This is a genomic window from Pseudomonas sp. FR229a (assembly GCF_030209115.1).
GTDB classification, from domain to species: domain Bacteria; phylum Pseudomonadota; class Gammaproteobacteria; order Pseudomonadales; family Pseudomonadaceae; genus Aquipseudomonas; species Aquipseudomonas moraviensis_A.
Genome location: NZ_JARVSP010000029.1, coordinates 57,672 through 101,764 on the forward strand (window position 1 = coordinate 57,672; position 44,093 = coordinate 101,764).

A 44,093-nucleotide genomic window follows, 5' to 3' on the forward strand; every position below is an offset into this window, starting at 1 on the left:
GATCTGAATACGCCCGCATTTCATGGCCTCAAGGCATTGATCGATCTGGCGACGGGCACTGAGTTCGATGCACTGATCAACAGCGGCACGCTGATGCCGTCGCGTTTCCGCGAGATGTTGATCGATGCGGTGCTGGAGGCGTGGCCGCACAATTTCACCGAGGCGCTGCGCCGCCCGGCGCCGTGTGTGGCGCCGCGGCATGTGAAGGTGGCGATGGAGTTTATCCAAGCGCATCCGCAGCAGTTGGTCAGTGGTGTGGACCTGGCGCGGTTGAGCCATGTCAGCCAGCGCGCGTTGCAGGAAGGCTTTCGGCGTTTTGTCGGGATGTCGATCGTGGCCTATCAGCGGCAGGTGCGTTTGCAGCGCGCTCATGAAGCGTTAGCGCGCGGGCATGCGGGCTCCGTGACGGAGGTGGCATTGCGCTTTGGCTTCAGCAATGTCGGGCGCTTTTGTCAGTATTTTCAGAGTGCTTACGGCCTAAGCCCGGCGCAGTTGAAGGCCAGGCGTTGACCATTCGCTCCGGTGAAAACTGCATTTGATTGAACAGCAGGCATCTCAGGGCGACTAACCCCAGACAGGTCGCTTGGCGGCACAGCCATTCAAGCGGCGTTTACCTGGCTGCGGCCGGCGGTGGGCTTCGGTGCCGCGTCGTCGCAGGCTTCGCAAGGGGGTTTCAATGACCGAGGATTTCATCGGCTTTTTCACGACGCACACCATTTTAGGAATTTCATTGGCGAACTGGGTCTTGGCGTTTCTCGCCGCGACACTCAGTTATCTGCTGACCACCACCGCGATCCGTTTCGTTTTCCGCAAGGTGCAGGCGCGGGCCAGCGCCGGCAATGGGCATCTGACGTACATGGCCAGCGAAGTGCTGGCGGCGACCAGCACCACGTTGCTGCTGTTGGCGTCGATCCTGGTCGGCATCGGGTTGCTGGATTTGCCGGAGCGCTGGCTCGGGCGCGTGAGCAGTTTGTGGTTTGTCGTCGCAGCGTTGCAGGTCGGCCTGTGGACCAACCGCGCGCTGGCGCTGGGGCTGCATCGCTATTTCTCGCGGCACAACGCGACCGGCACCTTTCAGGCGAGCGCCCTGGCGACCCTGAGTCTTTGGGGCGTCAAGGTGTTGCTGTGGGCGGTGATTCTGCTGGCGATGCTGTCGAACCTGGGCGTCAACATCACTGCGTTTGTCGCCAGCCTCGGTGTCGGCGGTATTGCCGTGGCGCTGGCGGTGCAGAACATTCTTGGCGACGTGTTCGCCTCGCTGTCGATTGCCGTGGACAAGCCGTTTGAGGTGGGCGATTTCATCGTCGTCGGCACGCTGGCCGGTACGGTCGAGCACGTCGGCCTGAAGACCACACGCATCCGCAGTCTCGGCGGTGAGCAGATTGTCATGGCCAACGCCGACATGATCGGCAGCACCATTCAGAACTACAAACGCTTGCAGGAACGTCGGGTGGTATTCGAGTTTCGTCTGACTTACGAGTGCACCACCGAACAGATCCGCCAGATCACCCAGCGCGTTGAAAGCATCATCAAGAACGAAAAACAGGCGCGCTTCGACCGCTGCCATTTCCGCAGTTTTGGTGAGAGCGCGCTGGAATTCGAGACGGTGTACATCGTTCTGGACGCCAGCTACAACGTCTACATGGACGTGCAGCAACGGATCAACCTGGCAATCATGGAAGCGGTGGCCGAGCTGGACGCGACGTTCGCCTTCCCGGCGCGCACGGTGCATGTCGCCTCGCTGCCCGAGCCCGCCGCGCAGCCGGCACGCACCCAGCAATCGTCGCGGGCGCAGCATGCCTGAGGCGGAAAGTAACCTGTGGCGAGGGAGCTTGCTCCCGCTGGACTGCGCAGCAGCCCCGTCTTTTTCAGGGCCGCTTCGCGACCCAACGGGAGCAAGCTCCCTCGCCACAGTGATATGTTCGCCGGGGTTAGAACGCGTAACTGGCCTTGAGCCCGCCATTAAATCCGTGGCTGTCACCGCCACCGTTGGCGCCGACTTCAGCGCCCACACTCAGGGCGCCGAGGTTGGCCATCAGGTTGACGCCGCCGCTGAACTGATCGCGGTTATCGAACGCCGCGCGCTGCTCGATATCCAGCCCCAGCAGGTGGCCTTCGCTGTCGACTTGCTGATCGCCGAGCGCACGTTCATAGCCAACGCGAACACCCGGGACCAACTGCCACGCACCCATCGCCATTGGGGCGAATGACACGTCGAGATTGGCTACGGCGCTGCGCCGGGATTGCTGGATGCCGTCGACGTCGAGCGCCAGTTCGCTGCCCTTCTCTTTGAAACCTTTCAAGTCGAGATGACTGACGCGAAAGCCCAGGCTCGGTTCGACAATCACCCCGCTGAGCGGTGCGCGGTAACCCAACGCCAAGGTCGCGCCGGTGAGATTGCCGTGGCTGTCGCCCTTGGCTGTGCCGAGGCCACCGCCAAGTTCGCGTTTGCTGTCGTAGTCGACGTAACCGGCGCTGGCGCTGGCGTCGACAAACACGCCGCGCTCGAGGCTGGTGAGGCCGTAACGCGCCCCGAGGTTGAGGAAGGTGAAATCAGTATCGGCCTCGCCGCCCGCCCCGCCGACGCTGCCCTTGCTGTAGCCGAAACCGGCCCGCGCGCTGAGTTGTTCGCTGAAGCGCTGGGTAATGCCAAGCATCAGACCCTGGCTGTGTTCGTTGCTGCTGTCGGCATGGGCCGATCCGTCGGTTCCGAGGTAACTCGCGAGTGCGCTGTTCCAGAGGCGGTACTGGCCGACCTTCAGATCGCTGCCGCTGGCAAAAGCTGCGGCGGCTTGTTCGATCATCGCGTTCTGCCGCAAGAGATAGCTGGCCGCATCCGCATGCACCTGACCGCCGACTTGCGTTTCGACACCGCCCAAGGTGCCGGCGTCGATCGCCGATTGCAGGTAATAGTTGTAGGCGCTGTAGGTGCCGGACAGCTCAGAGTTCTGCAACTGCCGCAGCAACTCGGCACCAGCGGCGGCATTGCCGATCATCCCGGCCTGCCCCGGCAAGCTGTTGTACTCGACCAGTTTGCCGCGCAGCACATAGATGGTTTCCTGGGACAGACCGAGGCCCTGCTTGAGGTAGTTGTCCATGCTGCCGTACTCGGCGGCGACCTGGTCGAGGCCGGCCTGCAAATAACTGGCCTGCACGCCGAGCAGCGGCTCGTAGACAGCGGCCATGCTCGGCGGCAAGGCTTTCAGAGTCGCAGCGACACGGGCGGCGGTGTAGTCGTTGGTCGCCAGATAGTTGGCCATGATGGTCGCCTCATCGACACCAGCGATGCTCTGCAACACAGCGGCGGTCCAGCCGGTGCGATCCTTGCCGGCGGTGCAGTGAAACAACTGCGCGGCGTCGACGCTCGCCAGCTCATTGAACAACTGGCCGAACTGCCCGCGCATGCCGGCATCGCTGACGAACGCACGGTTGGTCTGTTCCATCATCGCCACGGCTTCGGCGGCGCTGCGAAACGAGATGCTGGTGATGTCCGCACCCGAGGTGGTGCTGCCAATGATGTCGATATTGCGATAGGCCGCCCCCGTGATCATCGTATCTGGCGTAGCAGCGATTTCGCTAGGCGTGCGCAAGTCGTAGATGGCTTTGATGCCCAGACCATTGAGCGTCGCCAGATCCGCCGCCGACGGCGTCAATGCGTTGGAGCGATAGAACACACCGCTGCGCATGGTCCCGTCGTGGGTCGTGGAATAGGCGGTAGTGATGCCGGCAATGTCGCGAAAGTTGTCGATGCCGGACAAGTGCGGCGTGTCGAGTGCGACAGGCGTGGCCGCATGGGCAGCGGCGATGGACAGGCTCAGAACGGACAACGAACACAGAAGACGTTGGAACACAGTGCAGCCTCATGAAATCAGCGTTGGGCTGGTCACTATGGGCAGGCCAGTGGGAGGCAATATGACAGTTTCGGGCGGCCACGAAATGCCTGCGCGAATGGGCCGTGGGGTGCGTGATTTGTCCATGAATCTCGAATCCGGCACAAATCCCCTGTAGGAGTGAGCCTGCTCGCGATAGCGGTGGTTCAGGTTGATTGATGGTGACTGAAACACCGCTATCGCGAGCAGGCTCACTCCTACAGGGGATCTGGTGTGTCAGGAAAGTATCCGGTTTTTCTACTTGTCGCGCGCAGCGACAACGCCTTATAAGACTGCCATCACTTTCAAGAACAAGAGGCTGTACCCATGAGCAACGCCTGGAACGAAGGTTATTTCACCGACGAAGGCTACACCTACAGCTATAGCCGGGAGATCAATCCGGTATTCCTGCGTTACTGCCTGTTGTTGCGCGGTTTCGCCACGCTGGACGGCAACGACGGCGTGCACTGCGAACTGGGCTTTGGTCAGGGCGTATCGATCAACATCCACGCCACGGCCAACCCGGGCTCGTTTGTCGGCACGGATTTTCACCCGGGCATGGCGGCCCATGCCATCGACCTCGCGACTGCCGCAAACAACGGCGCCCGTCTGTATGACGACAGTTTCGAACAACTGCTGGCGCGCCATGACCTGCCGCAGTTCGACAGCATCAGCCTGCACGGCATCTGGACCTGGGTCAGCCGCGACAACCAGAAACTCATCGTCGAATTCGCCCGCCGCCACTTGAAACCGGGCGGCATGCTTTACGTCAGCTACAACTGCTTCCCCGGCTGGTCGCCATCGGCGCCGCTGCGCAATCTGTTCAGTCTGCACGACCGCTTTGCCAATGCCTCGTCGCGCTCCGATCAGCGCATCGACGCCGCGCTGCAATTTTCCGAAGCACTGCTCGCGGCCAACCCGAAATACGCCGCTGCAGCGCCGAGTCTCGGTGCGCGGTTGCAGAGCATCAAGGGCCAGGATCGTCATTACGTCGCCCACGAATACTTCAACCGCGATTGGAATTGCATGTACTTCGCCGACATGGTCGATGCGCTGGCCCCAGCCAAACTCGACTACGCCACCACCGCCGTGCCGCTGGATTCGGTCGACCCGCTCAACCTGAGCGCTGAAGGCATGGATTTTCTGGAAACCATCGAACACCCGGTCATGCGCGAGCAAGCGCGTGACTACTTCGTCAACCAGCACTTCCGCCGTGATCTCTACGTGCGTGGCGCGACCCGCCTGTCCGCTGCCGAACGCCGCGCGCGAATGCTCCACACGCGTTTTGTGCTGCTGCAACCCTGGGACACCGTGGCAGGCTCGGTCACCGGTCCTGCCGGCGAAGCGACCCTGCAACCGGAGATTTACGGCCCGGTACTCGATGCGCTGGCGGCGCAGGACTATGCCGCCAAATCGATGCGTCAGCTGCTGTCCGAGGCTGCGCTGGCTTACGACGACCTCGAACAAGCCCTCGCCGTGCTGATCGGCATGGGCGCCGTAGCCCCGTGCCAGAGCGAGACCGCCGAGTCGCAGGTCAGCGGACGCTGCGCCGCACTCAACTTGCAGCTGTGCAAACGCTCGCTGTACGGCGCCAACATCCAGACCCTGGCCAGCCCGGTCACGGGTGGTGGCGTCACGGTCAGCCGCTTCCAGCAGTTGTTCCTGATTTCGATCAAACAAGGCAAACAGCAACCAGCCGAGTGGGCACAACTGGCGTGGGGGGTAATCAGCGAACAAGGTGAAGTGCTGGTCGACAACGGCCAGCCGCTGCTCACGCCCGAAGCCAATATCGCCGCACTGACCGCACAGGCGCAGGTGTTCGCCGAGCAAACGCTGGTGGTGCTGAGGGCGTTGAAGATCGCCTGACGCGTCAATCGGGTCTGTTTTTCTCCACAGAACGACTCGGTCTGCTCCCTCTCCCTCGGGGAGAGGGCTGGGGTGAGGGGCTTTTGATTCTAGATGTCACGGGTGAAACCTGACCCTGAGCCAACCGTCCTGTTTCCGGAACTTTCCGCCCTCTGCCGTCCGTCCTGCAGCCTCGCAATAAACGAAATTTCCGCCCCACCCGCTCCTCACAACTATGCATGCGCTCACACCCACAAGGGTGACTGCGCGATAGCCTGGTCTGAGGAAAATTTGAATGTTCATACATAACAAGCGACTTCAGTACACCGTTCGAGTGGCCGAGCCAAATCCGGGTCTGGCCAATCTGCTTTTGGAACAATTCGGGGGCGCCAATGGCGAACTGGCCGCGGCAGCGCGCTACTTCACTCAAGCCTTGGCCGAGGAAGATCCGGGGCGCAAAGATCTCCTGCTGGACATTGCCACCGAGGAGTTGAGCCACCTGGAGGTGGTCGGTTCGATCATCGTAATGCTCAACAAAGGTGCCAAAGGCCAACTCGCAGAGGGTGTTCAGGAAGAAGGCGAGCTGTACCGCGCTCTGAATGGCGCCGGCAATGACTCGCACATCACCAGCCTGCTCTATGGCGCAGGCGCGCCTCTGGTCAATTCGGCCGGTGTGCCGTGGACAGCGGCGTATGTGGATTCGATCACCGAGCCGACCGCCGACTTCCGTTCCAACATCGCTGCCGAAGCGCGGGCGAAAATTCTCTACGAACGCTTGATCAACATCACCGACGATCCTGGCGTGAAAGAGGCGCTTGGCTTCTTGATGACGCGGGAAATTGCCCATCAACAGTCGTTCGAAAAAGCCCTGCATTCGATCCAGCCAAACTTCCCCCAGGGCAAACTGCCGGGCATGCCGGAGTTCACCAACAAGTACTTCAACATGTCTGGCGAACCCAACGTTCGTGGCCCGTGGAACGAGGGCGGTGCGTGGGAGTACGTGGAAAACCCAGAGCCGGCGGTCGACGGCGGCGATGGTCTGGCGACCGTCAACCTTCCTGCTGAAGACGAACAAGTGCTGGAAGCGATGAAGACCCGCACAGCCTCTGACCCACTCAGCGAACCGGTGACCGGTGCTGATCTGGGTTCCGGTTATGTCCAAGGCAGAGATGTCTGAACCCAGTCCGGCGGCCCCGTCCCGGGGTCGCCACTTGCTCAAGGAGAACAACATGAAAAGCAGCAAAGTTCTGGCACTGACCTCTGAACATTTTCAACGCTTGATGGAGCAGGCCTCCGCGGGTTTCGAACTGGACTGCCGACAGGCCTGTCGCGGGCTGAAAGTCAGCATGGCGGTGAATGTTTTCGGTCTGGGCACCCTGCTCCCGAATAATTTCGCCGACGAGACTACCGTCCAGCCATCGGACGAGCAGCCACCAGTCGATGACACCCCATCCATGATGCCCATGGTTGCCAAACGCGCATCCGCACAGCGAAGCCGCTCAGTGGACATGGCCGAACGTTTTCATCGGTGACAGGAGCGCGACATGAGAACGCATAAAAATCCGAGCGTCACCTCAGGCCTGACCGTCGCTCCTGGAGTCCAGTTTCTGCTGGGTTGTGCAATATTTGCCGGCGGAACGCTGATCATAGTGAGCGAACTGGCGGGAAGGTTTGTTGCGATGTGAGCGGTGTGTAGCGGCCTTGTGCATCGGCAAACCGTAAGCTCAATACAGCACCGCAGCCGCTTCCCTCATGAAGATTTCGACAGTCTTCGGCCCTATCCCCTCGAACTCGGACAGGCGCTTCTCCAGCGCCTTACGATCCGCGCTCGCTGCCACCATGTTACTGACCTTGCCGGCATATTCGGTGTTGAGCTTGTTGGCCAACGCGAGTAAGCGCGCCGCCGTGCTCTCGTCGTAGCGCACGTAACGCGCCTGCCCCAACATCGACACCAGTTGCCGATGCGTACACTGCGCGAGCTTTTGCGGGGTGTCTTTCTGATGCTGCTCTACTATGACTTGGTACGCCTTGGCGGCGATGGCGCCCTGTATCCTTTTGCCCATCAGAAAACTGGCAAGCAGCCATTTGAACAGGCCAGGTTCGCTGGCGGTGTGCAGATCGATGTTCAAGTCACCGGCGGTGATGATTTCACTCACAAGTCTCACCTTAAATCGCGCTTCAGTTACAGATGTTGACCCGGCACCGCTTTGAACGATCCAATGGCCGCCGCTTGCCCAAGGCAATAAATTGAATCCCCAGTGGAAACGGATGGTCATCTTTCGGAGATGAGAGATGACAAGCATAAGGACCTTCAAATGCTCGGTCGTAAACTTCCCGACAGCAAAGGGCATGACGCCGCAGAAACCGCTCCCATCAAAGCTGCCAGCGAGATAGCCGCTTTCCGCCTGACCGTGATCTTCATGCTGACGGTGATTCTGGCGTTTCTGGGAGTGGAAGGATGGCGGACGTGGCGTGACTACCACTCCGCGTTTTCGTCCGCCCGGGATTCGGTCACCAACCTCGCTCGGGCGACAGCACAGCATGCCGAGGACGCCATTCGCCAGGTCGACGTATTGACCGCCGCGCTGGGCGAGCGCGTCGAAGGCGATGGCTTGCAGAACATTGACGTGCCGCGCATCCACAAGTTGCTGGTCCAGCAGGCCAAGCTGATGCCGCAGCTGCACGGCCTGTTCATTTACGGCCCGGACGGGCACTGGATCGTCACCGACAAGGAAATCATCCCGGACCCGGCGAACAACGCCGACCGCGATTACTTCCAGTATCACCGCACCCACACCGATCGAAACGTGCGCATCGGCGATGTCGTCAAAAGCAAATCCACCGATGACCTGATCATCCCGATTTCGCGTCGCTTGAATAACCCGGACGGCTCCTTCGCCGGCGTGCTGCTGGGGACGATCAAGGTCAGTTACTTCGTCGACTATTACGGGGATTTCAAGATCGACGACAAAGGTGCGCTGGTCTTGGCGTTGCGCAACGGCACCATCCTCGTACGCCGCCCCTTCATCGCCTCGGTGATCGGTCAGAGCCTGGCCGACAGTGAGGTTTTCAAGAACTACCTGCCCTATTCCAACCAAGGTATCGCCGAGGTCCGAGCCATCGTCGACGGCACCCAGCGTTTGTACGGTTACCGCGCCTTGACCACGTACCCGTTGGTGGTTGAAACCGGACTTTCCCGCGAATCGATCATTGCGCCGTGGCGCTGGGACCTGATCAAAACCGGATTCGTGTTGATGTCGGTAATCACGGCGTTCACGGTCTTCGGGCTGATTGTCTTGAGGCAATTGCGCCAACGCATGGTGATGGAAAAGGACCTGCGCAAGGCCCACCAGGCCATGAAGGACATGGCGTTGACCGACAGCCTGACCGGGCTGGCCAACCGCCGCCGCCTGGACACCGCGCTAGCCGACGAGATTCGCCTGGCCAGACGTCAGGGGTCGTCGATTTCATTGATCATGCTCGACGTTGATCACTTCAAACTCTACAACGACACCTACGGCCATGCTGCGGGTGACGATTGCCTCAGCGCTGTCGGCCAAGCGATTGCGCAAGCGGTAAAACGACCCGGTGATCTGGCCGTGCGTTATGGCGGCGAGGAATTCTCCGTGTTGCTGCCCAACACGGATATTCGCGGGGCGGCGCTTGTGGCTCAGGACATACTTGAGGCTATTCGCTCCTTGCGGCTGGAGCACAGAGCCCATCCGCAGGGTCACGTCACTGCCAGTGCAGGTATTGCGGTTGGCAAACCGGCCGAACATGAAGTGACCCCCGCCACTCTTATCGAGTCGGCTGACAAGCTGCTTTATGCAGCGAAGCAAAAAGGCAGGGATCGCTACTGTATCGGCGATGAAGGGCTCGGCGCCTAGCCACCGCGCCTCAACGGAAGCGCAGCATCACCGCTGCGCGAACCCGCTGTACGCCAAACACCGTCATGCGCAGAAATTCCTGGTGACTGACCGGCAAGTGCTGGCAGTCCAGGCCGCGCTTGAGTTTGCTGTGATCGACATCCGGATCATGCAAATAGACGAAGTCCTGGTCACACGCGGTGATGATCACCCAATGCGGCGCTTTCAAGCGGGTGAATCGGTAGCTGCTGATCAGCACCAGCGGTTTGTAGCCGGCCGCCAACGCCGCACCGACATCCAGACTGGATGCCAGCACCTGCTGCACTTGCGTGGCAGCCAGATCTTGGGCAAAACCATCCTCGACCAGTTTCATGATCGACTTTTTCTCTGTGCTGCGTACGCCGTGAAGAAAAAGCGAGCCCTGGTGGCTGACCTCCAGGCGCACATCGAAACCGCGCCGCCAGGCGGCCAATGCGAGGCCCTGAGGGCTGCAGCCACCGTGGCCCGCGGTCATGAAAATGGTGGTTGCCTCGCGCCATAGCTGGATTTCCTCCGCTCGGGTCATGGCACGGGTCGGATCGATGGCGGACATCGCCATCAGCAGGCACGCCGCGCCGCAGGTGAATTCGGTGGTCTGCTGGTAGTACGGTACTTGGCGGGCGGGTGCGGGCGCTTCGCACAGGATGCGCTTCTCGTAGCGCAACGCCTCGCAGTGGTCTTCGTAATAGTCCTCGACGCTGGCAAAGCGCTGATAGCCGTTGGCTTCGTAGAGGCGGATGGCAGCGCTGTTGTCCGCGCGCACCTCCAGCCGCAGCCATGCGCAATTGCGCGCCAATGCGCAGGCCTGGGCTTCCTCCAGCAGACGCTGGCCAAGCGCATGTCCGCGCCACACAGGGCTGACGGCAATGGAATACAAGCGCCCCAGCGAAGTGCCGCGGTGAAAAAGCACCAAGGCATAACCGGCAAGTCTTGCGTCCGATGTAGCGACAATCAGCGCCGCGTTGGCACGACTGAGCATCCAGCTGAAGTTGCGCTGATTCAATCTGTCGAGGGCAAAACACGCCCGCTCCAGTTCGAGCAGATCGTCGATATCGTCCATCGACGCAAAGCGAAAATCAAAAGACATGACCGCACCGTAAAGTTTGAGTAACGAACCGGGACAGGCCCAGTGGCCCGTGATTTATTGAAGCGGCGTCTTCTTCAACAGGGATTCATTACTCATGTCAGCGGTGCAAGCCAACGTGAACGAAGTATTAGACAAAACCGAGCATTCGACAATCTCCCTCAGCGAGGAACCTCCCAGTATCAAGCCCTCGGGGAGTCGATTGCTCATCCTTGTCGAACGCAAGGATGACTGGGCTGATTACTTGCCCAGCGAGAGCCTGATGCTCGCTCAGGACTACCTTGAACACAGCGACGATTTTCCTCATCGCACCCAAGTCATCAACCTCTGCCGCAACTACAAATATCTCGGCCAGGGCTATTACTGCTCATTGCTGGCCGAGGCGCGCGGGCACAAGGTGTTCCCCTCGGTTCGCACCGTCAGCGAGCTGGCGCGCAAAGCGCTTTACGGGGTCGGGCTGAACGATCTGGAACGCACCCTGGAGCGGGCGCTGGCCAACCATCCATACGGCGAAACCGAGGCTTTCACGCTGTCGCTGTACTTCGGCAAGGCCTCGATCGAGCCGCTGCAAGAGATCGGCCGTCAGCTGTTCGAGGCGTTCCCCTGCCCTATCCTGCTGGTGGAGTTTCGCCGTGGTGAGACCTGGCAGATTGCGGGCATCAAAGCCGGGGCGCTGCACAGGCTTCGCGACGAACAGCAGCACGTTTTCGCTGATGCACTGGATGCTTTCAATCGCAGGACGTGGCGTCAGCCAGCCTCCAAACGTGTGGCCCGATACGACCTGGCCATCCTGCATGATCCTGACGAAGCCCTACCGCCCTCGAACCCCGAGGCATTGCAGCGTTTCATCGCAGCGGGCGAACAGCTGGGCATCGATGTCGAGCTGATCGAGAAAAAGGACTATGCGCGGCTCGCCGAATTCGATGCGCTGTTCATCCGCGAAACCACGCGAGTGGATGATCACACCTATCGGTTTGCCAAGAAGGCGGAAAGCGAAGGCCTCGTGGTGATTGACGATCCGTCGTCCATCCTGCGCTGCACCAACAAGGTTTATCTGGCCGACCTGTTGAAGCGCCGAGGTCTGGGCATGCCCGTAACAGAAATACTCTACAAGGATCGTCCGCAGGAACTTGAAAACGTCGGGCGTCGCCTGGGTTTTCCCTTGGTACTGAAAATCCCCGATGGCTGTTTTTCACGGGGGGTTATCAAGGTCACCGATGCGCAAGCGCTGGCCACGGCTGCGCAGGAATTATTCGAGCACTCGGTGCTGCTGCTCGCCCAAGAGTACTGCTACACCGAATACGATTGGCGCGTCGGCGTGCTCAATGGCGAGGCGCTGTATGCCTGCAGGTACTTCATGTCCAAGGGGCACTGGCAGATTTACAACCACAAGGCCCTGCCCGGCGAGATCAACGGCATGTGCGAGGCGGTGCCCGTCGAGCAAGCACCGCCCGACGTCGTGCAACTCGCGGTACAGACGGCAGGGCTGATCGGCGATGGCCTCTACGGCGTCGACCTCAAGCAGGCGGGCGATCGGGTTCTGGTCATCGAGGTGAACGACAACCCCAACCTCGACGCCGGCATCGAAGACGCGGTGCTGGGCGACGAGCTGTATCGGCGCGTGCTGCAAGCGTTCACGCAGAGGCTCGAGCTCAAACACCGTGGCCAGGCGTGGTGAGCGATGATTGAACGCTATTGCATTGATTGCGGTGCACTGCGCCAGGGCACCGAAGACGAGGCGACTGTCTGGCTGGCCGTCGCCCCGAACGCCGTCGAGCAATCGACGTTGCAAACACGTCTGGGCATTGGCGCTCAAGTGCTGGAGTCGTCACTGGATCCGGACGAGGTGGCCCGAATCGAAATCAAACCGGATCACCTGTTCCTGATCTGGAAGCGCCCGGAAAGCTTCGACGGGCGAGCATTCAACGTCTCGTCATTCGGAGTGGTGCTGAGCGAAAAGCGCCTGGTGGTTATTTGTGCGAGCAACTCGCTGCTCTCCAGCCTTGAGCAAGATGCGCAAATGACCGGGCCACTAGATGTGCTGATGGCGTTGCTCGCTGAAAGCGTTCATCACTACCTCGGGCATCTGCGCGTGGTCAAACAGATCGCCCGGGAGATTCAACAGCAGTTCACCCGTGCGATGGACAATCAGCAACTGGCGCAGATGTACAACCTGAGCGAAAGCCTCGTGTACTACGTGAATGCGATTCAAAGTAACGGCGCGGTGCTGACGCTGCTGCGCAACCACGGCCAACGCCAAGGCTTCAGTGACGGTCAACTGGAATCGCTGAACGACCTGATCGTGGAAAACGAACAAAGCTTCCAGCAGGCCAGAATTCACGCCAAGGTCTTCGCCAACCTGATCGAGTCGCATGGCAATCTCGCCAACAACAGCATGAACCGGGCGCTGCGCAAGCTGACGCTGATCAACGTCGTGTTCCTTCCGTTGAACCTGATTGCCGGCATCGGCGGCATGTCGGAGTTCAGCATGATGACGTCCGGCGTTCCATGGTGGATGTCTTTCCCGGTGCTGATCGCTTGCATGGGTCTCGTGGGCGCGGGGATGGTGCTTGCACTGCGGCGCATGGCGTGAATCCGGGTCAGGTCCTGCCGCCGCCTGCGCCGCAGTTGAAGGTCAATTAGTCCGGCTGACCACCCGGATATCCGTAATCCCTACCCGCTCGGCCTGCTCGAGAACCTGCCCTGGCGTCGAATCCGCCGTGGGCATGACCAGGCTGTTTTCGGCATCGCCCAGATGTAGTTGCAGCAGATGCATCGCCGCGTCGTGCTCGATCAGTTGCGCGTCCTTCAGTTCGAGCAGATAAGTACGAGGCTCGCCGTTGAAACGGTATTCGATGTGATAGGTGTACATGTTGTCGTCCGCGTCGGTGGGAAAAGGCACTGTTTATCCTGACGCGACGGTCAGCTTTTAGTTCAACCTGACTGCCATTTTGCGTTTGCAAACAAACTTTTTGCGCAGCGGAGCGTCCTCTTCTTAACTCTCCATAACAGCTGATCACAGCTAAGGACTGGCAATGACCTTTTTCATCTTCCTCTTGGCCTGCGCGGCGGCGGCAACCACTGGCGTGATGTTCAAACCGGGCCCGTGGTATGAATCGCTGACCAAACCCTCTTTCACCCCGCCCAACTGGGCCTTTCCCGTGGCCTGGACAATCATTTACCTGCTGCTGGCCTGGGCCGGTTATCGCCTGAGCCTGATCCCCGGCAGCCAAACGGTGCTGGCCTTGTGGGCCGCGCAAATCGCTCTGAATACGCTGTGGACGCCGGTGTTCTTCGGCGCGCATCAAGTGCTGGCGGCGCTGGTGATTCTGGCGGTGCTGTGGGTTGTCGTCGCGGTGATGGTCGTGCTCGCCCTGCAACTGGACGTGGTCACCGGGCTGATTCTGTTCCCGTACCTGGCGTGGCTGTGCGTTGCACTGGCGCTGAACTGCTCGATCCTGATGAAAAATCGCCTGTGAGCGATTTTCCCTGGCCGCAAGGCGAGCGCGAGCTGGCGCAGGTGCGCGCGTTCAACAAAAAGCTCGCCTGGCTGCCGCGCTTCAAGGTGCGCAATCGAGTCACCCCACGGCTGATTCAGGCGTTGTTGCGGGCGGGTCAGATCGGCGGCGCTGGCAAGCTGCGCCAGCATGGGCTGACCGCCGACCGGAAGATCATCGACACGGTGCCGGTACGCATCATTCGCCCCAAGGGCAAAGCCAAAGGTGTTGTCGTGGATTTCCACGGTGGCGGCTGGGTGATCGGCAATGCGCAGATGAACGACCCGTTCAACCTCGCTATCGTCAACACCTGCGACGTGGCGGTGGTGTCGGTGGATTATCGGCTGGCGGTGTCGACGCCAATCGAGGGATTGCTGGAAGACTGTCTGCGCGCCACGCGCGGTATCTTGAACGATGCTGAATTCGCCGGATTGCCCGTAGTAGTCGTCGGCGAATCGGCCGGTGGGCATCTGGCGGCGGCCACCCTGCTCGCCCTTGAATCTTCGCCGCAACTGCTGCAACGGATCTGCGGCGCGCTGCTGTATTACGGCGTCTACGACCTGACCGGCACGCCCAGCGTGCGCACCGCACCCGCCGATACTCTGGTGCTCGACGGCCCCGGGATGGTCGAAGCGTTACGCCTGCTTACGCCGGATATCAGCGACGAACAACGACGCCAGCCACCGCTGTCGCCGCTGTATGGCGATTTCAGCGGACTGCCGCCAGCATTGCTGTTTGCCGGTGAGCTCGATCCGCTACTGGATGACACGCGGCTCATCGCCGAGCGCTGGCGACACGCGGCGCCGGTGGAAATGCATGTGCTGCCGGAGTGTCCGCATGGGTTTATTCACTTTCCGACGGCCACTGCTGAACATGTGCTGGCTTACAGTCGGGAGTGGATTTCGGCGCGAGTGGCAAGCTACTCAGTGAAATCCGCCGAGATCAGCCCGGCGCTTTCGTAGCTGCCAATTGCCTGGCGAGCCGTAAAAAACCGAGACAAACAAAAGGCGCCCTCAACGGCGCCTTTTTTTGTTTGCGCTGAGCCCTGCGCGATCGTTCACCCCATCCCCGATTGTGCTTCAAACCGTAAACAGTCTTTACCAGATCCGCGCCTGTTTCCCCCGCCAGCCGCCGCATAGAGTTTGTTCCAGCAGCACACTCAACTCCAGCAAAGGAATATCCCCATGAAAATCTCAATGCTCGTTCTCGCACTTTTTGGCTTCAGCTCGGTGGTCATGGCTCAGGAATCGACTACCACGCCTCCCGTCGAGCAATACACCTACGCCACTCACCTCGACGTCGCCAAAATCATCTCGGAAGATCCCGTGCCGGATGTCTGCGCCGTAGTGCCGGTGCACATGACCTATCAGGATTCCCAAGGCAAGCAGCACATCCTGCAATACGAGGTCATGGGCAGCGGCTGCAGCAACGGCTGATCAAGCCAATACCTCGCACCCCATTGCGTCTCAGAGTGGCTTCGCTGAGACGCAAATGCTTTTACCGCTTCAATCGACAAGTTCCTCAGCAGTGCTCGCCAGCTGCGCGCCAACCCGGGTTTTCAACGTATCGATGAATCGCGTGATCTTCGCATCGACAAACTGGCGAGACGTGTAGACGGCATAAACATTGCGCTCATAGGTGTGGTAATCAGGCAGTACCCGGACCAGCCTGCCGGCACGCAAATCGTCGATCGCCGTGAAGCCTGCCAACAGACCAATCCCCGCCCCTTCGCGAATGGCCACGGCCATTGCATCCATATCATTCACGCTGAAACTCGGCCCGGTCGGGATGAACGTCGCGTCGCCCGCCTTGCTTTTGAGCTGCCATTCATCGCGTACGTAATCCACGGTACCGAGCAGCAGGCATTGATGATCGCAAAGCTGTTCCGGCGTCTCGGGTGCGCCGTGCCGCGCCAGGTATTCCGGGGAGGCCACCAGTACGCAGTGACTGACGCCGATCTTTTGGCTGACATACGCCGAATCCGGTAGCGTGCGCGCGATCAGGATCGACACATCCAACTGATCCTCGAGCAGATTGGGCATGCGCTGGGAGAGCATCAGGTCGACGGTCACTTCTGGGAAGGCCTGGCGATATTCCAGCACCGCGCCGGTCACCAGTTGCCGGGCCAGTCCGGGCACGCAGTGCACGCGTAACGTCCCTCGTGGCTGCAAGGCGGCATTGCTCGCCTCGGCTTCGGCGCTTTCCAGGTCAGCGAGAATCTTCACGCAGCGCTCATAAAACCGCCGGCCCGCGTCGGTCACCGAGAGACGCCGTGTGGAGCGCTGCAACAGGCGGGTGTCGAGCACGTTTTCCAACGCCGAAACCGCACGCGATACGTTACCAACGGTGGAGTCGAGATGGTTGGCCACGGCAGTGAAACTGCCCATCTCGACTACCTTGATGTACACCGACATGTTTGAAAGTTTGTCCATCCTGATCGTCCTGTAGACCTGCAAGCACTGCGGATAACGTCGGATGCTACACGCTCGCTCCTGCGCTCGATATTACCTTCTGGGACAACAATGATTCCCTCGTGGCCGGCTAAATCAAACGGCACGCCTTCCATAGACTGGATTCCACGGGCCGCCTGAACCATTGCGTATAAGGCGCCGCCGAATTCAATCCTCAAACCATGAAGGCGACATCCATGAACACTCCTTACGATCCGCTCTATCTTTTCATCGGCGGTCAATGGCTCACCGCCCATGACCGCGCGACCGCTGCTGTAGTCAATCCGGCAACCGGTGAGGAAATCGGCCAGGTGCCACTCGCTACTGCAGACGACCTGGATCACGCCCTCGAAGTGGCCCGACTGAGCTTCGACCAATGGCGCCAGACCGTGCCGGACCAGCGCGCAAAAATCCTCAAGCGCGCCGCCGACCTGATCCTCGAACGCGCACCGCACATCGCTGCGCAAATGACGCTGGAAGAAGGCAAGCCACTGCGTGAAAGCCTCGATGAAGTAACCCGCGCGGCGGAATATTTCGAGTGGTTCGCCGAAAGCGCACGACGCATCGACGGCCGTGTCGTGCCGGCCAATCGACCGGGGGTACTGCAACTGGTCAAACGCCAGGCGATTGGCCCGGTCGCAGCGTTCACACCGTGGAATTTCCCGGCCATCACCCCGGCGCGCAAGCTCTCGGCAGCGCTGGCCGCCGGTTGCAGTGTGGTGCTCAAGCCCGGCGAGGAAAGCCCTTCCACCGCACTGGCCCTGGCCCGGGCGCTGGACGATGCCGGCCTGCCCAAAGGCGTGCTGCAAGTGGTGTTCGGCGTGCCGGATCAAGTTTCAAGCCATCTGATTGCCTCACCGATCATTCGCAAAGTGACGTTCACCGGTTCGGTGCCAATCGGTCGGCTGTTGTCGGCCCGCGCTGCCGAAGGCGTCAAGCCGATCACCCTGGAACTGGGTGGCCACGGCCCGGTTCTGGTGTTTGCCGACGCCGACATCGAAAAAGCTGCTGTGGAAGGCGTCGCCAATCGCTTTCGCGGCACCGGTCAGGTGTGCATTTCCTCGACTCGCTTCCTGATCCAGCGCGAGGCCTATGCCGAGTTTGTCGAGCACTTCGTCGCGGCCACCCAGGCGTTGAAAATCGGCGATGGCACGGATCCGCAAACCCAGGTCGGGCCGCTGGCCAACCCACGGCAACTGGCGAAGATGGAGCAACTGATCGCCGACGCCGTCGAGAAAGGCGCGCGGGTGCTCGCCGGTGGCGAAGCGTTGCCGGGCGCAGGCTTCTTCTTCCAGCCCACCGTATTGGCCGATGTGCCGATGAATGCGCGAGTCATGCACGAAGAACCCTTTGGCCCCATCGCGATACTGATGCCTTTCGACGAACTGAGCGACGGTTTGCAAGAAGCCAACCGCCTGCCCTACGGCCTCTCGGCCTACGCGTTCACGTCCAATGCGCGCACCGCGATCGACGTGGCCGATGGCCTGGAAGCCGGAATGATCGGCATCAACCAGTACCGCATCGTCGCCACTGAGTTGCCGTTCGGCGGCATGAAGGAAAGCGGCCACGGTTCTGAAGGCGGCATCGAAGGCATCGAGCACTATCTCACCAACAAATTCATCAGCCAGGTTTAAGGGGATTTCCATGTCGACTATCGATTTCAGCAGCCCACGCGAAGCCGCCCGCGCCTTCACCCCGAAACTGGCGCAATTCGTGGACTCAACGCTGTACCCGCAGATCTGGAGCGACCCCGCCTTGTCACCCCGCGAGCGCAGCCTGATCACTGTCGCCGCGCTGATTGCCGGCGGCCACTGCGAAGAATTACCCGCGCACCTGCGCCGTGCCGTCGGCAATGGCGTGAGCCATGAAGAGTTGTCGGCGGCGATCACGCACCTGGCCTTTTACGTCGGTTTCCCGGGCGCCATCACCGCCTCGGCCATCGCCAATGCCACGCTTGCCGACACGGAGCAACGCTGAGATGAAAGCCATCAAGCTGAAAGAATTCGGTTCGGCAGAAGTGCTGCAACTCGGCGAAGCGCCCAACCCTGAAGTACGCCCGACCGACCTGCTGGTGCGTGTCTATGCGGCCGGCGTGAACCGTGCCGACCTGACTCACCGAACCGGCGGCTACGGCCATGCGAACTTCGGCGACTCGTTGATCATCGGCCTGGAGATTGCCGGGGAAGTGCTGGAGACCGGCAGCGAGGTCAGCGGATTCGCCGTCGGCGACAGGGTGATGGGCGTGGTCGGCGGCGGCGCCTACGCCGAACTGGCGCGCATCGACTACCGGATGGCCATGCCGATTCCAGCGCAGCTCGACTATGTGCACGCAGCGGCGATTCCCGAAGTGTTCGTCACTGCCCACGAAGCGATGCTGCACCTGGCCCGACTCAAGTCAGGTGACTCGGTGCTGATCCATGCCGCCGCCGGTGGCGTCGGTTCCGCTGCCGTGCAACTGGCCTACGCTACAGGCGCCACGGTGTACGCGACCACCGAAGGCAGCAAGCTGGCGCGTGTCGAACATCTGGGCGCCGACGTGGCCATCGACTACAAGAGCGAGGATTTCGCCGCAGTCATCGCCGACAAAACCAACGGACGCGGCGTCGACGTGATCATCGACTTCATCGGCGCCCCCTACTTCGCGCGCAATATCGCCTCGCTGGCCCACGGCGGTCGCCTGGTGCAGGTAGGCATTCTTGGCGGCGGCGGCAGGGTCGACATGGAGTTGGAGCACATCCTCTACCGGCACCTGCAAATCATCGGCACGGTGATGAAGTCACGCACTCAGCCGGAGAAGCACGCGATGATCCAGCGCTTTCGCGACCACTGGCTGAAGCGCTTCGCCGGTGCTGCGAGCCTGGAACCGGTGGTGGACAGCACCTTCCCGCTGTCCCGCGCAGCCGATGCCCATCGGCGGATGGAATCTTCGCAGAATGTCGGGAAGATTATTCTGACGATGCAGCCGGAGGATTTGCGCTAAGACAGACGTAAGAAAAGGCCAGTCAGTTGAGCTGACTGGCCTTGGTTTGTCTGACGTTTGCGCTGATCAGCTCACCTTGATCACAACTTTGCCAAACGCCCCTTTCGCCAGATGCTCATAGGCCTCACGCGCCTGTTCAAACGGATACACATGGTCGATCACCGGGCGAATGTCGTGCTCGGCGAGGAACACGTTCATCCGGTCGAACGATGAACGCGGTGCCACCGCAATGCCGCGAATAGTGGTCTGGCGAAAGATCAGCGGCATCAGGTTCAACTCGACGGTCTGCCCTGTCAGAAAGCCAATCTGCGCAATCCGCCCCGAGGCCTTGGTCGCCGCGACTGATTGATTAATGCCGTTGCCTCCCGCCACATCGAGCAGCAGATCCACACCCTTGCCCTCGGTAAGTTTCAGCACCTCGTCCGCCCAGTTCGGCGTGCTGCGGTAGTTGATGCCGGCGACCGCGCCCAGCCGTTTTACCGCGTGCAGATTGTCATCGCTGCTTGAGGTTGCGATGACTTTGGCGCCCAGCGCGGTGGCGATCTGCACGGCGAAGATCGATACGCCGCCGGTGCCCTGCACCAACACGGTCTGGCCCGGTTGAATCGCGCCGAAATCCACCAGCGAGTACCACGCGGTGAGCGCAGCGATTGGCAGCGTCGCCGCCTCTTCATCGCTCATATTGGCCGGCGCGCCAACGGCGCTGTCCTGGTGGATGATCATGTACTCGGCCAAACCGCCCGGCAGCGGCGAACCGAAGCAGTAATCCGGCTCGTTCGGCCCCGGCTCGCCGTCCAGCCAGCGCGAGTACAGATGCGAATTGACCCGGTCGCCGACCTTGAAACGAGTCACACCGTCACCGATGGCGACCACGGTACCGGCGGCATCGCTGACCGGAATCAGCGGTTTCGGCACCAGGTGCGGCTCGTAGATGCCGTCAACGATGGCCTTGTCGCGGAAATTCAGCGATACCGCGCCGACCTTGACCAGCAGCTCGCCAGCCTTGGGCTGCGGCGTTTGCGTCTCGCCCAGTTGCAGATTGTCGAGCCCGAAATCTTTCAGTAACCACGCTTTCATGGTGAGCCTCCAAATACACGTTATTGGCCGCAAACCCTCAGCAGGTTTGCCTTGGGCTTATGATTGGCTTTCACAGCAGCGCAATAAATGCTTGGAAACAGACAGGATTGTTCCATTCTCAGGCAACAAAGCCAGACACTGAAGCTCACCGGGAAAGTCATGGAATTACTGCAATCGATGCGCCTGTTCGCCCGACTCGCGGAGCTGGGCAGTTTCACCAAAGCCGCCGAGTCGCTGGACATCGGCCGGCCGCAGGTCACTCGCTATATTCAGGAACTGGAAACGTCGCTGGGCGTGCGCCTGTTCCAACGCACGACAAGGAAAGTGGCACTCACTGCCGAGGGTGAGCTTTTCTATCAGCGGGTCCAGGAAATTCTGGCCGAGATCACCGCCGCCACCACCATGTTCGATCGCACCGGAGCCACGCTGTCCGGCCGCCTGCGCATCGACATTCCCACGGCGTTCGCGCAGCTGGAATTCATCAAAAGCCTGCGCGAATTCACCGACACCTACCCCGGCATTAACATGGTGCTGGGCGTCACTGATCGCGCGGTTGATCTGGTCGGTGAAGGCATCGACTGTGCGCTGCGCATCGGCGAGCTGCCCGACTCAACCCTGATCGCCCGCCCCATCGCTCTCGCGACCATGGTCACCTGCGCTGCGCCCGAGTATTTGCGCGAGCACGGCACACCGCAGACGCTTGCAGACCTGGCGAACCATCAAGGCGTGAATTTTTTGTCGGGCCAGAACAACCGCACCTTGCCCTGGCAGTTTTCAGTTGAGGGCAAACAGAAAACCTACGTCAGCCGCAAGGGTATTACCGTCACCGAGTCGAACGCCTATGTGCAGTGCGGCGTATCGGGCTTCGGCATTATTCAGGCGCCGGGTATTGCGGTGGCCGAGCATTTGGCCAGTGGTGCGCTGGTGGAAATTCTGCAACCGCTGCGTCCGCTGCCTCGACCGGTTTCGCTGCTGTATCCGAGCCGCACGCATCTGCCGGCGCAGGTGCAAGTGTTCATCGAATGGTTGCAGGTGCGGTTTGTGCAGTTGCACGCAGCATGGGTGCAGGACTGAAGTCGCCCCTCCTCACTCCCAGCCTTGCGCCTCTTCGATAAAATGCAGCACTGCACTGGAGCGCTCATCGATGCGTGAAATCAGCGACAGCTCACTGACCATTTCCGCCTGATTCAGCGGGATGATCCGAATACCCGGCATGCTCAACCGGGTGACTGCCTCAGGCACGATACTCAAGCCGATGCCCGCCGCCACCAGGCCCGGGATGCTCATCAGTGACGGCACGTACATGATGTTCTCGGGATGCAGCTGATTCTGCCGGCATGCCTGCAGTGTATGCGAGGTCAGGCCGATGCCGGCGCTGTCCTGCAACAGCACGAACTTCTCGTGGCGCAGTGTCGCCAGCTCACCGCTGAAGCTGTCCGCCAGTTCATGATTATCAGGGATCAACAAGACCAGCCGTGACTGGCTGAAATGATGGGTGCGCAGACGATCCGGCAAGTGATCCTTGAACACGCGGGCAAATGCCAGATCGAGCTTGTGATCAAGCAACATGTCGAACTGCGCGCGGATCCCGGCATCCACCAGCGACACTTTGACTTCAGGGAATGTGCTGAAGTAATGCCGCAGCAATTGCGGCAGGTTGGCCTCGAACAAAGCCGAGTGATAACCGATGTTGATTTCGCCTACCTCACCGCGCCGTGCACGTCGCGCGGCAGCCGTCGCCCGTTCACTGGCCTCTATGGACTGCCGCGCGTGTGGCAGGAATGCCTCGCCGGCGGCCGTCAACACCACGCTACGGTTTTCCCGGCGGAACAATGCCAGCCCCAATTCAGCTTCCAGCGTACGCATCAATTGGCTCAGCGCCGGTTGCGCGATGTCCAGTTGTTCGGCTGCCCGGCTGAAATGCTGAAGCTCGGCGGCGACCACGAAGGCCTTGAGATGACGCAATTCCATTTCAATGATCCATAAGGCTGGCTTATCTATTTATCGTGATTTCGATAATTATTCTCTAGAGCGAATGGGCTACTGTCTACTGACTTCGACGATCTGCCCAGGCCGGCGCTGAGCGCAATCGTACGGGGACCCCGTAACCAATAAAAATAATGACGAGCCCCTCAATGAGCACAATCAGTCACGAGACTCATGATTTGCGCATGCCTCGCAAAGCGGTGACCGCTGCGACCATCGGCACTGCGCTGGAATGGTTTGACTTCACCCTGTACGGCGCGGTGTCGGCAACCATCCTGCCCAAGTTGTTTTTCCCGGCCATGGAGCCGACAGCCGGGCTGCTGGCATCGCTTGCCACATTCGGCGTCGGACTCGCCGCCCGACCGCTGGGCGCGATTACCTGTGGCTACCTCGGCGACAAACTGGGCCGGCGCAACCTGATGCTCGCCACGGTCACCCTGATGGGATTGGCGTCGGTGCTGATGGGGCTGTTGCCCACCTATGCGCAAGTGGGGATTCTCGCGCCGATTCTGTTGGTGCTGCTGCGCAGCATCCAGGGCTTTGCGCTTGGTGGTGAATCCACCGGGGCGCAACTGATGGCGCTGGAACATGCCACGCCCGATCGTCGCGGGCGCTATTCCGGGCTGCTGGGGTTGTGTTCACCGCTGAGTCAAATATTGGCCAACGGCGTGCTGATGGGTCTGGCTGCCACCCTCTCAAGCGAACAGTTTGAAAGTTTCGGCTGGAGGATTCCTTTCCTGCTGAGCTTCGTGCTGGTGATCGTCGCGATCTATATCCGCCTGAAGGTCGATGAAACCCCGGCCTTCGTCGCGTTGAAGAAGAACCCGGTCAAACAGGAAAGAAGCCCGCTCAAATCGGCCATGGGCAGCCACTACAAGACCATCCTGCGTCTGATGCTGTTCTTCTGCTCGCCCGCGGCGCTGTTCTACCTGATCGTGATTTTTTCCCTCAGCTACCTGACCAAGCACCTCGGTTTCAGCCAGTCGACAGGCTTCATGTCGCTGATGGTCGCCAACGTGTTCGCGATTGTCGGGGCGTTGGCCGGTGGCTATCTGTCTGATCGCTGGGGGCGCAAGAAAGCGCTGGCGTTCGGCTCGTGCATGACCCTGCTGATCCTGTTCGTCTACTTCCCGATTCTCAACACGCTGAACGTCGCCGCCATCATGGCAATCATGGGTCTGTTCCTCGGTTTCACCCAGTTTCAAAGCGGCATCCAGCCAGTGGCGTTTGCCGAAGCCTTTCCCACCCAGGTGCGCTATTCAGGCTCAGCTCTCGCCTATACCGGCGCCAACCTGGTGATCGGCGGCCCGATGCCAATGATTGCCGTGTGGCTGATGAGCCAGTCCGACAATTCGCCATGGCCTCTGGTGACGCTGTGCGCGGTGATCAATCTGATTTCGCTGGCGATGATCCTCATCGGCCCGGAAACCCGCGGCATCGACCTGAACGCCGTGACGCCAGACAACGCCGACACAACGGCCACACCCGCCCTCTCTCCAAATAACGCTGCAGGACGACCATGAACCGCACAGTCTTTATCCTCAACGGCCCGAATCTGAATCTATTGGGTCGCCGTGAGCCGCATATTTACGGGCACACCACCCTCGAGCAGATTCGTCTGAGCAGTGAGCGACTGGCCGAGGAACTTGATCTGCTCTGCGTCTTTCGCCAGACCAACCATGAAGGCGTGATGGTCGACTGGATTCAGGAAGCTTTCGAACAAGGCGCAGCAGTGATCATCAACCCGGCCGGTCTGTCGTTTCATTCCATCCCGGTTCTAGATGCGCTGAAGTTGCTCAGCACACCGCTGATCGAACTGCATCTGTCGAACATCCACGCACGGGATGAATTGCATCGCCACTCGATCATGTCCGGGGTGGTCAATGCCGTGATCTGCGGCATGGGCGCCGACGGTTATGCGCTGGCGATACGGGCGGTCGATGACTTGTTGCGTCGATAGAAAGCGCGCTGGGCTCGTTCAGTGAACGCTGACGAGCCCCCCTTCAGCGCAACAGAATCAGGCAAATCGCCAACAGGATCCGCCTAACGCCAACACCACCCTGCCCCCTAATCTGAACCCATGCAGAACACACCTCTGCAAACGGGTTAACCAGATGCTGATCTGAACGACCCGGACCTCAATCTCGATTTGACCGGAGTCACCGCCATGAAAACTGTAAGCCAACTGATCGCCGTCGCCACTTTCGCCCTCAGCGCCAGCGCATTCGCCGTACCGAGCAATCAGGAAGATCGTTTCTTTACCCAGGTCATCGAGCCACAGCAGACTGTTGCCGCCGACGGTTCAGACCGCACCCCACTGGGTGAGGCACTCGCCGCTGACGGATCGGACCGCACCCCGGGTCGTCGCGCAGCCTAAGCGCGTGAAGCTGAAACAGGAAAAGTTCTGCGGGTTTGAAACCTGCAGGACTTTTCCGCTTTTTGGGACCAGCGCTGAACCACTTGATCGCAACCAAATTGATAGGAACAGGCAATACTTCGATCCGATTCGGCATCGTCCGCCAGCGATATCCGCCCTAGCATGGCCTCTCTCATCGCCTGCAGGAGTAAAGATCCATGAAGACCCTTTTCATCACTGGTGTCAGCAGCGGCTTCGGCCAAGCGCTGGCCGCGGAAGCACTCGCCCAGGGCCATCGCGTGATCGGCACAGTACGCAGTGAATCCGCGCTGGCAGACTTCGAGGCGCTGTCGCCCGAGCGCGCACATGGCGTGCTGCTGGACGTCACCGATTTCGCTGCCATCGATGCGGTGGTTGCGGCGGTGGAGGATCGTCACGGCCCGGTGGATGTGCTGGTCAATAACGCAGGTTACGGTCATGAGGGGATTTTCGAAGAGTCCTCACTGGAGGAAATGCGCCGGCAGTTCGACGTCAACGTGTTTGGCGCAGTGGCGGTGACCAAGGCATTCGTCCCATATTTTCGCCAGCGCCGTGCGGGACATATCCTCAATATCACCTCCATGGGCGGCCATATCACCATGCCGGGGATCGCCTATTATTGCGGCAGCAAATTTGCCCTGGAGGGCATCTCCGACACCTTGAGCAAGGAGCTTGCGCCCTTCAATATTTTTGTCACCGCCGTAGCGCCGGGGTCATTTCGCACCGACTGGGCAGGCCGTTCGATGCAGCGCACGCCGCGCAGTATCAGTGATTACGACGCAAGCTTCGATCCGGTGCGCAAGGCCCGCGAGGAGAAAAACGGCCGCCAACTGGGCGATCCGCAGAAAGCTGCACGCGCCATGCTGACGGTAATCGACAGTCCAAACCCGCCGGCTCACGTGCTGCTTGGCAGTGATGCTCTGGCCTTGGTGCGTGACAAGTTGCAGCAGACGGCGGAGAGTATTGAGCAATGGGAAGACCTTAGCCGCTCGACGGATGGCTGAAGGCACGAAGATCAAGAGCCCCTCACCCCAGCCCTCTCCCGGAGGGAGAGGGAGCCGATCACGGGTGGATTCAAATCCTGAGCCTGCCTCGACGATTTCCGCAGGGCTTATTGCGCCAGAACAGCGCGGTCAGCATTCGGCGCGATTTTTCAGGTCGGCATATCCCGACCAAACACCACGGTCAGTCCCCTCTCCCTCTGGGAGAGGGCTAGGGTGAGGGCTCTGTCTGACACCCCGCCAATTAGCCAGACAGGTTCAAACGCGCCTTTTCACAAGAGGAGACCCACAACCCATGCCGAAACCGAAAGACCCGCTCACAACACGCATGGTCGAGTTGATGAGCCAGCTCGCCCCGCTGGAAGGCTACAACCTCAGCCCGCTGGACGATGTGCGTTTCCTGCGTTCCAACCGTCCGCTGACACGCACGCCGGTGTTGTACGAACCGGGCATCATCATCCTCTGTCAGGGGCGTAAACGCGGTTATCTCGGCGATGAAGTCTACGTCTACGACGCTCAGCATTATCTGGTGGTGTCAGTGCCGGTACCCTTCACCATGGAAACCGACGCCAGCGAAGCCGAGCCGATGCTCGCGGTGTACGTGCGTCTGGATTTCGCTCTGGCCGGCGAGCTGATCCAGCAAGTGGATGAGCTGTGGGATTTCCCCACGTCCCAGCCGATGGGCATGTACGCCTCGCCGCTCGACGAACCGCTACGCCAATCGACCCTGCGCTTTCTTCAAGTGATGAGCAACGATGCCGACGCGCGAATCCTCGGCCCGGCGATGCTGCGTGAGCTCTACTACCGCATCCTCACCGGCGAACAGGGCGGCACCCTGCGCGCCGCCATCGCCCAGCAAGGCCAGTTCGGCAAAGTGACCCGTGCCATCCACAAGATTCACAGTTGCTATCACCAGCATCTGGACGTAGAAGCCTTGGCGGAAGAGGCGCAGATGAGCGTGCCGAATTTTCATCTGCACTTTCGCAAGGTCACCGACTCCTCGCCGATGCAGTACCTGAAGTCGACGCGATTGCACCAGGCGCGATTGCTGATGCTGCGCAATGACCTGACTGCGGCAAAATCGGCATTTCTGGTCGGTTACGAAAGTGCCTCGCAATTCAGCCGTGACTTCAAACGCCTCTTCGGCCGCACACCGCTAGCGGAAGTGGCGTGGATGAAACATGCCTATGCGCTGCCGGCACCGGCGACTGCGTCGCCGTTTGTGTCTTCGCATTGACTTCACCCGCGTCTTGAACACACAGAAATCCACATTGAAGGGAAGAAAGTGAATCTGAGAGCTGAGATTGAAAACGCATTTGGACCCCAGGCATTCGCCCGCCCGCTTTTCTATTCCTGCCCGGAGGATTGCGTTTCGAACTCTCCGAAACGGGCGGAATGATCGAGCAATTTTTGACCGCTATGCGCAAATCCATAACCATCTGCGGCGACATTTTCCAGGGGGACGCATCGTTTGTCGCATGCCTGCGCATTCATTCCGGTCGCAATCGATTCGCCCATCGCAGCACTCTTCGCTCCCTTAAATCTGCTGGGATCGATGATCGTTTCACTGATAGCCAATGCATCCTCATCCGTTGCGATTTGTATTTGAATACTCATCAAATGGCTCCTTGCTTGTCAGTTCCATGTACCGCGCACTTATCGCAGCAAATTCGCAAAATATGCCTGTCCGCTATTTGCCTCCGAGGCTTCCTCCACCATCGACACTGATCACCTGCCCAGTCACGAACGAAGCTTGTGCACTCAGCAGGAAAGTAATGAGCGAGGCAACTTCGGCGGGCGTTCCCAATCTTTGCATCGGAATGGTAGAGATTATTTGCCGCTCGCCGTCACTTCCCACCGGGCGGGTTTTGCGAAAAAGCTCGGTGTCGATAGGGCCTGGCGCGACGGCATTGACGGTGATGCCCGTCGGCGCCAATTCAAGCGCCCATGTACGAGTGATACCGACCAAAGCGCTTTTTGCAGCAGCGTAAGCCGTTCTGTCGCGGGCGCCATAAATGGCACGGCTACACACATTGACGATGCGTCCAGCAGCAGACCGTTTTAGGGACGGCAAGCAAGCCTGGGTAACTTGCACGGAGGCTCTGACATTCAAATCAAAGACTTTTTGCAGCGTTTCCAGATCGAGCGTTTCGAGGCTTTGCGCAGTCGCAACGCCTGCGTTATTGACCACGGCATCAATCGGTGTCTGCTCCAAGAGAGTCCCGAGCATCTCGCCTGTCTGTTGGACGTCGCTTAAATCCGCGAGCAATAGCTTCCCGGGAAAATCATCAATCGGATGCCGGGCAATACCGACCACGTTCCACCCCGCTTGGTGCAACTGGGTACTGAGCGCGAAACCAATGCCTTTGGTTGCACCTGTTATCAGTGCGGTTCGACAGTTGCTCATTATCAGCTTCTCCTCATCGACTCGAAACCTATTGATAGCACAGTCGACTCCACCCTTGCTCAGCGGTACGACGGCTATAGTCCCCGGCTACATCCGATGCTGCTCCAACAAGAAATCCACAAACAACCGCACCCGTACCGGCATCGCCGCGCCGCCGACGAACACCGCATGAATCGGTTCCTCATCACCGGCGTTCCAGGCCTGCAGCAGCGGGATCAGCGTGCCGCGCTGCAAGTCTTCCCTGACGCTGAACTCGCCAATGCGCGCAATGCCGGCGCCGAGTCTGGCGAACTGGGCGAGTGCTTCACCGCTGCTGCATTCGATGTTGCCGCTGACCTTCAGGGCAAACTCCTTGCCGTCGCGGATGAACGGCCAGTTGGCTTCGGCGCGGCGGAAGTTGAAGCGCAGGCAGTTGTGCTTGAGCAGGTCTTCCGGTTCGACAGGCGTGCCCTGGCGTTGCAGATAGTCGGGCGATGCCACCACGACCTGGCCGGTGTGGCCGAGCCGGCGGGCAGTGAGTGGGCTGTCGGGCAGACGGCCGAAGCGGATGGCGACGTCCGCCTGGCCGGCGAGGATGTCGACCACTTCGTCGCCGAGGCTGAGGTCGACAACGATGTTCGGGTAGCGGGCGGTGAAAGCTGTGATCAAAGGCACGATGGCCATCCGTCCATGGACAAGGGCGGCACTGACGCGCAAGCGGCCCTTGGGAACGCCCTGATCGGTGATGGCCTCTTCGACTTCGTCCATGTCGGCCAGAATCCGCCGGGCACCGCGCAGGAACGCCTCACCCTCGGCGGTAAAAGTCAGCGCGCGGGTGGTGCGCAGCAACAGGCGAGTTCCGAGTCGCTGTTCGGCGCGGGCGATGATCCGACTGACCGCCGAAGGCGTTAGGCCCAACGCGCGCGCGGCCGCTGAAAGGCTGCCCTCCTGCGCCACGGTGACGAACACGCTCATTTCCCCTGATCTGCCGTTGAAGTCCATTCGTGCCTCTTACGCAAAGGTGATTGCCAAAATCGCCATCTACCGCCTGAAAACGATGGATCGTAGCATTGGCGGCATAGATGAGGAGACTTTCCATGCGTATCAATCCACCCCTTGTTGCACTCGCCGTCGGCGCCTTTGGCATCGGCGTCACCGAATTCGCGCCGATGGGCATGTTGCCCGGCATCGCGGCCGATCTAGGCGTTTCCATTCCGGCTGCGGGGTTGCTGGTCAGCGCTTATGCCTTGGGCGTACTGCTCGGCGCGCCGCTGATGACCCTGACCACCGGCAAAATTCCCCGGCGCTATCTGCTGATTGGCCTGATGGCGATTTTCACCCTGGGTAATCTGATGTCGGCGCTGGCCACCGATTACTACAGCCTGATGGTCGCCCGAGTGATCACTTCGCTCAATCACGGCGCATTCTTTGGGGTTGGCTCTGTGGTCGCCGCCAGCGTGGTCGCGCCGGAAAAACGTGCCGGCGCCGTGGCTGCGATGTTCATGGGCCTGACCCTGGCGACCATTGGCGGTGTGCCGCTGGCGGCTTGGTTTGGCGAATTGTTCGGCTGGCGCACAGCGTTCTGGGGCATCACTGGTCTCGGTGTGCTGACCATGATCGCCTTGTGGTTCGCCCTGCCCAATCTGAAAGCAGAGCAAGGCGCGGGGGCGCTGGCGGAAATTCGTGTATTGGGCCGAGGTCCGGTGTTGGCCGCACTGGCCCTGACCGTGGTCGGTTCAAGTGCGATGTTCACGGTATTTACCTACATCGCGCCGATCCTCAGCAGCGAGACCCACGCCTCCGCCGCGTTCATCACGGCGATGCTGGTGCTGTTCGGAATCGGTTTGACCTTGGGCAATATGTGGGGCGGCAAGGCTGCCGACCGTTCGATCGATCGCACCCTGATCGTGTCGCTGAGCGCATTGATTGTGGTGTTGCTGGCGTTCACTGTGCTGATGCGCTTGCCACTGCCGGCCGCCGTGGCCATTCTGATCTGGGGCATCGCCAGCTTCGCCCTGGTGCCACCGCTGCAAATGCGCGTGATGGACGCGGCCAAGGACGCGCCCAATCTGGCTTCGGCGGTGAACATCGGTGCATTCAACTTCGGCAACGCCATCGGCGCAGCACTGGGCGGCGCGGTGATCAACGCAGGCCTGGGTTACCCGGCGATTTCCCTCGCCGGCGCGGCGATGGCCGGTCTGGGCCTGCTGATGGTACTGGCGTTCGCCTGGCGCTCCAGAGCCAGTGCCGCTGCGCTGGCGTGAGCCATTCGCAGTGCTACGCCCCGCCCTGTTGATACTCGCGGGGCGTGCAGCCGAACTCGCGACGGAACACCGTGTGCAGGTACTGCGCCGATTTGAAGCCGCAGGCCTGGGCAATGTCGGCAATCGCCGCATCGGTATTCTTCAAGCCGCTGGTGGCCGCTGCGAGTTTGAAACGCAGAATCTCGTCATGCACGCTGCAACCGCGCTCGGCGCGGAAATGCGCTTCCAGCGACGAGCGCGACACGCCGACATACGCCGCCACTTGCGCGGTCTTGATGCCCTGACAGGCATATTGACGGATGAACAACAGCGCTTGCATGACGTAGGGATTGCCCAGCGGTTGGTGCAGACTCGATACCTGTACGTTGACCGCGTCCGGTGGAATCAGGATTTGCGTGCCGGTGGACGGCATGCCGTGGAGCATCTGGTGCAGCAACTGCGCGGCGGTGCGGCCCATGGTTTCGGTGCCCTGAATCACCGAACTCAGCGGCACGCGAGTCAGGCTGCGGGTCAGCGGGTCGTTGTCGATGCCGATCAGCGCGACCTGCTCGGGCACGGCAATGCCGGCGGTCAGGCAGGCTTGCAACAATTGCCGGGCGCGGGCGTCGCTGACGGCGATGATGCCGATCGGTTTGGGCAGGCTGTGCAGCCAGGCGATCAGTTGTTCGACGGCGCTGTCCCACAGCGGTGCGCTGGTGCCCATGCCGCGATAGATCTCGGCGTGCAGGCCGTCGCGCTGCATCAGTTTGCGGAAGGCTTTTTCCCGCTCCTGCGCCCAGCGATTGGCCTGCGCCTGCGGCAGACTGAAACAGGCAAAGCGCTGCAACCCCGCCTCGACCAGATGCGAGTACGCCAGAGTGATCAATGCGTTGTTGTCAGTGGCGACGTAGGGAATCGCTTTCGGATAGGCGCGCGCATCTTCGTAGGAGCCGCCCACCGCCACCACCGGCAAGTGAATGTCGGCCAGCGCCTCGCCGATCAGCGGATCGTCAAAGTCGGCAATGATGCCGTCACCCTGCCAGCGCTCGATGCCCTTCAAGCGGCAGAGAAAATCCTCTTCCAGAAACAAGTCCCAGGAAGCGCGGGTGCTGCTCAGGTAGTTGCCGATGCCGCTGATGATCCCACGGTCATAGATCTTGCTGCCGTTGAACAACAGGGCGATGCGGTGCACGGGCGGTAGGCTTTTCATTCAGGATCCGGAGTTTGCGTCAGGCCATTCGCGAGCAGGCTCGCTCCCACGGTTTTATGAACGACACACATTCAGTGTGGGAGCGAGCCTGCTCGCGAAAGCGGTCTCAAATTTTTTTGTACTGTTCCGGGCCGCCTTGTCGCGGCGACGATGGACACAGCCTATGCGCGAAGCCGCCGAAGCTCAATACGCAAAATCGCACTCGCTGTTGAGGCTTTTCATAATCAGCAGGCACGGGGCCGTTGCTAGTATCGAGACACCGCCAAGAACAACAAGGACAAGGTCAATGCAGTATTTCCCCAATATCGAGCCGGTTCGCTACGAAGGCCCGAACAGTGATTCGCCCCTCGCTTTCCGTCACTACGACGCCGACAAACTGATCCTCGGCAAACCGATGCGCGAACACCTGCGCATGGCCGCCTGCTACTGGCACACCTTCGTCTGGCCGGGCTCCGATGTGTTCGGCGCCGGCACCTTCAAACGCCCATGGCATGGCAGCGGCGAGCCGATGCAACTGGCGATCGGCAAGGCTGAGGCGGCGTTCGAGTTTTTCAGCAAACTGGGCATCGATTACTACTGCTTTCATGACACGGACGTCGCCCCCGAGGGCAACTCGCTGAAGGAGTACCGCGAACACTTCGCGCAAATGGTCGATCGCCTCGAACAGCATCAGGAACAGAGTGGCATCAAGCTGCTCTGGGGCACCGCCAACTGCTTCAGCAACCCACGCTTTGCTGCCGGTGCCGCGAGCAATCCGGATCCGGAAGTGTTCGCCTGCGCCGCCGCGCAAGTGTTCAGCGCGATGAACGCGACCCATCGCCTCAAGGGTTCCAACTACGTTCTGTGGGGTGGCCGCGAAGGCTACGAAACCCTGCTCAACACCGACCTGAAACGCGAGCGCGAACAACTCGGGCGCTTCATGCGCATGGTGGTCGAGCACAAGCACAAGATCGGTTTCACCGGTGACCTGTTGATCGAGCCCAAGCCGCAGGAGCCGACCAAGCACCAGTACGATTACGACAGCGCCACCGTATTCGGCTTTCTCCAGCAGTACGGTCTGGAAAAGGAAATCAAGGTCAACATCGAAGCCAACCACGCGACCCTGGCCGGTCACAGCTTTCATCACGAAATCGCCACCGCCGCCTCCCTGGGGATCTTCGGCAGCATCGACGCCAACCGGGGCGATCCGCAGAACGGCTGGGACACCGACCAGTTCCCCAACAGCGTCGAGGAAATGACCCTGGCGACCTATGAAATCCTCAAGGCCGGCGGGTTCAAGAATGGCGGCTTCAATTTCGACTCCAAGGTGCGCCGGCAGAGCCTCGACGAGATCGACCTGTTCCACGGCCACGTCGGTGCCATGGACGTCCTCGCCCTGTCGCTGGAACGCGCCGCTGCGATGATTGAGAACGATCAACTGCAAACCCTGAAGGATCAACGCTACGCGGGCTGGCGTCAGCCGTTCGGGCAAGCGGTCATGGCGGGCGACTTCAATCTCGAGTCGCTGGCCGAGCACGCGTTCACCAACGAGTTGAACCCGCAAGCCGTCAGTGGCCGTCAGGAAATGCTGGAAAACATCGTCAATCGCTACCTCTATCGCTGATCGCCAAGGAGCGCTGCCGACGCCACGACGCTGTGACAATTGCACGACAATTCTGTGCCTGCGGCGTCGGCAGATTCTCTACAGTTCTACCAGCCCGATTCATCGTCAGGCCGTGTCTTTCCAACAAAAATAAAAGGACGCACCACCATGAAGAACTTGAAACGTACGCTGTTGGCCAGTGCCCTGGCGTTGTTGGCCCTGCCGGTAATGGCTGACGCTACCCACCCGAAAATCGGTTTCTCCATTGATGACCTGCGTCTGGAACGCTGGTCGCGCGATCGCGATTACTTCGTCGCGGCGGCGGAAAAAATGGACGCCAAGGTCTTTGTACAATCAGCCGATGCCAACGAGCAGAAGCAGATTTCGCAGATCGAAAACCTTATCTCTCGCGGCGTCGATGTAATCGTCATCGTGCCGTTCAACGCCACTGTGTTGACCAACGCCGTGGCCGAGGCGAAGAAAGCCGGGATCAAAGTCGTGTCCTATGACCGGCTGATCCTCAACGCCGACGTCGACGCCTACATTTCCTTCGATAACGAAAAGGTCGGTGAGATGCAGGCCGGTGGCGTGCTGAAAGCCGCGCCCAAGGGCAATTACTTTCTGTTAGGTGGTGCGCCCACCGACAACAACGCCAAGATCCTCCGTGAAGGCCAGATGAAAGTGCTGCAACCGGCCATCGACAAGGGCGATATCAAGATCGTCGGCCAACAGTGGGTCAAGGAGTGGAACCCGACCGAAGCGCTGAGCGTCGTTGAAAACGCCCTGACCCGGAACAACAACAAAATCGACGGCATCGTCGCCTCCAACGACGCCACCGCCGGCGGCGCGATTCAGGCACTGGCCGCGCAGCAACTGGCCGGCAAAGTGCCGATTTCCGGTCAGGACGCCGACCTCGCAGCCGTCAAACGGGTGATCGCCGGCACACAAACCATGACCGTGTACAAGCCGCTGAAACTCATCGCTTCCGAGGCAGCCAAGCTCTCCGTGCAACTGGCGCGCAACGAGAAACCGGCCTACACCTCGCAGTACGACAACGGCAGCAAAAAAGTCGACACCATCCTGCTCACGCCAACCCCGCTGACCAAGGACAACATCGACTTGCTCGAACAGGACGGTTTCTACACCAAGGCGCAGATCGCCGGGCAGTGATCCGGACGGTTTGTCCGAAACCCTTGTAGGAGTGAGCCTGCTCGCGATGGCGGCGGGTCAGCCAGCCGTGCAGTATCTGAACTGACGCTATCGCGAGCAGGCTCACTCCTACAGGTCTGGTGTTTGAGTCCTTGGTATACGAGCCTTTTCCATGTCCGACTATCTGCTGCAAATGAACGGCATCGTCAAAACCTTCGGCGGTGTCAAAGCGCTCAACGGCATCGACATCAAGGTCAGGCCCGGTGAATGCGTGGGCCTGTGTGGCGAGAATGGCGCTGGCAAGTCGACGCTGATGAAGATCCTCTCGGCGGTCTATCCCCATGGCACCTGGGACGGTGAAATCCTCTGGGACGGGCAACCGCTCAGGGCGCAATCGATCAGCGAAACCGAAGCCGCCGGCATCGTCATCATTCATCAGGAACTGACCTTGGTTCCCGACCTGTCGGTGGCCGAAAATATCTTCATGGGCCATGAGCTGACGCTGCCCGGTGGGCGCATGAACTACCCGGCGATGATCCACCGTGCCGAAGCCTTGATGCGTGAGCTGAAAGTGCCGGACATGAACGTCTCGCTACCGGTTTCGCAATACGGCGGCGGTTATCAGCAACTGGTGGAAATCGCCAAGGCCCTGAACAAACAGGCGCGTCTGCTGATCCTCGATGAGCCTTCCTCGGCCTTGAGCCGTTCGGAAATCGAGGTGCTGCTGGACATCATCCGCGACCTTAAGGCCAAGGGCGTCGCTTGCGTCTACATCTCGCACAAGCTCGATGAAGTTGCCGCGGTGTGCGACACCATTTCGGTGATCCGCGACGGCAAACACATCGCCACCACCGCCATGGCCGACATGGACATCCCGCAGATCATCACGCAAATGGTCGGCCGCGAAATGAGCAACCTTTATCCCAGCGAGCCGCACGAGATTGGCGAAGTGATTTTCGAGGCGCGCCACATTACCTGCTACGACGTCGACAACCCCAGGCGCAAACGGGTCGACGACATTTCCTTCAGCCTCAAACGCGGCGAGATTCTCGGCATTGCCGGGCTGGTCGGCGCCGGCCGGACCGAACTGGTCACCGCACTGTTCGGCGCCTATCCCGGTCGTCACGAAGGCGAAGTCTGGCTGCACGGCCAACCGATCGACACACGCACGCCGCTCAAGGCGATCCGCGCCGGCCTGTGCCTGGTGCCCGAGGATCGTAAGCGCCAGGGCATCATTCCCGACCTCGGTGTCGGCCAGAACATCACCCTCGCCGTACTCGAAAGCTATTCGAAAATGACCCGCATCGATGCCGAAGCCGAACTGGGCTGCATCGACCGGGAAATCTCCCGCCTGCATCTGAAGACCGCAAGTCCGTCCCTGCCGATCACCAGTTTGTCGGGCGGTAACCAGCAGAAAGCCGTACTCGCCAAGATGCTCCTGGCGAAACCGCGCGTGCTGATTCTCGACGAACCGACCCGAGGCGTGGACGTCGGCGCCAAGTATGAGATCTACAAGTTGATGGGCGCGCTCGCCGCTGAGGGCGTGTCGATCATCATGGTTTCGTCGGAACTGGCCGAAGTGCTCGGCGTGTCCGACCGCGTGCTGGTGATCGGCGAAGGCCAGTTGCGCGGCGATTTCGTCAACCATGAACTGACCCAGGAACAGGTGCTCGCCGCCGCCCTCAGCCAGCCGGGCAGCCATAACAATAATGATCGGAAAACCGCGTAAATGAATCAGGTCAAACAACTGTTCACCCGCTACAAGATGCTCGCGCTGGTATTTGCCGTGGTGCTGATCTGGCTGTTCTTCAGCTGGCAGACCGAGGGCGGTTTCCTCACCCCGCGCAACCTCTCCAACCTGCTGCGGCAGATGTCGATTACCGGAATTCTCGCTTGCGGCATGGTGCTGGTGATCATCAGCGGCGAGATCGATTTGTCGGTCGGCTCATTGCTCGGCCTGCTCGGTGGACTCGCGGCGATCCTCGACGTGGTCTATCACATTCCGCTGCTGGCGAATCTGAGTCTGGTTGCCCTGTGCGGGTTGGTCATCGGGCTTGCCAACGGCTACATGGCTGCGTATCTGCGCATACCGTCATTTATCGTCGGCCTCGGTGGCATGCTCGCGTTTCGCGGCATTCTGCTGGGGATCACCGGCGGCACTACCATCGCCCCGGTATCGCCGGAGCTGGTCTATGTCGGCCAGGGTTATCTGCCCCACGCGATCGGCACCGGCCTGGGTGTGCTGCTGTTCGTGCTGACGATTTTTCTGACCTGGAAACAACGGCGCAATCGTGCCCTGCATGGCCTGGCCGCGCATTCACTGGTGCGTGATGTTGTGCGCGTGCTGGTGATCGGCGCGGTGCTCGCTGGTTTCGTCCAGACCCTCAACAGCTATGACGGCATTCCGGTGCCGGTCCTGCTGTTGCTGATTCTGCTAGGCGTGTTCAGCTACGTCACCAGCCAGACCGTGTTCGGCCGCCGGGTCTATTCGGTCGGCAGCAACATGGAAGCGACGCGCCTGTCCGGGATCAATGTGCAAGCGGTCAAGCTGTGGATCTTCGGCATCATGGGCGTGATGTGCGCCCTCGCTGGCGTGGTCAACACCGCACGCCTCGCGGCCGGCTCACCGTCGGCCGGGAGCATGGGCGAACTCGACGCCATCGCCGCCTGCTTCATCGGCGGCACCTCCATGCGCGGCGGCTCCGGCACCGTCTACGGCGCCCTCCTCGGCGCATTGGTGATCACCAGCCTGGATAACGGCATGTCGATGCTCGACGTCGACAGTTACTGGCAGATGATCGTCAAGGGCAGCATTCTGGTGCTGGCGGTCTGGGTGGATGTGAGCACGCGCACGGCGCGGCGTTGAAACGTTGCAGGTGAGTTCGTAAAACGCCAATGAGGCCTGATCACAGGCCTCACTTTTTCCTATCAACGGCGTGAACCGTCTCTTGCGACTGGCTTAAGCGTGCTTTTCTGCGTTGAAACCATCGGCGTTTTCAAACACCCCCATGAAGCCCGGAACAGTGGCCTCACGCGCCCAATCACGCTGCAGTTCGCAATACATCTGCACCCGGCTGATCAGTTTTGCCCCGGCCTGTTCTATCCGCCGCAATGCGGCTTCATGCGCGGCAACCGAGGTACCGCCGACCGCATCGACCGGCACGTAGACCTCATAACCTTCCTGGATCGCATCCAGCACCGGGAAGGTCAGGCACGCCTCGGTCCACAGCGCGGTCATGATCAATTTGCGTCGGCCCATGGCCTTGACCGCTTGTTTGAACTCGACGTCTTCCCAACTGTTGATCGAAGTCCGGTCGTAGGTCGGCAGATGCCCCAGCACATCCTGCAATGGCTGAATCGGCGGCTTGTTGCGCCCGGTCGCAACGTTGACCGTCGAGTGCACGATGGGCAGGTTGTAGTTGACGGCCGCCTTGGCCACGCTGGTGATGTTGAACACCAACTCATCGCGCGGCATGGAGCGGATCGAGGACACCTGGATCGGTTGGTAGTCGATGATGATCAGCGCCGCGTTTTCCGGCGACAGGAGTTGATCGGTGAGCGGGTTGCGGATCGTTTCGCTTGTCATGTGTTGCTCCTGCTTCTAGTTGTCTTTTTACGCGTAGCGAAACGTGAGAGTCCGCTTGATGGCTTGGCGGGCGCTCACTGCTTCGCTGGCGCGGGAGGATCACTTCATTCCGGACCACGGCCGTTGGCCGAGTTGTCCGGAAGCAGGATTGTGCTGTTGCGGGACTCGTCGCAGTAGTAGCATCGCGTGCGTTGCTGTGTCGCACTTTGAGGAACGCCGATTTGGATATCGAAGAGCTGCAAACCTTTGTAGAGGTCGCCGATGCGGGCGGTATATCGTCTGCTGCGATCCGGCTGGGCGTGTCCAAATCGATTGTCAGCCGCAGGCTCGCGAGGCTGGAGGCCGGGTTGGGCATTCAATTGCTGGCGCGCACGACACGTGGCGCGGCGCTTACCGAGGCTGGAACAACCTTTCGCGAGCATGCCGCCCGGGTCTGTGCCGAAATCGACCTGGCGAAGGAAACGATATTGCCTTCCGGCGCTCTCCGTGGGCGTTTGAGAATCGCCGCGCCGCTGTCCTTCGGGCCGACTCACTTCGCGCCCATGCTCGCGGAAATGGCTCGTCGTCATCCGCTGCTGCAAATACAGACCTGCTACAGCGATCGCTTCGTTGACCTGATTGCCGAAGGCTATGACTGTGCGATCCGCGTTGGCTATCTACCCGACTCCAACCTGATCGCCAGAGGCATCGGGCCGATTTTCACCAAACTCGTCGCCAGCCCCGATTACCTAAAAGCCCACGGCGAACCCGAATCGCCGCAGACGCTGGGCAACCACGAGGCGCTGATGCAAGCGACCGAAACGTGGCAATTCATGGATGGCGACAAGGTGATCTCGGTGCGTCCGCAAGGCCGCTTCAAGGCGGACAACGGGGTGGCGCTGGTCGCGGCGGCAAGAGCGGGTCTGGGTGTCGCCTATCTGCCGGATTGCCTGACTTATGAACATGTCATCTCCGGTGCGCTGGTGCCGATCATGACCCGATTCCCACCGCCGCCCGCCGGCGCCTACGTGGTCCGCCCACCCGGGCCGCATCCGGCGCGCAAGATTCACGCCCTGGCCGAACTGTTGATTGAATCGTTCGGCCGGTCACCCCATTTCGCCAAGCCTGTATCTGTGTGATACCCACCTCGGAAGAAGGACCTGTCCGATGCCAACACCTGTGCTCCATCTCTTGTGCGGCAAAATCGCTGCTGGAAAATCCACGCTGGCCCGATCATTACAGGCTGAACACTCAGCCATTCTGCTCAGCGAAGATCACTGGCTGGCCAGGCTTTACCCTGAGCAGATCAATTCGGTTGCCGACTACGTCCGCCATGCGAAGCAGATCCGTCAGGTTCTCGGCCCGCTGGTAACGGACATGCTCGCTGCGGGAGTTGCCGTGGTGCTGGACTTCCCTGCCAACACCCCGACTGACCGGCAATGGCTGCGCGGCCTCGCAGACGCCGCGCAGGTTGCTCATCGGCTGCACTACCTCGAAGTCGACGATGACACCTGCCGGCGCCGACTGCATCAGCGCAATGCACGCGCCGAACATGAGTTCGCGGCGACCGACGCCGAATTCGATCTGATCACCAGCTACTTTCGTGCCCCGGATGTTTCGGAGGGGCTGGTCGTTGAAGTTCATCGACTTCAGACCTGAAGGTGTCGGCTCGCTAATCAGGCAGTCATTTCCCGATTGATCGCAACCATCTGCTCGCGGGTGAACTCACTGTTTGGCGCCATGAATCGGGCCATCAAGGCATCACGGTTCAGCGGCGCGCGGGCCTTGTCCGCAGCTTCGAGCGCCTGCTTCAGTTCCGGCAAGGTCAGTTCGGTGCAGTAAGCCGGTGTCCCGGGTTGTTGACGCCATGAGTCCGGAAGGCTGCACGCAGCGAGCGCTGCGGATAGTAATTGGAGGTGTCGATTACCACGACTTGCTCGGGAACCTGGCTCAGCGTCTGCTTCAGATCAGGGTATCGGGCGAAAGGAATCGACAAGATGATCACGTCGACGTCCGATTCGAGTGTCAACCTGGGCAACCCAGTACGGTATCGATCCGTGCCTCTGTCAGCGATCCGGATCGCCAACAGAGGAACACCGCACGCTTGGCGAATTACTTGTGCACCAGCAGCGACTTGCGCGCTGCCTTGTCCTGCTTCATGGCGGCGATTTCCCGCTCGCACGCTTCGACATCGAACGACTTGTCCCATTTGGCGATGGCGATGGTGCCGATGCCGTTACCGATCAGGTTGGTCACGGCTCGCGCCTCGTTGAGGAAGCGGTCGATGCCCAGCAGCAACACCAGGCCCACCAGAGGTATCGAGTGAATGGTGGTGAGGGTGGCCGCGAGTGTCACAAAACCTGCTCCCGCCACACCGGCCGAGCCCTTGGACGTGAGTAGAAATACGCCGAGCAGAATCATCTGATCCATGAAGGTCAGCGGCGTGTTGGTCGCCTGGGCAATGAAAATCGCCGCCATGGTCAGGTAGATGCAGGTGCCGTCTGCGTTGAAGGTGTAGCCCGTCGGCAGGACCATGCCGACCACTGATTTCTTGCAGCCGAGCTTTTCCAGTTTGACCATCATTCGCGGCAGCACCGCTTCGGTCGAGCAGGTGCCCAGGGTGATCAGGATTTCATCCTTGAAGTAGCGCAGAAACTGCATCAACGGCATGCCCGACCATCGCGCCACCGCTCCCAGCACCACAACAATGAAAATCAACGTCGTGATATACAGCGCGACCAGCAACTGCCCCAGCGACAGCAAAGTGCCGATCCCATATTTGCCGATGGTGAACGCCATGCCAGCTCCGGCACCCAGCGGCGCCAGGCGCATGACCATCGCCACGATCTTGAACAGGCCTTGCAGGAACAGATCGATGGTGTTGATCAGCGGCTTGCTGGTTTCGCCCATTTGCACCAAGGCGACGCCCATCAGCACCGACAACAGAATCACCTGCAGCATGACGCCGTTGGAGAAGGCGCCGAGGAAAGTATGCGGAATGATATTGAGGAAGAAATCGACAGTACCGCCCTGCTCGCTCGCCGCCTGGCTGTATTTGTTGACAGCACTGCCATCGAGGGTGCCGGCGTTGATGTTCATGCCGGCGCCGGGCTTGACCACGTTGACTACGATCAGGCCGACCACCAGAGCGATGGTGGAAAGAATCTCGAAGTAGATCAGCGCTTTCACACCGATGCGACCGACCTCCTTGATACTGCCCATCTTGGCGATACCGACCACCACCGTGCCGAAAATGATCGGCGCCAGGAGCATTTTGATCAGCTTGATGAAACCGTCGGCGAACGGCTGCAGCTTGGCGCCGATGTCCGGCACGAAGTAACCGATGGCAGCACCAATGACGATGCCGATCAGCACCTGCACATAGAGCTGGCTGTACCAGCGCGATTTTGAAGTTTCCACGGAAGCACCTCATTTTATTGTTGTGGTGGGCATGTGGCTTTGGCGTCGAGGATGACGCCTGAAAGTGCGGCCTCGGCAAACGAGGCCGCAGATGAAACTGAATCAGCCCTCGCCCAATTCACGCATGACGGCATACAGCGCAGACTTGGCTTCGAAGCCGACACCCGGGATCTCCGGCAGCCCGACATAGCCGTTCTCCACGCGGATACCGTCGGCAAAACCACCGAATGGCTGGAACACGTCCGGGTACGATTCGTTGCCGCCCAAGTGCAGACCGGCGGCGATGTTCAGCGACATCTGGTGACCACCATGCGGCACGACGCGACGCGACGACCAACCCAGCTCTTCCATCACTTTCAGGGTGCGCATGTACTCGACGAGCCCGTAGGACAGCGCGCAGTCGAATTGCAGGTAATCGCGGTCAGGGCGCATGCCGCCGTGGCGCAACAGGTTGCGGGCATCCTGGTGAGAGAACAGGTTTTCGCCGGTGGCCATCGGCAGTTCGTAGTGATTGGCCAGCTCAGCCTGGAGCGCGTAATCCAGCGGGTCGCCGACTTCTTCGTACCAGAACAGGTTGTACTTCTTGATCGCTTCGGCATACGCGATACCGGTCTGCAGATCGAAGCGGCCGTTGGCGTCGACCGCCAGGCGCTGGCCGTCGCCCACCACCTCCAAGACCGCTTCGATGCGGCGGATATCTTCGTCCAGCGGCACCGCGCCGATCTTCATCTTGACCACGTCGTAGCCACGATCCAGATAGCCCTGCATTTCGGCCTTGAGTTTGCTCTGGTCCTTGCCCGGGTAGTAATAGCCACCGGCCGCATACACCCAGACCTTGTCATCGGCCACACCGTTGCGATAACGATCGGCGAGCAGGCGATACAGCGGCTTGCCTTCGATCTTCGCCACCGCGTCCCACACCGCCATGTCGATGGTGCCGACCGCTACCGAACGCTCGCCATGCCCACCGGGTTTTTCGTTGGTCATCAGGGTTTTCCAGATGGCGAACGGATCGAGGTTATTGTTCTCATGATCGATCAGGGTTTCCGGGTCGGCTTCGGTGATCCGCGCCAGAAAGCGATCGCGCATCAACGCGCCCTGACCGTAGCGACCATTGGAGTTGAAGCCGTAACCGATGACCGGTTTACCGTCGCGAATCACGTCGGTTACAACGGCGACGACCGAGCAGGTCATCTTCGAAAAGTCGATGTAGGCATTGGCGATCGGGGAAGCGATGGAGACGGTTTTTTCACGGATATCGACGATACGCATGACGGGTTCCTCTTGTTGTGGTGGCCCAACGTTATGCTTTGCGACGACACCCGCCCAATGCTATTAATGCCGCGCCCTATGCACAGGAGGCATTGCCCTTGGAACTGGTTTGGCTTGAGGATTTTTCCGCGCTGGCCGAGTACGGCAGCTTTGTCCGGGCCGCTGAAGCGCGCCATGTGACGCAGCCGGCGTTCAGTCGCCGAGTGCGTTCGCTGGAGAACTGGATGGGCGTAGAACTGTTCGTGCGCACCCCGCAAGGCGCGACATTGACCGAAGCCGGCAGGCAGATTTTGCCCAGTGCCCAGGAAGCGGCCAGACGCCTGTACCGCATGCGTTCCGAAGCACAGGAAGTGGCGGGCATGGCGGCAAAAACCTTGCAGTTCGCGGCCACTCATTCGCTGTCATTCACCTTCTTCCCGCGCTGGTTGCGCAGTGCCGAAAGGGGTGCGCCGATCGATGCGGTTCGCCTGCATTCCGACAGCATGGCCGTGTGTGAACAGATGCTGATTCATGGCCAGGTGCAGTTCCTGCTGTGCCATCGCCACCCTGACGTACCGCCGTTGCTGGCACCTGATCAGTTCATTGGCAAAAAGGTCGGCGAGGATGTGCTCATGCCGCTGGCGAGCGCTTCGGCGCAATTCGGCACTTCGCCCGAAACCCTGCCATATCTGGCCTACACCCACGAATCGGGCCTGGGCCGAATCGTCGCCCACAGGCTGCACGGCAAAGCCGATTATCTGCACTTGAAACCGCTGTTCAGCAGCCATCTGGCCGCAGTACTGATGTCGATGGCGCTGGAAAGCAAAGGCGTCGCCTGGCTGCCGAAAAGCCTGACCGAACAGGAAATGGCCGATGGACGTCTGGTCAGGGCACTGGATGAAAGCTGGGACATTCCATTGGAAATTCATCTGACTCGCCCTACGGCTCCGATCAGTCATTCGGCGGAGGAATTCTGGGCGAAGCTGGGGGATTGATCCGACCGGGCTGAAGCGCGATGGCGGTGCACAGGCGTGACGAGCGCAGGCGAAATGTTGTGTCTGGGTACGACTTGATTACGGCGGCGCGGCAACCCCTCACCCCAGCCCTCTCCCGAGGGAGAGGGAGCCGATATGGGTGCTGTTAAAATCCTGCGTTCGGCTCGGTTGCAAAGGGTCGGCGTGTTTCGGTCATTTATTGT

At 60.4% G+C, this 44,093-nt stretch carries 44 protein-coding genes (1 of these 44 only partly in view); 30 read left to right on the forward strand and 14 right to left on the reverse strand.

The window, feature by feature from the left end; all coding sequences use genetic code 11:
- Both QRN33_RS22780 and QRN33_RS22785 read left to right on the forward strand, forming a co-directional pair.
- On the forward strand, window positions 1–510 hold the 3' portion of the coding sequence (locus QRN33_RS22780; protein ID WP_285410230.1) for an AraC family transcriptional regulator. Its footprint begins 474 nt before the window's first position; the window shows 510 of its 984 coding nt (coding positions 475–984); its start codon lies beyond the left edge, outside the window; it ends in the stop codon at window positions 508–510.
- Between the two features lie 166 nt (window positions 511–676).
- Window positions 677–1,804 carry a mechanosensitive ion channel family protein gene (locus QRN33_RS22785; protein WP_042610236.1) on the forward strand — a complete coding sequence of 376 codons (1,128 nt, stop codon included), beginning with the start codon at window positions 677–679 and terminating at the stop codon, window positions 1,802–1,804.
- Window positions 1,805–1,931: 127 nt separating this feature from the next.
- Here QRN33_RS22785 and QRN33_RS22790 read toward each other — a convergent pair whose 3' ends face one another.
- Window positions 1,932–3,851: a tyrosine-protein phosphatase gene (locus QRN33_RS22790; protein WP_285410232.1), complete on the reverse strand. Its 1,920-nt coding sequence runs from the start codon at window positions 3,849–3,851 to the stop codon at window positions 1,932–1,934.
- Window positions 3,852–4,196: 345 nt separating this feature from the next.
- Between QRN33_RS22790 and QRN33_RS22795 the strand changes: the two genes are divergently transcribed.
- From QRN33_RS22795 to QRN33_RS22810, 4 genes are all read left to right on the forward strand, one after another.
- Window positions 4,197–5,735 (forward strand): methyltransferase regulatory domain-containing protein, encoded by a 1,539-nt coding sequence (locus QRN33_RS22795; RefSeq protein ID WP_285410234.1) that lies wholly within the window; start codon window positions 4,197–4,199, stop codon window positions 5,733–5,735.
- Window positions 5,736–6,009: 274 nt separating this feature from the next.
- Complete coding sequence (locus tag QRN33_RS22800) at window positions 6,010–6,891, forward strand: manganese catalase family protein (protein WP_042610233.1); 882 nt, start codon at window positions 6,010–6,012, stop codon at window positions 6,889–6,891.
- Window positions 6,892–6,943: 52 nt separating this feature from the next.
- On the forward strand, window positions 6,944–7,246 hold the full coding sequence (locus QRN33_RS22805; RefSeq protein WP_123418456.1) for a hypothetical protein: 303 nt from the start codon (window positions 6,944–6,946) through the stop codon (window positions 7,244–7,246).
- A 12-nt stretch (window positions 7,247–7,258) separates the two neighbouring features.
- Complete coding sequence (locus QRN33_RS22810) at window positions 7,259–7,399, forward strand: hypothetical protein (protein ID WP_156889229.1); 141 nt, start codon at window positions 7,259–7,261, stop codon at window positions 7,397–7,399.
- A gap of 39 nt (window positions 7,400–7,438) precedes the next feature.
- On the opposite strand, the gene QRN33_RS22815 is transcribed toward QRN33_RS22810, so the two are convergent.
- The gene (locus QRN33_RS22815; protein WP_285410239.1) at window positions 7,439–7,870 is read right to left on the reverse strand and encodes an HhH-GDP family DNA glycosylase; all 432 of its coding nucleotides are present in this window, start codon (window positions 7,868–7,870) and stop codon (window positions 7,439–7,441) included.
- Window positions 7,871–8,029: 159 nt separating this feature from the next.
- Here QRN33_RS22815 and QRN33_RS22820 point away from each other — a divergent pair, with 159 nt between their 5' ends.
- A complete protein-coding gene (locus QRN33_RS22820) occupies window positions 8,030–9,601 on the forward strand; it encodes a sensor domain-containing diguanylate cyclase (RefSeq protein ID WP_285410241.1) in 1,572 nt (523 codons plus the stop codon).
- Between the two features lie 10 nt (window positions 9,602–9,611).
- Here the strand turns inward: QRN33_RS22820 and QRN33_RS22825 are convergent, their stop codons facing one another.
- Window positions 9,612–10,706, reverse strand: coding sequence for a GNAT family N-acetyltransferase/peptidase C39 family protein (locus QRN33_RS22825; protein WP_285410243.1), 1,095 nt, complete (start codon window positions 10,704–10,706; stop codon window positions 9,612–9,614).
- A gap of 94 nt (window positions 10,707–10,800) precedes the next feature.
- Between QRN33_RS22825 and QRN33_RS22830 the strand changes: the two genes are divergently transcribed.
- Both QRN33_RS22830 and QRN33_RS22835 read left to right on the forward strand, forming a co-directional pair.
- Window positions 10,801–12,381 (forward strand): RimK family ATP-grasp domain-containing protein, encoded by a 1,581-nt coding sequence (locus QRN33_RS22830; RefSeq protein WP_042610229.1) that lies wholly within the window; start codon window positions 10,801–10,803, stop codon window positions 12,379–12,381.
- A gap of 3 nt (window positions 12,382–12,384) precedes the next feature.
- Window positions 12,385–13,296, forward strand: a complete 912-nt coding sequence (locus tag QRN33_RS22835) for a magnesium transporter CorA family protein (RefSeq protein WP_285410256.1) — start codon at window positions 12,385–12,387, stop codon at window positions 13,294–13,296.
- A 42-nt stretch (window positions 13,297–13,338) separates the two neighbouring features.
- On the opposite strand, the gene QRN33_RS22840 is transcribed toward QRN33_RS22835, so the two are convergent.
- Window positions 13,339–13,605: a DUF6555 family protein gene (locus QRN33_RS22840; protein WP_285410257.1), complete on the reverse strand. Its 267-nt coding sequence runs from the start codon at window positions 13,603–13,605 to the stop codon at window positions 13,339–13,341.
- Window positions 13,606–13,738: 133 nt separating this feature from the next.
- On the opposite strand from QRN33_RS22840, the gene tspO reads away from it, so the two are divergent.
- The 3 genes from tspO (at window position 13,739) to QRN33_RS22855 (ending at window position 15,636) form a co-directional block, all read left to right on the forward strand.
- Window positions 13,739–14,182, forward strand: a complete 444-nt coding sequence (gene tspO / locus QRN33_RS22845; RefSeq protein ID WP_039758892.1) for a tryptophan-rich sensory protein TspO — start codon at window positions 13,739–13,741, stop codon at window positions 14,180–14,182.
- Window positions 14,179–15,162, forward strand: coding sequence for an alpha/beta hydrolase (locus QRN33_RS22850; RefSeq protein WP_285410259.1), 984 nt, complete (start codon window positions 14,179–14,181; stop codon window positions 15,160–15,162). The genes tspO and QRN33_RS22850 overlap by 4 nt, the downstream gene beginning before the upstream one ends.
- Window positions 15,163–15,384: 222 nt before the next feature.
- Entirely contained in the window at window positions 15,385–15,636 is a 252-nt protein-coding gene (locus QRN33_RS22855) for a DUF2790 domain-containing protein (RefSeq protein WP_042610225.1), read from the forward strand.
- Between the two features lie 69 nt (window positions 15,637–15,705).
- Here QRN33_RS22855 and QRN33_RS22860 read toward each other — a convergent pair whose 3' ends face one another.
- Complete coding sequence (locus QRN33_RS22860; protein WP_064361881.1) at window positions 15,706–16,632, reverse strand: LysR family transcriptional regulator; 927 nt, start codon at window positions 16,630–16,632, stop codon at window positions 15,706–15,708.
- A 215-nt stretch (window positions 16,633–16,847) separates the two neighbouring features.
- Here QRN33_RS22860 and QRN33_RS22865 point away from each other — a divergent pair, with 215 nt between their 5' ends.
- The 3 genes from QRN33_RS22865 to QRN33_RS22875 are packed head-to-tail and all read left to right on the forward strand — an operon-like array spanning window position 16,848 to window position 19,630.
- Window positions 16,848–18,284: an NAD-dependent succinate-semialdehyde dehydrogenase gene (locus QRN33_RS22865; protein WP_285410260.1), complete on the forward strand. Its 1,437-nt coding sequence runs from the start codon at window positions 16,848–16,850 to the stop codon at window positions 18,282–18,284.
- Window positions 18,285–18,294: 10 nt separating this feature from the next.
- Entirely contained in the window at window positions 18,295–18,627 is a 333-nt protein-coding gene (locus tag QRN33_RS22870) for a carboxymuconolactone decarboxylase family protein (protein WP_217850152.1), read from the forward strand.
- Window position 18,628: 1 nt separating this feature from the next.
- Window positions 18,629–19,630: an NAD(P)H-quinone oxidoreductase gene (locus QRN33_RS22875; RefSeq protein WP_285410261.1), complete on the forward strand. Its 1,002-nt coding sequence runs from the start codon at window positions 18,629–18,631 to the stop codon at window positions 19,628–19,630.
- 66 nt (window positions 19,631–19,696) lie between these two features.
- Here the strand turns inward: QRN33_RS22875 and QRN33_RS22880 are convergent, their stop codons facing one another.
- A complete protein-coding gene (locus QRN33_RS22880) occupies window positions 19,697–20,707 on the reverse strand; it encodes a zinc-dependent alcohol dehydrogenase family protein (protein WP_064361885.1) in 1,011 nt (336 codons plus the stop codon).
- Window positions 20,708–20,866: 159 nt separating this feature from the next.
- On the opposite strand from QRN33_RS22880, the gene QRN33_RS22885 reads away from it, so the two are divergent.
- Window positions 20,867–21,781 (forward strand): LysR family transcriptional regulator, encoded by a 915-nt coding sequence (locus tag QRN33_RS22885; RefSeq protein WP_064361886.1) that lies wholly within the window; start codon window positions 20,867–20,869, stop codon window positions 21,779–21,781.
- Between the two features lie 12 nt (window positions 21,782–21,793).
- Here the strand turns inward: QRN33_RS22885 and QRN33_RS22890 are convergent, their stop codons facing one another.
- Complete coding sequence (locus QRN33_RS22890; RefSeq protein ID WP_064361887.1) at window positions 21,794–22,678, reverse strand: LysR family transcriptional regulator; 885 nt, start codon at window positions 22,676–22,678, stop codon at window positions 21,794–21,796.
- A 164-nt stretch (window positions 22,679–22,842) separates the two neighbouring features.
- On the opposite strand from QRN33_RS22890, the gene QRN33_RS22895 reads away from it, so the two are divergent.
- The 6 genes from QRN33_RS22895 (at window position 22,843) to QRN33_RS26780 (ending at window position 27,817) form a co-directional block, all read left to right on the forward strand.
- On the forward strand, window positions 22,843–24,216 hold the full coding sequence (locus QRN33_RS22895; protein ID WP_285410263.1) for an MFS transporter: 1,374 nt from the start codon (window positions 22,843–22,845) through the stop codon (window positions 24,214–24,216).
- Window positions 24,213–24,653 (forward strand): type II 3-dehydroquinate dehydratase, encoded by a 441-nt coding sequence (locus QRN33_RS22900; protein WP_252874380.1) that lies wholly within the window; start codon window positions 24,213–24,215, stop codon window positions 24,651–24,653. Before QRN33_RS22895 ends, QRN33_RS22900 begins: the two co-directional genes overlap by 4 nt.
- A gap of 207 nt (window positions 24,654–24,860) precedes the next feature.
- Complete coding sequence (locus QRN33_RS22905; protein ID WP_285410265.1) at window positions 24,861–25,070, forward strand: hypothetical protein; 210 nt, start codon at window positions 24,861–24,863, stop codon at window positions 25,068–25,070.
- A 197-nt stretch (window positions 25,071–25,267) separates the two neighbouring features.
- Complete coding sequence (locus QRN33_RS22910; RefSeq protein WP_285410266.1) at window positions 25,268–26,092, forward strand: oxidoreductase; 825 nt, start codon at window positions 25,268–25,270, stop codon at window positions 26,090–26,092.
- Between the two features lie 292 nt (window positions 26,093–26,384).
- Window positions 26,385–27,326: an AraC family transcriptional regulator gene (locus tag QRN33_RS22915; RefSeq protein WP_285410268.1), complete on the forward strand. Its 942-nt coding sequence runs from the start codon at window positions 26,385–26,387 to the stop codon at window positions 27,324–27,326.
- Between the two features lie 158 nt (window positions 27,327–27,484).
- Window positions 27,485–27,817, forward strand: a complete 333-nt coding sequence (locus tag QRN33_RS26780) for a hypothetical protein (protein ID WP_502945020.1) — start codon at window positions 27,485–27,487, stop codon at window positions 27,815–27,817.
- Here QRN33_RS26780 and QRN33_RS22925 read toward each other — a convergent pair.
- Together QRN33_RS22925 and QRN33_RS22930 are read right to left on the reverse strand one after the other, a co-directional pair.
- On the reverse strand, window positions 27,780–28,496 hold the full coding sequence (locus QRN33_RS22925) for an SDR family oxidoreductase (RefSeq protein WP_285410271.1): 717 nt from the start codon (window positions 28,494–28,496) through the stop codon (window positions 27,780–27,782). The two genes, QRN33_RS26780 and QRN33_RS22925, sit on opposite strands and share 38 nt — an antisense overlap.
- A gap of 87 nt (window positions 28,497–28,583) precedes the next feature.
- The gene (locus QRN33_RS22930; protein ID WP_285410272.1) at window positions 28,584–29,477 is read right to left on the reverse strand and encodes a LysR family transcriptional regulator; all 894 of its coding nucleotides are present in this window, start codon (window positions 29,475–29,477) and stop codon (window positions 28,584–28,586) included.
- 95 nt (window positions 29,478–29,572) lie between these two features.
- Here QRN33_RS22930 and QRN33_RS22935 point away from each other — a divergent pair, with 95 nt between their 5' ends.
- Entirely contained in the window at window positions 29,573–30,739 is a 1,167-nt protein-coding gene (locus QRN33_RS22935) for an MFS transporter (RefSeq protein ID WP_285410273.1), read from the forward strand.
- A 13-nt stretch (window positions 30,740–30,752) separates the two neighbouring features.
- On the opposite strand, the gene QRN33_RS22940 is transcribed toward QRN33_RS22935, so the two are convergent.
- The gene (locus QRN33_RS22940; RefSeq protein WP_042610203.1) at window positions 30,753–31,928 is read right to left on the reverse strand and encodes a XylR family transcriptional regulator; all 1,176 of its coding nucleotides are present in this window, start codon (window positions 31,926–31,928) and stop codon (window positions 30,753–30,755) included.
- A gap of 286 nt (window positions 31,929–32,214) precedes the next feature.
- Between QRN33_RS22940 and xylA the strand changes: the two genes are divergently transcribed.
- The 4 genes from xylA to QRN33_RS22960 all read left to right on the forward strand — a co-directional run bounded on the left by xylA (window position 32,215) and on the right by QRN33_RS22960 (window position 37,525).
- Window positions 32,215–33,531 (forward strand): xylose isomerase, encoded by a 1,317-nt coding sequence (gene xylA / locus QRN33_RS22945; RefSeq protein WP_285410276.1) that lies wholly within the window; start codon window positions 32,215–32,217, stop codon window positions 33,529–33,531.
- 147 nt (window positions 33,532–33,678) lie between these two features.
- The gene (xylF, locus tag QRN33_RS22950; protein ID WP_285410277.1) at window positions 33,679–34,680 is read left to right on the forward strand and encodes a D-xylose ABC transporter substrate-binding protein; all 1,002 of its coding nucleotides are present in this window, start codon (window positions 33,679–33,681) and stop codon (window positions 34,678–34,680) included.
- A gap of 151 nt (window positions 34,681–34,831) precedes the next feature.
- Window positions 34,832–36,388 (forward strand): D-xylose ABC transporter ATP-binding protein, encoded by a 1,557-nt coding sequence (gene xylG, locus QRN33_RS22955; protein WP_252874374.1) that lies wholly within the window; start codon window positions 34,832–34,834, stop codon window positions 36,386–36,388.
- Window positions 36,389–37,525: a sugar ABC transporter permease gene (locus QRN33_RS22960; RefSeq protein WP_042610199.1), complete on the forward strand. Its 1,137-nt coding sequence runs from the start codon at window positions 36,389–36,391 to the stop codon at window positions 37,523–37,525.
- A 93-nt stretch (window positions 37,526–37,618) separates the two neighbouring features.
- Here QRN33_RS22960 and QRN33_RS22965 read toward each other — a convergent pair whose 3' ends face one another.
- Window positions 37,619–38,245 (reverse strand): hydrolase, encoded by a 627-nt coding sequence (locus tag QRN33_RS22965; protein ID WP_285410280.1) that lies wholly within the window; start codon window positions 38,243–38,245, stop codon window positions 37,619–37,621.
- 221 nt (window positions 38,246–38,466) lie between these two features.
- On the opposite strand from QRN33_RS22965, the gene QRN33_RS22970 reads away from it, so the two are divergent.
- Together QRN33_RS22970 and QRN33_RS22975 are read left to right on the forward strand one after the other, a co-directional pair.
- Window positions 38,467–39,363 carry a LysR family transcriptional regulator gene (locus QRN33_RS22970; RefSeq protein ID WP_285410282.1) on the forward strand — a complete coding sequence of 299 codons (897 nt, stop codon included), beginning with the start codon at window positions 38,467–38,469 and terminating at the stop codon, window positions 39,361–39,363.
- A 28-nt stretch (window positions 39,364–39,391) separates the two neighbouring features.
- Window positions 39,392–39,883: a P-loop nucleotide/nucleoside kinase family protein gene (locus QRN33_RS22975; protein ID WP_064361902.1), complete on the forward strand. Its 492-nt coding sequence runs from the start codon at window positions 39,392–39,394 to the stop codon at window positions 39,881–39,883.
- Between the two features lie 17 nt (window positions 39,884–39,900).
- On the opposite strand, the gene QRN33_RS26785 is transcribed toward QRN33_RS22975, so the two are convergent.
- The 3 genes from QRN33_RS26785 to QRN33_RS22990 all read right to left on the reverse strand — a co-directional run bounded on the left by QRN33_RS26785 (window position 39,901) and on the right by QRN33_RS22990 (window position 42,916).
- Window positions 39,901–40,047 (reverse strand): hypothetical protein, encoded by a 147-nt coding sequence (locus tag QRN33_RS26785; RefSeq protein ID WP_416220751.1) that lies wholly within the window; start codon window positions 40,045–40,047, stop codon window positions 39,901–39,903.
- A 289-nt stretch (window positions 40,048–40,336) separates the two neighbouring features.
- On the reverse strand, window positions 40,337–41,644 hold the full coding sequence (gene dctA, locus QRN33_RS22985) for a C4-dicarboxylate transporter DctA (RefSeq protein WP_285410283.1): 1,308 nt from the start codon (window positions 41,642–41,644) through the stop codon (window positions 40,337–40,339).
- A gap of 102 nt (window positions 41,645–41,746) precedes the next feature.
- Window positions 41,747–42,916, reverse strand: a complete 1,170-nt coding sequence (locus tag QRN33_RS22990; protein WP_285410284.1) for a mandelate racemase/muconate lactonizing enzyme family protein — start codon at window positions 42,914–42,916, stop codon at window positions 41,747–41,749.
- 98 nt (window positions 42,917–43,014) lie between these two features.
- Here QRN33_RS22990 and QRN33_RS22995 point away from each other — a divergent pair, with 98 nt between their 5' ends.
- Window positions 43,015–43,890 (forward strand): LysR family transcriptional regulator, encoded by an 876-nt coding sequence (locus tag QRN33_RS22995; RefSeq protein WP_064361906.1) that lies wholly within the window; start codon window positions 43,015–43,017, stop codon window positions 43,888–43,890.
- Window positions 43,891–44,093 lie beyond the last annotated feature (203 nt).

Bases quoted from the DNA above. Each gene is read 5' to 3' on its own strand.
- QRN33_RS22785 (WP_042610236.1), top strand. From the start codon at position 677: ATGACCGAGGATTTCATCGGCTTTTTCACGACGCACACCATTTTAGGA.
- QRN33_RS22795 (WP_285410234.1), top strand. From the start codon at position 4,197: ATGAGCAACGCCTGGAACGAAGGTTATTTCACCGACGAAGGCTACACC.
- QRN33_RS22800 (WP_042610233.1), top strand. From the start codon at position 6,010: ATGTTCATACATAACAAGCGACTTCAGTACACCGTTCGAGTGGCCGAG.
- QRN33_RS22805 (WP_123418456.1), top strand. From the start codon at position 6,944: ATGAAAAGCAGCAAAGTTCTGGCACTGACCTCTGAACATTTTCAACGC.
- QRN33_RS22810 (WP_156889229.1), top strand. From the start codon at position 7,259: ATGAGAACGCATAAAAATCCGAGCGTCACCTCAGGCCTGACCGTCGCT.
- QRN33_RS22820 (WP_285410241.1), top strand. From the start codon at position 8,030: ATGCTCGGTCGTAAACTTCCCGACAGCAAAGGGCATGACGCCGCAGAA.
- QRN33_RS22825 (WP_285410243.1), bottom strand. From the start codon at position 10,706: ATGTCTTTTGATTTTCGCTTTGCGTCGATGGACGATATCGACGATCTG.
- QRN33_RS22830 (WP_042610229.1), top strand. From the start codon at position 10,801: ATGTCAGCGGTGCAAGCCAACGTGAACGAAGTATTAGACAAAACCGAG.
- QRN33_RS22835 (WP_285410256.1), top strand. From the start codon at position 12,385: ATGATTGAACGCTATTGCATTGATTGCGGTGCACTGCGCCAGGGCACC.
- tspO (WP_039758892.1), top strand. From the start codon at position 13,739: ATGACCTTTTTCATCTTCCTCTTGGCCTGCGCGGCGGCGGCAACCACT.
- QRN33_RS22855 (WP_042610225.1), top strand. From the start codon at position 15,385: ATGAAAATCTCAATGCTCGTTCTCGCACTTTTTGGCTTCAGCTCGGTG.
- QRN33_RS22860 (WP_064361881.1), bottom strand. From the start codon at position 16,632: ATGGACAAACTTTCAAACATGTCGGTGTACATCAAGGTAGTCGAGATG.
- QRN33_RS22865 (WP_285410260.1), top strand. From the start codon at position 16,848: ATGAACACTCCTTACGATCCGCTCTATCTTTTCATCGGCGGTCAATGG.
- QRN33_RS22870 (WP_217850152.1), top strand. From the start codon at position 18,295: ATGTCGACTATCGATTTCAGCAGCCCACGCGAAGCCGCCCGCGCCTTC.
- QRN33_RS22875 (WP_285410261.1), top strand. From the start codon at position 18,629: ATGAAAGCCATCAAGCTGAAAGAATTCGGTTCGGCAGAAGTGCTGCAA.
- QRN33_RS22880 (WP_064361885.1), bottom strand. From the start codon at position 20,707: ATGAAAGCGTGGTTACTGAAAGATTTCGGGCTCGACAATCTGCAACTG.
- QRN33_RS22885 (WP_064361886.1), top strand. From the start codon at position 20,867: ATGGAATTACTGCAATCGATGCGCCTGTTCGCCCGACTCGCGGAGCTG.
- QRN33_RS22890 (WP_064361887.1), bottom strand. From the start codon at position 22,678: ATGGAATTGCGTCATCTCAAGGCCTTCGTGGTCGCCGCCGAGCTTCAG.
- QRN33_RS22895 (WP_285410263.1), top strand. From the start codon at position 22,843: ATGAGCACAATCAGTCACGAGACTCATGATTTGCGCATGCCTCGCAAA.
- QRN33_RS22900 (WP_252874380.1), top strand. From the start codon at position 24,213: ATGAACCGCACAGTCTTTATCCTCAACGGCCCGAATCTGAATCTATTG.
- QRN33_RS22905 (WP_285410265.1), top strand. From the start codon at position 24,861: ATGAAAACTGTAAGCCAACTGATCGCCGTCGCCACTTTCGCCCTCAGC.
- QRN33_RS22910 (WP_285410266.1), top strand. From the start codon at position 25,268: ATGAAGACCCTTTTCATCACTGGTGTCAGCAGCGGCTTCGGCCAAGCG.
- QRN33_RS22915 (WP_285410268.1), top strand. From the start codon at position 26,385: ATGCCGAAACCGAAAGACCCGCTCACAACACGCATGGTCGAGTTGATG.
- QRN33_RS26780 (WP_502945020.1), top strand. From the start codon at position 27,485: ATGATCGAGCAATTTTTGACCGCTATGCGCAAATCCATAACCATCTGC.
- QRN33_RS22925 (WP_285410271.1), bottom strand. From the start codon at position 28,496: ATGAGCAACTGTCGAACCGCACTGATAACAGGTGCAACCAAAGGCATT.
- QRN33_RS22930 (WP_285410272.1), bottom strand. From the start codon at position 29,477: ATGGACTTCAACGGCAGATCAGGGGAAATGAGCGTGTTCGTCACCGTG.
- QRN33_RS22935 (WP_285410273.1), top strand. From the start codon at position 29,573: ATGCGTATCAATCCACCCCTTGTTGCACTCGCCGTCGGCGCCTTTGGC.
- QRN33_RS22940 (WP_042610203.1), bottom strand. From the start codon at position 31,928: ATGAAAAGCCTACCGCCCGTGCACCGCATCGCCCTGTTGTTCAACGGC.
- xylA (WP_285410276.1), top strand. From the start codon at position 32,215: ATGCAGTATTTCCCCAATATCGAGCCGGTTCGCTACGAAGGCCCGAAC.
- xylF (WP_285410277.1), top strand. From the start codon at position 33,679: ATGAAGAACTTGAAACGTACGCTGTTGGCCAGTGCCCTGGCGTTGTTG.
- xylG (WP_252874374.1), top strand. From the start codon at position 34,832: ATGTCCGACTATCTGCTGCAAATGAACGGCATCGTCAAAACCTTCGGC.
- QRN33_RS22960 (WP_042610199.1), top strand. From the start codon at position 36,389: ATGAATCAGGTCAAACAACTGTTCACCCGCTACAAGATGCTCGCGCTG.
- QRN33_RS22965 (WP_285410280.1), bottom strand. From the start codon at position 38,245: ATGACAAGCGAAACGATCCGCAACCCGCTCACCGATCAACTCCTGTCG.
- QRN33_RS22975 (WP_064361902.1), top strand. From the start codon at position 39,392: ATGCCAACACCTGTGCTCCATCTCTTGTGCGGCAAAATCGCTGCTGGA.
- QRN33_RS22990 (WP_285410284.1), bottom strand. From the start codon at position 42,916: ATGCGTATCGTCGATATCCGTGAAAAAACCGTCTCCATCGCTTCCCCG.